43 protein-coding genes and 1 pseudogene are annotated in these 46,712 nt (G+C 73.1%); 15 read left to right on the top strand and 29 right to left on the bottom strand.

Annotated elements, in window-relative coordinates; all coding sequences use genetic code 11:
• Positions 1-132 (top strand): methionine adenosyltransferase domain-containing protein (locus tag ACFWUY_RS32840; protein WP_384118416.1); only part of this gene is annotated, 132 nt, incomplete at its 5' end.
• A gap of 173 nt (positions 133-305) precedes the next feature.
• Positions 306-1,433, top strand: coding sequence for an FAD-dependent monooxygenase (locus tag ACFWUY_RS32835; RefSeq protein WP_384118412.1), 1,128 nt, complete (start codon positions 306-308; stop codon positions 1,431-1,433).
• A gap of 88 nt (positions 1,434-1,521) precedes the next feature.
• Here ACFWUY_RS32835 and pheA read toward each other — a convergent pair whose 3' ends face one another.
• From pheA to ACFWUY_RS32795, 8 genes are read right to left on the bottom strand one after another with little or no spacing between them, the layout of a single operon-like run.
• The gene (gene pheA / locus ACFWUY_RS32830) at positions 1,522-2,370 is read right to left on the bottom strand and encodes a prephenate dehydratase (RefSeq protein WP_384118410.1); all 849 of its coding nucleotides are present in this window, start codon (positions 2,368-2,370) and stop codon (positions 1,522-1,524) included.
• A 25-nt stretch (positions 2,371-2,395) separates the two neighbouring features.
• Entirely contained in the window at positions 2,396-3,622 is a 1,227-nt protein-coding gene (locus ACFWUY_RS32825; RefSeq protein WP_384118408.1) for a 3-deoxy-7-phosphoheptulonate synthase, read from the bottom strand.
• A gap of 2 nt (positions 3,623-3,624) precedes the next feature.
• Entirely contained in the window at positions 3,625-4,068 is a 444-nt protein-coding gene (gene aroH / locus ACFWUY_RS32820; RefSeq protein ID WP_384118406.1) for a chorismate mutase, read from the bottom strand.
• Positions 4,069-4,113: 45 nt separating this feature from the next.
• Positions 4,114-4,359 (bottom strand): acyl carrier protein, encoded by a 246-nt coding sequence (locus tag ACFWUY_RS32815; protein WP_384118404.1) that lies wholly within the window; start codon positions 4,357-4,359, stop codon positions 4,114-4,116.
• Between the two features lie 9 nt (positions 4,360-4,368).
• Entirely contained in the window at positions 4,369-4,854 is a 486-nt protein-coding gene (locus ACFWUY_RS32810; RefSeq protein ID WP_384118402.1) for a 3-hydroxyacyl-ACP dehydratase FabZ family protein, read from the bottom strand.
• Positions 4,847-5,254, bottom strand: coding sequence for a hypothetical protein (locus ACFWUY_RS32805; protein WP_384118400.1), 408 nt, complete (start codon positions 5,252-5,254; stop codon positions 4,847-4,849). The genes ACFWUY_RS32810 and ACFWUY_RS32805 overlap by 8 nt, the downstream gene beginning before the upstream one ends.
• A gap of 8 nt (positions 5,255-5,262) precedes the next feature.
• Positions 5,263-6,816: a phenylalanine aminomutase (D-beta-phenylalanine forming) gene (locus ACFWUY_RS32800; protein ID WP_384118398.1), complete on the bottom strand. Its 1,554-nt coding sequence runs from the start codon at positions 6,814-6,816 to the stop codon at positions 5,263-5,265.
• A gap of 10 nt (positions 6,817-6,826) precedes the next feature.
• Positions 6,827-8,431 (bottom strand): AMP-binding protein, encoded by a 1,605-nt coding sequence (locus ACFWUY_RS32795; protein ID WP_384118396.1) that lies wholly within the window; start codon positions 8,429-8,431, stop codon positions 6,827-6,829.
• Between the two features lie 323 nt (positions 8,432-8,754).
• Between ACFWUY_RS32795 and ACFWUY_RS32790 the strand changes: the two genes are divergently transcribed.
• The 3 genes from ACFWUY_RS32790 (at position 8,755) to ACFWUY_RS32780 (ending at position 11,289) form a co-directional block, all read left to right on the top strand.
• Complete coding sequence (locus ACFWUY_RS32790) at positions 8,755-9,225, top strand: nuclear transport factor 2 family protein (protein ID WP_384118394.1); 471 nt, start codon at positions 8,755-8,757, stop codon at positions 9,223-9,225.
• Positions 9,226-9,305: 80 nt separating this feature from the next.
• Complete coding sequence (locus ACFWUY_RS32785; RefSeq protein WP_384118392.1) at positions 9,306-10,244, top strand: alpha/beta hydrolase; 939 nt, start codon at positions 9,306-9,308, stop codon at positions 10,242-10,244.
• Between the two features lie 415 nt (positions 10,245-10,659).
• Entirely contained in the window at positions 10,660-11,289 is a 630-nt protein-coding gene (locus ACFWUY_RS32780; protein WP_384118390.1) for an NADH oxidase, read from the top strand.
• Between the two features lie 4 nt (positions 11,290-11,293).
• On the opposite strand, the gene ACFWUY_RS32775 is transcribed toward ACFWUY_RS32780, so the two are convergent.
• The 6 genes from ACFWUY_RS32775 to rfbA form a co-directional block, all read right to left on the bottom strand.
• Complete coding sequence (locus tag ACFWUY_RS32775; protein ID WP_384118387.1) at positions 11,294-11,902, bottom strand: DNA-binding response regulator; 609 nt, start codon at positions 11,900-11,902, stop codon at positions 11,294-11,296.
• A gap of 144 nt (positions 11,903-12,046) precedes the next feature.
• Positions 12,047-13,186, bottom strand: coding sequence for a sensor histidine kinase (locus tag ACFWUY_RS32770; protein ID WP_384118385.1), 1,140 nt, complete (start codon positions 13,184-13,186; stop codon positions 12,047-12,049).
• A gap of 246 nt (positions 13,187-13,432) precedes the next feature.
• Positions 13,433-15,724: a TOMM precursor leader peptide-binding protein gene (locus ACFWUY_RS32765; RefSeq protein ID WP_384118383.1), complete on the bottom strand. Its 2,292-nt coding sequence runs from the start codon at positions 15,722-15,724 to the stop codon at positions 13,433-13,435.
• Positions 15,721-15,990, bottom strand: coding sequence for a hypothetical protein (locus ACFWUY_RS32760; protein ID WP_384118381.1), 270 nt, complete (start codon positions 15,988-15,990; stop codon positions 15,721-15,723). The genes ACFWUY_RS32765 and ACFWUY_RS32760 overlap by 4 nt, the downstream gene beginning before the upstream one ends.
• Positions 15,991-16,103: 113 nt before the next feature.
• On the bottom strand, positions 16,104-17,105 hold the full coding sequence (gene rfbB / locus ACFWUY_RS32755) for a dTDP-glucose 4,6-dehydratase (RefSeq protein WP_384118379.1): 1,002 nt from the start codon (positions 17,103-17,105) through the stop codon (positions 16,104-16,106).
• A 141-nt stretch (positions 17,106-17,246) separates the two neighbouring features.
• A complete protein-coding gene (gene rfbA / locus ACFWUY_RS32750; protein WP_384118377.1) occupies positions 17,247-18,143 on the bottom strand; it encodes a glucose-1-phosphate thymidylyltransferase RfbA in 897 nt (298 codons plus the stop codon).
• Positions 18,144-18,720: 577 nt separating this feature from the next.
• On the opposite strand from rfbA, the gene ACFWUY_RS32745 reads away from it, so the two are divergent.
• The 6 genes from ACFWUY_RS32745 (at position 18,721) to ACFWUY_RS32720 (ending at position 25,975) form a co-directional block, all read left to right on the top strand.
• Positions 18,721-20,202, top strand: a complete 1,482-nt coding sequence (locus ACFWUY_RS32745; RefSeq protein ID WP_384118375.1) for a DHA2 family efflux MFS transporter permease subunit — start codon at positions 18,721-18,723, stop codon at positions 20,200-20,202.
• A 109-nt stretch (positions 20,203-20,311) separates the two neighbouring features.
• Entirely contained in the window at positions 20,312-21,481 is a 1,170-nt protein-coding gene (locus tag ACFWUY_RS32740; RefSeq protein ID WP_384118373.1) for a glycosyltransferase, read from the top strand.
• A gap of 494 nt (positions 21,482-21,975) precedes the next feature.
• Entirely contained in the window at positions 21,976-22,266 is a 291-nt protein-coding gene (locus ACFWUY_RS32735) for a hypothetical protein (protein WP_384118371.1), read from the top strand.
• Positions 22,267-22,280: 14 nt separating this feature from the next.
• Positions 22,281-23,669, top strand: coding sequence for an NDP-hexose 2,3-dehydratase family protein (locus ACFWUY_RS32730; RefSeq protein WP_384118369.1), 1,389 nt, complete (start codon positions 22,281-22,283; stop codon positions 23,667-23,669).
• A gap of 190 nt (positions 23,670-23,859) precedes the next feature.
• A complete protein-coding gene (locus tag ACFWUY_RS32725) occupies positions 23,860-24,942 on the top strand; it encodes an NAD-dependent epimerase/dehydratase family protein (RefSeq protein WP_384118367.1) in 1,083 nt (360 codons plus the stop codon).
• A 46-nt stretch (positions 24,943-24,988) separates the two neighbouring features.
• The gene (locus ACFWUY_RS32720; RefSeq protein ID WP_384118364.1) at positions 24,989-25,975 is read left to right on the top strand and encodes an aldo/keto reductase; all 987 of its coding nucleotides are present in this window, start codon (positions 24,989-24,991) and stop codon (positions 25,973-25,975) included.
• 333 nt (positions 25,976-26,308) lie between these two features.
• Here the strand turns inward: ACFWUY_RS32720 and ACFWUY_RS32715 are convergent, their stop codons facing one another.
• Positions 26,309-27,007 carry a hemerythrin domain-containing protein gene (locus tag ACFWUY_RS32715; RefSeq protein WP_384118362.1) on the bottom strand — a complete coding sequence of 233 codons (699 nt, stop codon included), beginning with the start codon at positions 27,005-27,007 and terminating at the stop codon, positions 26,309-26,311.
• A gap of 180 nt (positions 27,008-27,187) precedes the next feature.
• Here ACFWUY_RS32715 and ACFWUY_RS32710 point away from each other — a divergent pair, with 180 nt between their 5' ends.
• The 4 genes from ACFWUY_RS32710 (at position 27,188) to ACFWUY_RS32695 (ending at position 30,367) form a co-directional block, all read left to right on the top strand.
• Positions 27,188-27,604, top strand: coding sequence for an ester cyclase (locus tag ACFWUY_RS32710; protein WP_384118360.1), 417 nt, complete (start codon positions 27,188-27,190; stop codon positions 27,602-27,604).
• Between the two features lie 156 nt (positions 27,605-27,760).
• Positions 27,761-28,384 carry a dTDP-4-dehydrorhamnose 3,5-epimerase family protein gene (locus tag ACFWUY_RS32705; RefSeq protein WP_384118358.1) on the top strand — a complete coding sequence of 208 codons (624 nt, stop codon included), beginning with the start codon at positions 27,761-27,763 and terminating at the stop codon, positions 28,382-28,384.
• A gap of 232 nt (positions 28,385-28,616) precedes the next feature.
• On the top strand, positions 28,617-29,429 hold the full coding sequence (locus ACFWUY_RS32700) for a BTAD domain-containing putative transcriptional regulator (RefSeq protein ID WP_384118356.1): 813 nt from the start codon (positions 28,617-28,619) through the stop codon (positions 29,427-29,429).
• 17 nt (positions 29,430-29,446) lie between these two features.
• Positions 29,447-30,367: a glycosyltransferase gene (locus ACFWUY_RS32695; protein WP_384118354.1), complete on the top strand. Its 921-nt coding sequence runs from the start codon at positions 29,447-29,449 to the stop codon at positions 30,365-30,367.
• A 114-nt stretch (positions 30,368-30,481) separates the two neighbouring features.
• Here the strand turns inward: ACFWUY_RS32695 and ACFWUY_RS32690 are convergent, their stop codons facing one another.
• The 14 genes and pseudogenes from ACFWUY_RS32690 to ACFWUY_RS32625 all read right to left on the bottom strand — a co-directional run.
• Positions 30,482-31,363 carry an ester cyclase gene (locus tag ACFWUY_RS32690; protein WP_384118352.1) on the bottom strand — a complete coding sequence of 294 codons (882 nt, stop codon included), beginning with the start codon at positions 31,361-31,363 and terminating at the stop codon, positions 30,482-30,484.
• Positions 31,364-31,401: 38 nt separating this feature from the next.
• Positions 31,402-32,610 carry an FAD-dependent oxidoreductase gene (locus ACFWUY_RS32685; RefSeq protein ID WP_384118350.1) on the bottom strand — a complete coding sequence of 403 codons (1,209 nt, stop codon included), beginning with the start codon at positions 32,608-32,610 and terminating at the stop codon, positions 31,402-31,404.
• A 46-nt stretch (positions 32,611-32,656) separates the two neighbouring features.
• Positions 32,657-33,652, bottom strand: a complete 996-nt coding sequence (locus tag ACFWUY_RS32680; RefSeq protein WP_384118414.1) for an aldo/keto reductase — start codon at positions 33,650-33,652, stop codon at positions 32,657-32,659.
• A gap of 123 nt (positions 33,653-33,775) precedes the next feature.
• Positions 33,776-34,873, bottom strand: coding sequence for a 3-oxoacyl-ACP synthase III family protein (locus ACFWUY_RS32675; protein ID WP_384118348.1), 1,098 nt, complete (start codon positions 34,871-34,873; stop codon positions 33,776-33,778).
• On the bottom strand, positions 34,870-37,236 hold the full coding sequence (locus ACFWUY_RS32670) for a beta-ketoacyl synthase N-terminal-like domain-containing protein (protein ID WP_384118346.1): 2,367 nt from the start codon (positions 37,234-37,236) through the stop codon (positions 34,870-34,872). The genes ACFWUY_RS32675 and ACFWUY_RS32670 overlap by 4 nt, the downstream gene beginning before the upstream one ends.
• Positions 37,237-37,274: 38 nt before the next feature.
• Positions 37,275-38,576 (bottom strand): beta-ketoacyl-[acyl-carrier-protein] synthase family protein, encoded by a 1,302-nt coding sequence (locus ACFWUY_RS32665; RefSeq protein WP_384118344.1) that lies wholly within the window; start codon positions 38,574-38,576, stop codon positions 37,275-37,277.
• 28 nt (positions 38,577-38,604) lie between these two features.
• Positions 38,605-39,876 (bottom strand): beta-ketoacyl-[acyl-carrier-protein] synthase family protein, encoded by a 1,272-nt coding sequence (locus tag ACFWUY_RS32660; protein WP_384118341.1) that lies wholly within the window; start codon positions 39,874-39,876, stop codon positions 38,605-38,607.
• Between the two features lie 18 nt (positions 39,877-39,894).
• The gene (gene acpS, locus ACFWUY_RS32655) at positions 39,895-40,422 is read right to left on the bottom strand and encodes a holo-ACP synthase (protein WP_384118339.1); all 528 of its coding nucleotides are present in this window, start codon (positions 40,420-40,422) and stop codon (positions 39,895-39,897) included.
• Complete coding sequence (locus tag ACFWUY_RS32650; RefSeq protein ID WP_384118337.1) at positions 40,394-40,807, bottom strand: acyl carrier protein; 414 nt, start codon at positions 40,805-40,807, stop codon at positions 40,394-40,396. Before ACFWUY_RS32650 ends, acpS begins: the two co-directional genes overlap by 29 nt.
• 73 nt (positions 40,808-40,880) lie before the next feature.
• Positions 40,881-41,879 carry an ACP S-malonyltransferase gene (gene fabD / locus ACFWUY_RS32645; RefSeq protein ID WP_384118335.1) on the bottom strand — a complete coding sequence of 333 codons (999 nt, stop codon included), beginning with the start codon at positions 41,877-41,879 and terminating at the stop codon, positions 40,881-40,883.
• Positions 41,876-42,121, bottom strand: coding sequence for an acyl-CoA carboxylase subunit epsilon (locus ACFWUY_RS32640; protein WP_384118333.1), 246 nt, complete (start codon positions 42,119-42,121; stop codon positions 41,876-41,878). The genes fabD and ACFWUY_RS32640 overlap by 4 nt, the downstream gene beginning before the upstream one ends.
• Complete coding sequence (locus ACFWUY_RS32635; protein ID WP_384118331.1) at positions 42,118-43,749, bottom strand: acyl-CoA carboxylase subunit beta; 1,632 nt, start codon at positions 43,747-43,749, stop codon at positions 42,118-42,120. Before ACFWUY_RS32635 ends, ACFWUY_RS32640 begins: the two co-directional genes overlap by 4 nt.
• A 120-nt stretch (positions 43,750-43,869) precedes the next feature.
• Positions 43,870-45,759, bottom strand: a complete 1,890-nt coding sequence (locus tag ACFWUY_RS32630) for a BTAD domain-containing putative transcriptional regulator (protein WP_384118329.1) — start codon at positions 45,757-45,759, stop codon at positions 43,870-43,872.
• 190 nt (positions 45,760-45,949) lie between these two features.
• Positions 45,950-46,258 (bottom strand): annotated as a pseudogene (locus tag ACFWUY_RS32625) (DUF6879 family protein); the annotation flags it as partial.
• Positions 46,259-46,712: the final 454 nt, after the last annotated feature.

Raw genomic sequence — 46,712 nt, 5'->3', positions numbered from 1 at the left:
GACCTCGACCTGCTGCGCCCGATCTACGCCCAGACCGCCGCCTACGGCCACTTCGGCCGCGAGCTGCCGGACTTCACCTGGGAGCGCACCGACCGGGCCGGCGCCCTGCGCAAGGCCGCGGAAACCGGCTGACCACCCACCCGCCGCCCGCCGCCCGCCCGCCGCCCAGGCCCGGCGCGACGGGCCGGTGGTGCGCGGTCCCCCCGCCGCGCACCCCGCCGCACCCCGCCGCACCGGCCGACGCCGACCGCCACCCCCCCCTGGACCGCCCCCGAGCCGTCCACCGCGAAGACCGGAGGATCACGATGACGTCGCAGCAGGCGGACCGCGTGCTGATCGTCGGTGCCGGGATCGCCGGCATGGCGGCGGCCATCGCCCTGCGACGCGTCGGGGCGGCGGTCGACCTGATCGACATCGGACCCGACGGGACGGTGACCGGCGCGGGACTGACGATCACCGGGCCGACCCTGCGGGCCCTGCGGCAGCTCGGCGTGTACGACGAGGTCGCCGCCCGGGGATACGTCGGCGAAGGCATCCGGGTGTGCGGGGTCGACGGCACCCACCTGCAAGACATCCCGACACCGATGCCGCCGCAGGCCGGGGTGCACGGCTCCGGCGGCATCGGCCGGCCGGTGCTGTACCGGATCCTGTCCGCGCGGGTCCTGGCCGCCGGGGTGCGCCCGCGCTTCGGCACGTCCGTCGCCCACCTCGCGCAGGACCCGGCCGGCGTCGACGTCACCTTCAGCGACCGCACCACCGGCCGCTACACCATGGTGATCGGAGCGGACGGCATCTACTCGCGCACCCGCCACCAGGTCTTCCCCCACGCCCCCGAGCCCCAGTACACCGGGCAGAGCGTGTGGCGCATGTTCGTCCCCCGGCCGCCCGGGGTGGAGTGCCGGCACTACTTCCTGGGCGGCGAGGCCAAGGTCGGCTGGACACCGGTCTCGGCGACACGGATGTACCTGTTCGCGGTCGAGCGCACCCCGCGCCGCATCCGTGCCCCCCACGAGCTGCCCGGCGGCCTCGCCGACCTGCTCACGCCCTACGGCGGACACGTGAGGACGTTCCGGGAGGCGATCGGCGAGGACACCGAGATCGCCTACCGCCCGCTGGAGTCCTTCGACCTGCCCGGCCCCTGGCACCGCGGGCGGGTGGTCCTCATCGGTGACGCCGCCCACCCCACCACCCCGCAACTGGCCTCGGGCGCCGGCCTCGCGGTCGAGGACGCGCTGGTGCTCGCCGAGGAACTCGCCCGCCACGACACCGTCGCCGCCACGTTCGAGGCGTACGCCGCCCGGCACGAGCAGCGGTGCCGGTTCGTGGTGGAGAGCTCCATCGAGATCGGCCGGCTCGAACAGCGTCAGGCACCGCCGCAGGCCCAGACGGCCGTCGTGGAACGCGCGCTGGCCCGGCTCACCGAGCCGATCTGAACCGCCCGTTGCGGCCGGTCCCCTGTCCGCGGGCCGCGGGCAGGGGACCGGCCGCAACGGGCGGCCCGCGGGCTCACGCCGAGCGGGCTCACGCCGAGACGGCCGGCCGGACCGGATCGGCCCGGGGATAACTGCCCAGGACGAACGCGGCGTGGCGCCGGGCGAGGGCGGCGACGACGAGGCCGACGGCCGGGTCGTCCCGGTGCCCCTCGCATTCCAGCAGGAAGGAGTAGGAGCCCAGGCCGAAACCGCCGGGCCGGGACAGCACCGCCGTCAGCGGCACGCGGGCGCGGGTGAACTCCTCAAGCACCGTGTGCAGGTGCTGCATCTGGCCGGCCAGCGGAACCACCAGGCTGGTGCGGTCGACACCGGTGGGCGCGGAGCCGGCCAGGGGCCGGGCGACCTTCACGAAGCGGGTCACCGCGTCCCGCCGGTCGCCGATGTCGGACGCGACGATCTCCAGCCCGTAGCGCCGCAGCGTGTCCGGCGCGGCGATGGCCGCCAGGCCGGGCACGGCCGCGGCGCCGACCTTCTGCGCGGCCTGCGCGGTGGAGGCCGCGGTGAGCGCCTCGGCCCGCGGCAGATGGGCGTCGAGCCAGCCGCGGCACTGCGCGTGCGCGACCGGATGGGTCAGCACCTGGCGGACGGAGGCCAGGGTGCCGGCCGGGGCGACGGCGAGCGCGAACTGCACCCGCAGCAGCGTCTCGCCGACGATGACCAGATCCCGTCCGGCGGCCAGCGCGTCGACGGACTCGGTGACCGACCCTTCGACCGAGTTCTCCCACGGCACGACACCGGCCGCCGCCTCGCCGCGGCGCACCGCCTCCAGCGCCTGGCGGACACTGGGGTACGGCACCGCCGCCCCGTGCGGGACGTCCAGCCCGCGCAGAGCGGCTTCGGTGAACGAGCCGGACGGGCCCAGATAGGCGATGGACATCAGCGCACCCCTCCGGCCCGGCCGGTCAAAGAGCACTCCAGGCCCCGGCGACGGCGACGGCCTGCCGGGGGTTGAGCCGCGGGTCGCACAGCGTGGTGTAGCGCCGGTGGACGTCGGCGCTTTGGTCCTGGCTCCAGACGCATTCGGTCACGTCGTCCGGCGTGGTCTCCAGATGCAGGCCGGCCGCGACCCCGCCGGCCGTGGCGACCGCCTGCTGGAAGGCCACCACCTCCTCGATCAGGGTCTGCACCGACCGGGTCTTCAACCCGGCGGGCGTCTTGACCGTGTTGCCGTGCATCGGGTCGCACAGCCAGGCCACCGGGTGCCCGGCCTCCCGCACGGCCCCGACCAGCGCCGGCAGCCGTGCGGCGACCTGCCCGGCCCCCATGCGGGCGATCAGCGTCAGACGGCCGGGCTCCCGGCCCGGATCGAGCCGGGCGCACAGCTCCACCAGGTCCGCCGGGGCCATGGCGGGACCGACCTTGCAGGCCACCGGGTTGGCGACCGACGCGAGCAGTTCGACGTGGGAGCCCTCCACCTCCCGGGTGCGTTCGCCGATCCAGGGCAGGTGGGTGGAGGACAGATAGCGCCGGCCGCCCGCCGTGCGGCGCAGCAACGGCCGCTCGTAGTCCAGCACCAGCGCCTCGTGACTGGTCCACACCGGTGCCCCGGTCGGCGGCATCCAGGCACCGGTGCGCTGGCGCAGCAGGGTGGTGGCCCGGTCCGCCGCCGCGTAGCAGGCGAGCATCCGCTCGGCATCGGCCCGGCGCTCCTCGGCCGTGGCGCCGGGCCCGTTGACCAGATGGCCGCGGTAGACCGGCAGTTCACGCCCGTCGACGACCTCGGTGGGGGAGCTGCGCGGCTTGGCGAACTGTCCGGCCATCCGGCCGATCCGGATGACCGGCCTGCCGGTGTTGATCTTCATGACCCCGGCCAGCGCGTCGATCAGACCGATCTTGCGGTTCACCGCCTGCGGCCCGCACTCGGCGGGGTCCTCCGCGCAGTCCCCGGCCTGGATGATCTGGTAGGTGCCGGCGGCCGCCTCGGCCATCAGCAGGCGCAGCATCTGCACCTCCTCCCAGCCCACCAGGCCGGGCCGGGCGGCGAGCTCCGCCCGCACGGCGGCCGCGCGCCCCGGGTCCGCCCACACGGGCTGCTGCTCCGCGGCGACGGTCCGGCCCCAAACGGCGGGGGCCACCGGCGGCCGCGGGCCGCGGTCACGAACGGGCGGGGCGACAGGCATCACGGACATGATCATGCTCCTTGGGGCAGCGGGGAGTCAGTTCTTCCCGGGGGCGGGGCGCCCAGGTCGGGGCGCAGCGCCGCCGCGGCACCGAGATAGACGTGGTGCATGGCGTCGCGGGACCGCGCGGTGTGCACATGCGCCAGGATCCGCACGACCCGCTCCAGGGAGCCCGGGACCGCGATCTCGGCGGTGCACAGCAGCGGTACGTCGATCAGGCCCAGCTTCCGGGCCGCGGCCGCCGGAAAGGCGGAGCGCAGGTCGTGGGTGGTGGTGAAGACGATGCTGATCAGGTCCGCGTCGCTCAGGTCGTTGCGCCGCAGGATCTCGCCGAGGAGCTCGAGGGTGGTCTGTTCGATGCGGACGGGGTCGTCGAAGGCGACCTGGGCCGCGCCGCGCACGGCACGCACGGCGCGAGCGCCCGGCTCGGTCGTCCGACTGGTCGGGGTCGTCACTGGCTGGCTCCTCCTGATCTTCCGGAAAAAGGCCACTGCGGCCGATCAGGCCGCCTGCCGGGCCAGCAGGCCGTGCAGGGCGGCGATGGTGCGCGCCTGCGGCAGTTCGTCCAGGGGCAGCACCACCCGGTACTCCTTCTCCACCCGCGCGACGATCTCGATGAGGTTGAGCGAATCGGCCTGGTAGTGGTCGAAGAGGTCCGCGGTGTCGTCGACCTCGTCCGGACCCAGCGCCAGGATCTCCGCCACGATCGCGCGGACCGGGGAGATCGAGTGGTCGGTGTCGTTCATCTGCCGTCCTTATCCTTGATGCGGTGGTGGTGCGGCGGGAAGCAGGCTTGCGGAAGGGCGCGAGACGACGAGGACCGAGCCCACGGTCAGCACCGTCCGGCCGGCCGCCCGGGTCTCCCCGGTGAACTCACCGACCGCGCCGGAACGGTGAGCGAGCCGTACGTGGTGTTCCAGCACGTCGCCGGGCACGGCCGGTACGCCGTAGGCCAGGTCGCGGATGCCGACCATCAGCGGGATCTCGTCCGGCGGGCCGAGCCCGGCCAGCGACCACAGCAGGGAGACGGCCTGACCGAACGATTCGAGCAGCAGCACCGGCGGATAGGCGAAGTGGTCGATGCCGCTGTGCTCCGCCACCTCCCGGTAGCAGTCCTCCCCGCCGGTGATCGCCTTGGTGGCGACGAGCGCGTCGGGCGGCGTGAACTCCCGTACCGTGTCCAGCAGGAGCATGGGAGGGCGCTGGCGCAGCCGGTCGCGTACCTGGCTGTGGTCAAGCACCGGCCGCCACCGCCTCGAGCGTGAGCGACAGCTCCGCCGCCGTCCGGCCGTCGCCGCGCGCCCCCCGGGCCCGCACCCCGACCCGGCCGTCGGCCAGGTCACTCACCAGCAGGGAGAGGTCGAGTTCGTCGCCCGGGAACAGCGGGCGGGCGAAGCGGGCGCGGTCGATGCGGCACAGCCGGAGCTCGCCGCCCACCGCGAAGCCGGCCGCCTGGCGCACACAGTCGATCAGCAAAACCCCCGGCAGGATCGGGAAGCCCGGATAGTGGCCGGCCATCTGCGCGGCGGCCCGCTCCACGGGCAGCCGCACCGTGACCCGGATGCCCTCGGGACTCCGCTCGCTCAGCGGCGGGCACCCCAGCGCGTCGAACACCTTCGCTGTCTGCGAGGAGGCGGCCACGGCGCTCCTCAGCCCAGGCCCGGTTCGGTGACCAGGCGCCGCGCGAGCTCTTCCACGTAGTCGGTGATCGTCACGTCGTGGTCGAGGTACGGGACCACCTCACGCACCTGCTCGTAGAGCCGCCGGGTCGCGGGCGACAGGCCTTGCGTGCCCCGGATGTCGACGGCCTGGCAGGCGCACAGCAGCTCGAAGGCGACCACGTGGGCGACGTTGTCCAGGACCTCCGCGGCGCGCCGGGCCGCGACGAACCCGAAGGACACGATGTCCTGGAAGTCGCCGGTGGAACTGAGCGACTGGATGGAGATGGGCATGCACTTCGCCCGGGTCTCCGCGGTCAGCGAGGCGGTCATGAACTGGCCGCCCATCAGCCCCAGGCGCAGGCCCGGGTCCTCCTGGCACAAGAACGCCGGGAGCCCCTCGCTGTTGCTCTTGTCGAGATACCGGTCGACCCGGCGGTTGGACAGGTTCATCAGCGTGGTCAGCGCGATCGCCAGGTGGTCCATCGCCATGGCCACGTACTGCCCGTGGAAGTGCCCGTTGTGGAACACCTCCGCCTCGTCGGGGTCGATCAGCGGGTTGTCGTTGGAGGAGTTCAGCTCGTCCTCGACGACCTGCTCGATCGAGGCGAGGCTGTCCACGACCGGCCCCAGGATCTGCGGGGTGCACCGGATGGAGTAGGCGTCCTCGATGGACTGCGACCCCGCCTTCGCACGGTCGCCCATCTCGCCCGACAAAAGGTGCTCGGTGTCCAGTTCGTCGACCGCCAGGGTGGAGTCGGCCAGGGTGTCCCACAGGAACCGGGCGACCGCCTGCTGCCCCGGGTGCGGCTTGAGCGCGTGGACCCGCGGGTCGAACGGCTTGGTCTTGCCGGCCAGGGCCTCCACCGACAGCGCCGACACCAGCAGGTAGGACTGCAGCAGCCGCCGGGCCCGCGCGATGGTGAGGCTGCCCAGACCCACCATGCCGGAGGTGCCGTTGATCAGCGCCAGGCCCTCCTTGAAGCTGAGCTCCATCGGCTCGATGCCCGCCCGCCGCAGCGCCTCGCCGCCGGGCAGCACCTCACCGTCCAGCCGCGCCTTGCCCTGGCCTATGCACACCAGGGCGATCGCGGCCAGCGGCCCCAGGTCGCCGCTGGTGCCCAGCGACCCCTTCTCCGGCACGCACGGCACGACACCGGAGTTGCGTACCGCGATCAGCTTGTCCAGGTTCGCCAGTGAGATGGCCGAGTTGCCGCGCGACAGCGACACGATGCGGGACGTCATGATGGCGCGGACCGTGGTGTCGTCGAGATGGTCGCCCACGTTGGTCGCCACCGCGTTGAGCAGGTTCTCCTGCAGCTGGCGGGCCATGGTGACGGGCACCAGGTAGTTGACGAACCCGCCCATGCTGGTGTTGACGCCGTAGATGACCCGTTCCTCCGCGACGAACTTCTCCAGCGTGCGCCGCGAGGCCTGGACGCGGGCGCGGACCGTGTCGTCGATGGCTACCGGGTCGGCCGCGACCGCGGTCGACTCGACGTCGCTCAGCCGCACCCGCCGGCCGATGGACAAGGTGTAAGTCACGTGAAGGCTCCTAAGCGTTCGTAGCGTGTCGTAGGTCCGATGTCCCCCGGGAGGAGACCAGCGTGTGCGTGAGCGAGGCGCGATCGACCTTGCCGTTCTCGGTCAGCGGAAGCTCCGCGACGAGGTGGATCGAGCGGGGCACCATGTAGCCGGGCAGTTCGCGCGCGCAGAACGCGAGCGCCGCACGGACGTCCAGCCGCGCCCCGGGCCCGTCCAGGACGACGGCCGCCATCAGCACGTGGTCGCCGGCACGCGGCACCAGGACGGCCGCCGCCGCCGTCACGGCCGGAAGACGGGTCAGCGTGCCCTCCACGTCCCCCAGTTCCACCCGGTTGCCGTGGATCTGCACCTGGTGGTCGGACCGGCCCACGAAGCAGAGGTCACCTGCCGCGTCCAGCCGGGCCAGGTCGCCGGTGCGCAGCACCTTCTGCCCGTGCCGCGGATCGACCGGGTCGGGCACCAGCACCGCGGCCGTGGCCTCGGGGTCGTTCCAGTAGCCGGTGAACAGCGCCGGGCTGCGCAGATAGATCTCCCCGACCTGGCCCGGCCGGGTGACCACCTCGCCCAGCCCGTCCACCAGGGTCATCTCGGCGCCGGCGTGGGCGCGGCCGATCGACAGCCGTTCCTGCCCGGCCGGCAGCGGACGGGGGACCTCGGTGAACGAGGCGGCCATCGACTCCGTCGCACCGTAGCCGTTGACGACGCGGACGCCGGGGAGCATCTCCTGCAGCCGGCGCAGTTCGGGGATCGGGAACTCCTCCCCGGCGAAGACCACCGACCGCAGATCCTCCAGCTCCCGCAGGAGTTCCGGGTCGTGGCGCAGGACCGGCCGCCACAGCGAGGGAACGCCGTGCACCTGGGTGACCCGGGCGGCACGCAGGAAGCCGACCATCCGCCGCGGCGAGCCGAGATCCTCCCGCCGCACCGGGACGAGGGTGGCGCCACTGCTGAGCGCCACGCCGATCCCGAACAGCGCGAAGTCGAACTGCAGCGGCGAGGTGGCGGCCACCCGGTCGCCGGGCCCGGCCAGACCGTCCTGCAGCATCGCGCGCAGGAACGTCACGATCGCCCGGTGGCTCATCACCACGCCCTTGGGGCGGCCCGTCGACCCGGAGGTGAAGACGATGTACGCGGTGTCGGTGGCCAGCACCTCGCGCCGCCGGCGCACCCGGCGCACCGGCCGGCGCTCCACCACCAGCCCGCCCGGGCCGAAGCGCGCACTGCCCTGCGCCCCCACCGGCTCCCGGCGCGCCAGATGGCCGGCCCGGGCATGCAGCGCGGGCTCGACCGAGCTCACGATCGACCGCAGGCGGGCGTTCGGGGTCTGCGGGCTCACCGTCACGAACGGCAGGCCCAGCATCGAGCAGGCCAGCAGCAGGGCCACCGACGCCGCCGAGGTGTCCGCCTCGACGACCACCCGGTCACCGACATCGAGGCCCAGAGTGTCCAGCACGGCCGCGTACCGCTGCGCCAGAAGATCCAGGTCGCGGTAGGAGACCTCGCGGAGAACCCCGTTCTCGTCCGCCTCCACCACCGCCGGCTTGTCCGCGGCGAGGGCCACGGGCCCCATCAGCAGCCCGTAGAGGTTGTCCGCCGAAGGACGCGGACGTTCCATAGCGTCTCCCTTGTCAGTTGAGCGACGGCGGCGGGCCGTACCGCCGTACCGCCGTGTCGCTGCGGGGCCTTGGGGCCAACCCTGGGACACCGCGATGGGCGCGGGACTGGAGCGCGTCTTGAGCGGCGGTGTACGGGCAGGTCCGCGCCCTGCCGCACCCGGCCGCCGCCCGGGCCGGCAGGCCCGCGCCCCCCTCGCCGGCGTCCGCCGGCGCGCTCCAGCCAGCTGCGAGGGACAGCCGAGGCAACCGCCCTAGCGTCACCTTTCGAACCGAACGGAACCGGCCAGCCGAACCGAACCGGCCGCAGTCTGAAGGAGTCCGCATGTCCTCCGAGTCGCACGAGTTCAAGCTGCCTGGCGCGGATCTCCCGCAGCCCGACGCCGAGCTGCGCAAGAAGCGCGAGGCGGTCGTCGCGGAGCACACCATCGCCGAGTCCGCCTGGGACATCGACGGCGTGCTCGCCACCTTCCCGCGCGGCGGCGTCTACCGTGTCATGGCGTACGAGGAGAGCCCGTTCGTCGGCGAACAGGCCATCAAGCAGGGCTACTTCGCCGAACTGCAGAAGGCCTTCCCCCACCCCGAGCACGAGCTGTTCCACGTCCACCACACGCCGACCGCGGTGATCCTGGAGGCGCAGATGCGCGCCAAGCAGGAGGCGGACTGGCGCGGCATACCCAACCGCGGCAAGACCGTCGAGGCCCCGGTGGCGGTCTTCTTCCACTTCGACGGCGACGTCCTGATCGACGAGACCCTCTACTTCGACATGGCCACCTTCGCCCGCCAGCTCGCCTGAGCCCGAAGGGGCCGGGGCGCCCACCCGCGCGCCCCGGCCCCCGGCCCGTCCCCGCCGCCGACCGACAAGGACCACCACCCATGAGCGTGTCCAGGACGGACCGCACGGCCCCGCCGCCGACCCACTCGCCCGGCGTGCGCCCGCTCCTCCTCGACGCCGCCGGCCTGACCCTGTCCGGTCTGCTGGCCGAGCCGCCCGACGGCCCGCCGCGGGCGACCGTCCTGGCCGTGCACGGCGGCGGCATGCGCGCCGGCTACTTCGACGGGCAGGCCCACGCCGATCTGTCCCTGCTCACCCTGGGCGCCCGGCTCGGCTTCACCGTCCTGGCCCTGGACCGGCCCGGCTACGGCCACTCCGCCGCCCAGGCGCCCGCCGGCCTGACCCTCGACGAACAGTCCGCCGTGCTGTCCGCGGCGCTCGACGCGTTCGCCGGCCGGCACACCGTCGGCACGGGCTTCTTCCTGCTGGCCCACTCCTACGGCGGCAAACTCGCCCTCACCACCGCCGCGCGCACCCCCGGCCTGCTCGCCCTGGACGCCTCCGGCGTCGGCCACCGCTACGGCATCGCCCCGGCCGAACACCGCCGGCTGCGCCGCCACCTGGAGTGGGAGCGCAACTGGGGCCCGCTGGGCCTCTACCCGCCGGGCACCTTCCGCGCGGCCGAGAACCTGGTCGCCCCCGTCCCCGACCGCGAGGCCGCCGAAGTACCCCTGTGGCCCCAGAAGTTCGACGAGCTGGCCCCACGGATCGGCATCCCGCTGCGGCTGACGTTCGCCGAGCACGAGGCCTGGTGGCTGCACGACGAGCCGGACATCGCCGACCTGGCCTCCCGGCTGACCGGCACCCCCCTGCTGCGCGTCGAGCGCCAGCCCGGCACGGGCCACAACATCAGCCTCGGCCGCGCCGCCCGCAGCTACCACCTGCGCGCCCTGGCCTTCTTCGAGGAATGCCTGCACTCCACCGGGGACGACCCGGCCGGCGCCCCCGCACACCCCGCCCGGACCAGGGCCGCCGCCTAACAACCCCCCGCCCCCGCGCCGACGCCCCCGCCCCGGACCGGACGACCGCCCCCGGCACACCCTGCCGGCCCCGGCCCCTCGCCGATGAACCAACGGCCAAAGGGGCGCGCGGGCCCGCCGGCCCGCCCGCGGCCGCGCGGTCCGGGCGCCGCACCGCCGCCGCACCGCCGCGTCCGCCGTGCCCCGCTCCCGCGCCCGGTGCGGTCTCCCGCAAACCGCCCCAGGGCCCCGAAGCGCGGTGCCGCGGGCGGCTTCGGCGGACGCGGCCGGGCCCCATGATTTCCTCACGTTTTCGGTGTGAGTCCTTCGCTACTGGAAACACGGCAAGCGCGTTCATACTGGTGCCTCGAGCGTGTCCGCGGGGGAGGAGCCAGCCTTTCGGTCGGCTCCCGTAGCCCGAGGAGGTGTGCTGTTCGTGATTCCACCCCCGGAAGACTCCCCCCTGCGCCTGCACCACTTGTGGTCCCTGCGCGAGGACACGGCGGTCGGGTGGGACGAGGAGGGCCAGGCGCTGGTGCTCAGCGGTCCGCAGGGAACCGAGCGGATCGAGGCCCCCACCACCGTGGTGGCCGAGGCGCTGCACCGGATGGAACTGGGCCCCGTCCGGCTCGCGAACCTGCTGCAGCCCAAGGACGGGGCCGCCGCCGGGCAGGACAGCTACACGGTGATGCTGTCGGTGCTCCGCGAGATCTCCCACCTGGTGATCAGAACGCTGTCCCTGGAAGACCTCAGGGGCCCGGTGCTGTCGGTGGTGCCGGCCGGCCGCACCGCCCGCTTCACCCTGGCCCGGGTGCCCTCGCAGCGCAGGGTGCGGCTGCGGCCCGACGTGACGATCACGGTGCAGGGCAACGCGTTCCTGCTGGAGTGCCGCGCCCTGGAGCACCGGGTGCTGATCCACCGCCCCGAGGCGATGTGGGTGGTGTCCCTGCTGGCCTGGCCCACGGCACCGGACGCCCTGGTCGACGTGGCCCCGCTGCCCGCCGAACTGACCCTGTCGATCCTCGGTCACCTGGCGGGGGCCGGCATGACGGTGACCGCGGGCTGACCGCTCACAGCAGCCAGCCCGACTCGCGGGCGATGCGGATGGCGTCGACCCGGTTGCGCGCGTTCAGCTTGGTGACGACCGTGGTGAGGTAGTTGCGGACGGTGCCCACCGACAGGCGCAGCTGCGCGGCCATCTCCTGCGGCTCCGAACCCTGCGCGGCCATGCGCAGCACCTCGGTCTCCCGTATGGTCAGCGGGCTCTCGGTGCCGCCCCAGGCGGCCAGGGCCAGCTGCGGGTCGATCACCCGCTGGCCGGCGACGACCCGGCGCACGGCCTGGGCGAGGTCGCCGGGCGGCGCGTCCTTGAGGAGGAAACCCGAGACGTGCGCGGACATCGCCCGGCGCAGCGTGCCGGGCCGGCCGAGACTGGTGAGGATCAACGTCCTGCACGCGGGAAGACGCTCGTGCAGCAGCTCGGCCGCGCTGAGCCCGTCCAGACCGGGCAGGTCGATGTCGATGACGGCCACGTCCGGCCGGTGCTCGCGTGCCAGGCCCAGGATCTGGTCGCCGCGCTCGGTCTCGGCGACCACCGCCAGGTCGTCCTCCAGATCGAGCAGAGCCACCAGCGCGCCGCGGACCATGTGCATGTCTTCGGCCAGCAGGATCCGAATCATCGTCGCCGTCCACCGTTCTTTCCCCTACGAGAACCTTGCCGGATCCTGCCCGGCGCCTTCGCCGCCCCACCGGCGAGAGAGCCGGTGCCGAGGCTGCCTACGTTACGTCCCCCGCCCGCCCCGGCGGCGGTGGTTCGCCCGTGCTCACGCCCCCGCGGGGGCCGTTGGACGGGGCTCGCGGAGCGGTGTCTCGGCGGTGAGCCGGAACAGGTCCGTCTCGGCGGCGTCGAAGAGGCGCTGCGCGGTCAGCCGGCCGCCGATGTCCTCCAGGCGCCGCTCCAGATTGCCCAGGCCGCTGCCGCTGTGCGGCGAGCGCAGCTGGGAGCCGACCAGGCCGTCGTTGACGATCGACAGGCGCACCACGTCGTCCTCGATCCCGGCGGAGATCCAGCAGCGCGAGGCCTTGGAGTGCCGCAGCAGGTTGGTGACGCCCTCGCGCAGCACCGTGGCCAGCACGGTGGACGTCATCAGCCCCAGGCCCTCGATGGCGTCCTGGGCGTCGACGGTGACCGAGACGTCGGCGGCGGCCAGCACCGACTCGGCGGAGGTGAGTTCGGAACCCAGCGACATCTCCCGGTACCCGCTCGCCACCCGGCGCACATCGGCCAGCGCCTGACGGGAGATGACGAGCACCTCGTCGACCTCCTCGCAGGCCCGGTGCGGATTGGCCGGTATGAGACGGCGGATCAGCTCGCTCTTCAGGGTCACGGCGGACAGGCTGTACCCGAGCAGGTCGTGCAGGTCCCGGGAGAACCGCAACTGCTCGTTGCTGACCGCCAGCCGGGCCAGATCGGCGCGGGCCCGGTGCAACTGGTCGACCAGGCTCGTCAGACGGCTCAGACCGTATACGACCAGACCCGTCAGCGCGGTCGTCTGGGCCAGGTACACCGTGTCGATGACCCCCCGGTCGTACAGGACGCCGGGGACGACCATGCTGAGCGCCGTCAGCCCGTACAGCGTCCAGCCCGCCGCGGGCCGCAGGACGAGCAGCAGGGAGCCGGCGAAGAAGCCGGCCATGGCCCCCCAGTACACCCCGAACCAGACCAGCGGCAGATAGGAAAGCACCCCCTGGGCGGTCAGGGTGAGCATCTTGGTACGGGTGCGCGCCGCGGATATCTTGGGCGCCGAATGCACCAGTTGCAGCAGGAACACCAGCGTCAGACAAAGCACGGCGCGGGTCAGGTCGTACGGGCCGAGCGATAAGGAAAGGATATGCAGGAAGGTGATGCCCAGATAACAGCCCAGCGCGGCCAGCAGAACACCCCGGGCGGTCCTGGTGGCCACGCTCCCGTAGTCCTGCGACCGGCTGGCATATGACGGGGATCTGTCCGGACCGGCGCTGTCCATCTCTCGCCCCTCGTGTCTCGATGGCTATTCGAACAACCGGGCCTCATTCTAAGCAGGTTGGCTTATGTACGGCGGTTTTCCCCGGGGCCGGACGCGCCGCCGCAACAGCCCCGTCACCGACGGCGTTCCGGTGCGGCCGGCCCGCCCCTGTCGAGAGGCGGCGGACCGCCGCACCGGGCCGCGTCAGACGAACAGCGGGATCGGGTTGAGGTCCTCGTACGCGGTGGGCCCGGCCAACCGGCCGAGCGCGACCGGCACGTCGAACAGCCGGCCCGGCGCGTACCGGGCCCAGAAGTGCCGCAGCCCCGGCACGATCACCTTGACCACCGGCATCCCGATGTCCGGCCGGGTCTGGTCCAGGGCGAGCAGCTCCAGGCCCCTGGCGGCCAGCAGCGCGGTGATGGCCTCGACGTCGTCGAGGAGATCGTTGCGCACCACGTAGTCCCAGTGACCCGGAGTCCGCGGCCGCACGGCCGCATCCGGCGCCAGATAGGGCTGGTTGGCCACCGTCGCCTGCCGCCACCAGCGCACCGGAAGAGGATCGGTGATGCCGTAACCGCCGCCGGGCCGGTCCCGGCTCACGGCCGGCAGCAGCTGCCCCGTCTCGGTCAGCGCCCGGCGCAGCGCGACGGCCGGGTCGAAGTGCGCGCCGAAACCGAAGACGATGTCCTCCGTGGCACCCTCGGTGCGCCGGGACACCGCCACCACCGCGGGAATGCCGAGGTCCGAGGTGAGGTCCAGCGCCCACAGCTCCCGGCCCAGCTTCTGGTGCCCCTCACGGATCCGCCCGATGTACGGCTCGTGGAAGGAGTCCAGGTCCACCGCGGGCTGCCGGGTGCGGTTGTACCACCACAGGGCGACCGCGTCGCGCTCCACCAGCTCCATGAACCCCTGCAGCAGGGCGTCCTCCGGGCTGCTGCCCGCCGCGTTGCCGTTGGAGTCGGCGTACGGCCCCGGCCCGCCGGGGGCGGAGGAGAAGTACAGCATCGAGGTGGGCAGCAGCCGCTGGCGCCGCTCGGTCAGCGACCACACCGGAGTCCACTCCACCGGCCGGTCCTCGTCGAAGGGCTCGGGCACATGATGGAAGGGCGAGCCCGAGCGGTTCCACCGGTCCCGGTCGCGGAACTGCTGCTCCGCGTACAGCTGGCAGGCGTTGGGGTGCAGAGCCTGCCCGCCCAGGGCGCGCAGGGTGTCCACCACGACCGGCTCGTCGCCGTGCCGGGTGCCGCAGTAGCGCTCCACCGCCTCGCACAGGGCACTGGTGCGGGCCTCGGTGTCGGTCAGGCCCTTGCCGCCGCTCTGCGAACGCAGCCCGGCCGGACCGCGCTCCCGCATCGCCAGGTTGTGCCCCGACACATAGGTGGTGGCGAACTCCGGTGCGCCGGGGGAGGGTTCGAGCAGCGGCACGATCCCGGTGATCGGGCTGACCAGGTGCGCGTGACGCCTGAGCAGCTGGTCGGGACTGAGCGCCCGGTGGTCGCCGCCGTGCCCGGCCTTGGTCCGCGACACCGGGACGAACGGCGCGAGCACCCGCCGGCGGGTCAGGCCCGGCTCGCCGCAGGAGAGGCACTGGGGGATCCGGGACACGGTGTGGACGCGGGTGCGCAGGGTCAGGGTGTCGACCGTGCGCACCGAGCCCTGGTCGGCGTAGCGCAGCCCGGCCAGCCACTTGGCGGCCTCCAGCACCGCGCTCTGCGCGGCCATCACCCGCCCGGCCGAGAGCGACGCGATCGGCCGCACCAGCGGGCGGTCCAGACCCAGCGCCTGCTGCAGCGGCCCCTCGTACCCGCGGTGCTGCTCCAGCCGGTAGGCCAGACACGACCAGCAGGGCCCCTCGTCCGGCCGGAAGAACGGGCCGATCCAGGGTTCGTAGCCGCACAGCCGGGTCAGCAGCCACGGCCTGCCCGCCGCCCGGTGCTCGGCGTCGACCCGCTCCAGCTCGGGGGAGAGGTAGTCGTCGCACAGCACCAGCGTGAGATCGGTGTCCGAGTCGGTCACGCTCAGACCCGACTCCACGCTCGCCGCGAGCACCGGTCCGGCATCGACACCGCCCAGCGGCAGGACCCGCAGCCGGGAGCAGGTCAGGCCCGCCGCGGCCCGGGCGCCGTCCAGGCCGGCCAGGTCCCAGTACGCCTCGGCGACCGGATCGGTGCCCGCCGCCGCCAGGGCGGGAGGGCAAAACCGCAGCAGCCCGGCCTCGCTGAGCAGACGCAGCCCGTCCTCGGCCTCCTCGGCGGTCAGCGCGGGCGCGGCGGCACGCCGGATCTCGGCGAGCGACCGGGTGCCGTCGAGCAGCGGGACCAGGACGTCGGCGAGCAGACCGTGCAGGGTGGTGACGCCCTGACGGGAGACCAGATAGGTCGCCTCGCCGGGGACGGTCGCCGGGCGCAGATGGTGCCTGAACCCCACCAGGGTCGAGCCGTCCCGTCCGGCGGCCGGCCCGGACGCGCGGGCAAGGGGCGACTCAGAGGTCATATCCAGGCCCCCGCGACCACATCGCCCTCGACGGCCGTGGGGGCCGTCGTGGGAGCGGAGTTCGCGGGGGGCGGTCCTGCGCACAGGGTGAAGGCGGCGGTGTCCTGCGCCGCGCACAGGGTGAAGGCGGCGACGCCCTGCGCCGCGCACAGGGTGAACAGCGCGGCGGAGCCGAAGGCGCGGTCGAGATACCCGACCACGAGGAGCGGACGTGCAGGAGCTGCCTCGGTGATGCGCGCCGAGAGAGTGACGGTGGCGTGGCTCATCGGAGATGGTCCTCACTGACGGTGTCGGCTGGTGCTCCAATGGCCGGGATTCTTCGCCAGTCAGGGACGTGACGGACAGTGTCCGCTTCACCGGTGGGGGGTGAAGTTCTCACTCAACCGGAGCTCCCACCTCCGTCGGCCGCCGCTTTGAGCGGTTCCCACCAGCCGCGGTTGTCGCGGTACCACCGCACGGTTTCGGCCAGCCCCTCCTCGAAACTCCTGCGGGGCTTGTACCCCAGCTCCTCGCGGATCTTCGTGCAGTCGACCGAATACCGCCGGTCGTGCCCCTTGCGGTCCTCGACGTGCACGACGCTGTCCTCCCAGGTCGCGCCGCACGCCGCGAGCAGCAGGGCGGTGAGCTCCTTGTTGGACAGCTCCGTGCCGCCCCCGATGTTGTACACCTCCCCCGCCCGGCCCCGGGTGCGCACCAGCTCGATGCCCTGCACGTGGTCGTCGATGTGCAGCCAGTCGCGGACGTGGCCGCCGTCGCCGTACAGCGGGACCTTCCCGCCGTCCAGGAGGTTGGTCACGAACAGCGGGATGAGCTTCTCGGGGAAGTGGTGGTGCCCGTAATTGTTCGAACAGCGGGTCACCCGCACGTCCAGGCCGTGGGTGCGGTGGTACGACAGCGCGATCAGGTCGCTGGAGGCCTTCGAGGAGGAGTACGGCGAGTTGGGGCTCAGCGGATGGTCCTCGGGCCAGGAACCCTCGTCGATCGAGCCGTACACCTCGTCGGTGGAGACGTGCACGAAGACCTCGACGCCGGCCCGGTGCGCCGCGTCGACCAGCGTGTGCGTGCCGACCACGTTCGTGCGCACGAACTCGGCGCCCGCGTCGATCGACCGGTCGACGTGCGACTCCGCGGCGAAGTGCACCACCTGGGCGTGCTCGGCCATCAGCTTCTCGACCAGCTCGGGATCGCAGATGTCGCCCTGCACGAAGGAGAAGTCCGGGTGCGCCCGGACCTCGTCGAGGTTGGCGGGATTGCCCGCGTACGTCAGCTTGTCCAGGACGGTGATCGCCACATCGCCGGGACCGTCGGGGCCCAGCACGGTGCGGACGTAGTGCGAGCCGATGAACCCGGCCCCGCCGGTCACCAGGACACGGGTGGTCATGACGCGGCCCCCGCGGCGGCGTACCGGCCGGCGCGCCCGGGGCCGCCGGTGTTCTCGCGCCTCGTACCGGGCGGCCCGGCGGGCACCGGGGCGCCGGCCGGGAAAACAGGTCGGATCACAAGCATGGGGACGTTCTCCTTCTCAGGCCACACGGACGGTCGGCACGGGGCGGTGACGGGCGGCGATCTCGGTGACGTAGGCACCGTAATCCGTGCCCGCCATCTCCTCGCCCAGGCGCCGGCACTGCTCGGCGGTGATGAAACCGCGGTTGAGCGCCACCTCCTCGACACAGGCGATCCACTCACCCTGCCGCTGCTCGATCAGCTGGACGTACTGCGCCGCCTGCAGCAGCGAGTCGTGGGTGCCCATGTCCAGCCAGGCGAAGCCGCGGCCCAGCTCGGTGAGCCGGGCCCGGCCCTGCGCCAGATAGGCGAGGTTGACATCGGTGATCTCCAGCTCGCCGCGCGCCGACGGGGAGAGGTTCTTGGCGATCCCGACCACGTCGCTGTCGTAGAGGTACAGCCCGGTCACCGCGATGTTGGAGCGCGGGTGGGCGGGCTTCTCCTCCAGCGACAGCAGCCGGCCGTGCGCGTCGACCTCCCCGATCCCGTAACGGTGCGGATCACGCACCCGGTAGCCGAACAGCGCGGCGCCGTCGAGCCGGCGCAGCGCGTCGTCCAGCAGCAGCGAGAACCGCGGCCCGTGGAAGATGTTGTCGCCCAGCACCAGCGCGACCTGCTGGTCCTCGATGAAGTCGGCGCCGATCACCAGGGCCTCGGCGATGCCGCGCGGCTGGTCCTGCTCGGCGTAGGAGATGTTCAGACCGAGCCGGGAGCCGTCTCCCAGAAGGGAGCGGAAGCTGTCGGAGTGGTCCCTGGAGGAGATCACCAGAATGTCCCGGACACCGGCCAGCATCAGCACGGACAGCGGGTAGTAGATCATGGGCTTGTCGTAGACCGGCAGGATCTGCTTGGACAGCGCGCCGGTCAGCGGGCGCAGCCGGGTACCGCTGCCGCCGGCGAGGATGATGCCCTTCATCTCGGCTTTCCTTTTCGTCGAGGGGTGGGTCGAATCCGGCCGTCCGCGGGAGCGCAAAGACCCCCGGGACGCCGGGTGTGGCCGTCGGGTCCGGGCCCGCCGGCCGCCCGGTCGGGACGGGCCGCCCGGCCTCCCGCGACGCCCCGGCCACGCATCAAGGCACGCGTGAGAAGGCCGCCCGGCCCGGACACGCCGGCCGGGCCGTCCGCCGAAACGCGCACCGCCACCACACCGAAGGCGGCGGGGCGCACCGCGGGCCGGCACCGGCCGGGCCGCGCGTCACCGCACGGCGCACCGGCGCCGACGCCGGACACGGCGGCGCCGGTGACGGCGCGGGCCCACGGCCTGCCCGAGTCCCGCTGCCCGATGGTGCTGCGGCCCGATCGAGCGCAGGCGGAGCAGCGCTGGAGGCCGCCGCCGCCCAGGACCGCGGGCCGGGACTCGACCGGCACTCGAGCACGGCTCTCTAGCGTCGAGGCGACGCCCGCGCGCCGCCGGCAACGGGCCGACGCCTCGTCACCGACCGCGCGACGAAAACCGTGGTCCCTCCATGGTGGAACCGGAAGGAAAACCCTGAATGAGTACTGACAAGGTCGCCGCCGGCGGCGGTGCGGCCGGGACGGGGAGATCCCCGGGCCTGGCCACACTGATCACAGCCCTCGCCACCTTCATGGCCGGGCTCGACAACCTGGTGGTCCTCGTTGCGCTGCCCACCATCAGGGACGAGCTCGGTGGCAGCCTGGAGGACCTGGAATGGACGGTGAACGCCTACACGCTGTCGTTCGCCGTGCTGATGATGTTCGGTGCCGCCCTCGGCGACCGGTTCGGCCGCCGCCGGGTGTTCATCGCCGGTCTGCTGCTGTTCACGGCCGCGTCGGCCGCGGCCGCGCTGGCCCCCGGCATCGAGGAGCTGATCGCCGCCCGCGTGGTCCAGGGCGCCGGCGCCGCCGTCATCATGCCGCTCTCCCTCACCCTGCTCACCACCGCCGTGCCCGCCGCGAAGCGGGGCGCCGCCCTGGGCATCTACAGCGCGGTCGGCGGACTGGCCATCGCGGGCGGCCCGCTGGTGGGCGGACTCATCACGGAGAACCTGTCCTGGCAGTGGATCTTCTGGATCAACGTGCCGGTGGGCCTGCTGCTCGTCCCGGCCGCCTGGCGCGGCCTGGCCGAGAGCCGTGGCGCGAACAACCGCCTGGACGTCGTGGGCACCGCCCTGGTCAGCCTCGGCATGCTCGGCATCGTCTACGGCCTGATCCGGGCCAACGGCCACGAAGGCTGGGGCGCCCCGCTGGTCCTGGGTCCCATGGTGGCCGGCGCGCTGCTGGTCGCCGTGTTCGTCCAGTGGGAGCGGCGCAGCAGCGCGCCGATGCTGCCCATGGGCATGTTCCGCAACCGGGCCTTCAGCGCCGTCAACGCCGGCGGCCTGCTGCAGGCCTTCGCCATGTACGGCGTGGTCTTCCTCATCACGCAGTTCATGCAGAACATCCAGCACATGTCGCCGACGGAGGCGGGCGTGCGGATGCTGCCGTGGACGGCGATGCCGCTGCTGATCGCGCCCGTCGCGGGCATCCTGTCGGACAAGATCGGCGGACGTCCCGTCGCGGTCTTCGGACTCGCCATGCTCGCCGCCGGATTCGCCTACTGGGCGCTGGTGATGAGCCCCGACTCGTCCTACGTCGAGCAGCTGCCCGGCTACCTCCTGGGCGGCGTGGGCGTCGCCTGCTTCTTCGCCCCGCTCATCAACCTGACGATGAGCTCCGTCGACGTCTCCGAGCAGGGCATCGCCTCCGGCTCGACGTCGGCCATGCGCGAGCTGGGCGCGGCACTCGGCGTGACCGTCCTCACCAGCGTCTTCACCCACAACGGCGGCTACGCGTCGGGCCAGAACTTCGTCGACGGCTTCGTCCCCGCCCTGTGGGTCGGCGCGGCGGCCATGGCGCTCGCCGCGGTCGTGATGCTCTTCGCCGTCCGGCCCGCCGGCGCGGCGCAGCAGCACCGCGCCGAGGCGGACAGCGCCGAGCCGCACAGCGCCGAACCGGCCGCCTCGGCCGCCCGCTGACACCTCCTGCGCCGGCCCGCGGCCCGGCACGACCACGTCGTGCCGGGCCGCGGGAACGCGGCACCACGTCATCTCTCCCCACGCCACCGGCAGAAAGGCCGTGCGCGACATGAAGGTTCTCTTCGCCAGCCTCGGAAACTACGGACACGTCTTCCCCCTGGTCCCGCTCGCCCAGGCGGCACACGCGGCCGGGCACGAGGTCTGGTTCGCCACCAGCGAGCAGTTCCACCCGACCCTGGACAAGGCGCGGCTGCGGCCGGTCAGCAGCGGGCTCACCGTCCCCGAGGCGTTCATCGAGGCGACCGGCGGCCAGGCGTTCCTGGAGGCCAACGGCGGTGCCGCGCAGGCCAGCGACATTCCGCCCGAGGTGCTGGCGGCCCTGGCGGTGAAGGCGTTCGGCTCGGTGCTGCCGCGCAGCGTGTTCGCCGATCTCACCCCCGTCCTCGACTCCGTCCGCCCGGACCTGGTCGTCTACGAATCCTTCAATCCGGGCGCCGCCTTCGCGGCCGCGGCGGCCGGCGTGCCCGCCGTCTGCCACGCCATCGGCCGGGTCTCGCCCAACCCGCCGATCGCACAGGAACTGTTCGCCACGGCGAACGACCTGGGAGTGGCCGACAAGATCGGCCGAGGCCCGACCCTGGGCAACCCGTACATCGAGATCTGCCCTCCCGCCGTGCAGAACCAGGAGTTTTTGACCTCGGGCGTCCAGCTGATCCCGCAGCGGCCCACCTCCTTCAGCGACCCGGGCGAGCTGCCCGCCGGCGTCACCCAGGGGCAGGGCCCCCTGGTCTACCTGAGCTTCGGCACCGTGGTCACCTCCGCACAGCTGCTGCGCACCGCGATCGACGGCCTGCTGCCGCTGGACGTGCGGGTCCTGGTCGCGACGAGCGCCCTGGTGGACCCGGCCGCGCTGGGGGAGCTGCCGGACCGGGTCGTCGCGCTTCCCTGGGTGCCGCAGCCCGAGGCACTGCGGCACGCCACCGCCATCGTCCACCACGGCGGCCACGGCACCACGCTGGCCTCGCTGGCCGCCGGGCTGCCCCAGCTGATCCTGCCCCGGGAGAGCGACGGCTTCGGCAACGCGCCCGCGGTGCGCGCGACCGGAGCGGGCCGCCTGCTGCTCGGCGAGGACGTGACCGCCGAGGCGGTGGAGGCCGAGATGCGCATCCTGCTGACCGACGGCGCCTACCGGGAGGCGGCCCGCCGGGTCGCCCAGGAGATCGAGGCCCTGCCCGGGCCGGCCGATACGGTCGCCAGGTTCCCCGAGTTCGCCGGCTGACCGCCCGCAGGCCCCCGCCCGGCCACGGCCGGCCGGGCGGGCTCCGCGACGGCGGCCGGGCCGGCGACCGCCCGTGTCCGGTACCGCACGACGGCCCCGGCCCCGGCCCCGCCGCGTCCGAGGACGCAGGCCGCCCCGGCGGCGGACAGGACGGCCCCGTCCGCGCCCCCACCGGCCTCACATCCGCCCCGCCCGCCGCCCCGGTACGCGTCCGTGCCCCGCGCTCACCGACGAGCGCGGGGCACGGACGCGTACCGGGAGGTCCCGCGAGCGCGGCCGCGAGGCGGTGGCGGGCCTGGGCGATTGCCGCAGGACACGGAGGACGGCCCGGCTCGTCCAGGACGCCGCGGGCGCCGCGGGGCCGGCCCCGCGGCCGCCGGAAGCGGCCGTCCGTGTCCGGCCGCGGCGGGCCTCGGTGCGCTCCAGCGGAGCGCGAGGGGCGCGGCCTAGCGTGACGTTCCGAAGCGAACCGGCCATCGTCCCAAGGAGCCTTTATGGCCACCGGCGAGCACGGGTCCACTCCGCCCGGCGCGGCTCCGCCGCGACCCGGCGAGAAGGTGCGAGAGCGGCCCGGGACGGCCGTCGCCGCGCACACCGCCGCCCAAGGCGCCCGGCGCATCGACAAAGCGACCGCGACGGTCCCGCACGGCGGCGCGCACCGGGACACCCCGGCCGGAAAGTCCCCGCCGATCGACGAGACGCCCTGCTGCGACACGGCCGCCTTCGCCCGACCGTCCGCCCGACCCGCGCGAAGCCGGCTCGCCCGTCATGGCCCCTACAGTTGAAAGGACGTAGCAGGATGCAGCCCGAGGTGAACGGCGCCGACGACTTCCTGACGTCGGCGCTGGTGACGAAGTCCCCGCTGACCCCCGACGCGGGCGCCTTCCTCAAGGAACGGGAGGAATCCGCCTCCTACGAGGTCGAACGGGTGCCGCTGGCCACCCTCCCCAACTGGCACCTCGGTGACCGGCTCAGCCGCACGGACGGCAAGTTCTTCACGGTCGAAGGCCTCTCCGTGCGGACGGACTTCGGCCCTGTCCCGCAATGGTCCCAGCCGATCATCGTCCAGCCGGAGATCGGCATCCTGGGGATCATCGTCAAGCGGTTCGACGGCGTGCTCCATTTCCTCATGCAGGCGAAGATGGAGCCGGGGAACACCGCCTTCGTCCAGTACGCGGCGACCGTCCAGGCGACGCAGAGCAACTACCAGCGCGTCCACGGCGGCAGAGCCACCCCGTATCTGGAGTACTTCCTGCGGGACACGCGGCGACGTGTCCTGTTCGACCAGCTCCTGTCCGAGCACGGCTTCTGGTATCTGAACAAGAGAAACCGGAACATGATCGTCGAGGTGCCCGAGGACGAGGACGTACCGGTCGAGAACGATTTCACCTGGCTCACCCTGGGCCAGCTGCGCCACCAGCTCCTGCTGGGCAACCGCGTCAACATGAACGCCCGGACCGTGCTTTCCGGAATAGCCTACGGCGCTGCCGACGGCGACCGGCTGTCCTACGCCGAGCAGCCCGAGGGATTCCACGCCGAGCTCCTGCGGTCGCACCGGGCGCCGTGTTCGGCGGCCGACCTCTCCGGCGCGCTGACGTGGCTCTTCGACCAGAAAGCGAAGTTCAACCTGGACGTCAGGCGCACCAGCCTGCACGACATGGACGAATGGATCTGCGACGACGACAGCATCCGCCATCGCGACAACCGCATCTTCGACATCATCGGCGTGTCGGTCCGGGCGACGAGCCGGGAGGTCGGCACCTGGTGGCAGCCCATGCTCGAGCCCCGGCCCGGAAACGCCGTGGCCCTGATCTGCCAGCGGCGGGCCGGGGTACTGCACTTCCTGCTCCAGGCCACGATCCAGCCCGGCCTGACCGACCGTCTCGAACTCGGACCCACCGTGCAGTTCTCCCCGGGCTACCACCGCGGCCCCCAGGACTTCCCGCCGCTGACGGAATACCTCGACGCCCCCGAATCCTGGATCCGGCTGGACGCCGTCCAGTCGGAGGACGGCGGCCGCTTCGCCGCGGCGGACACACGCCACCTGGTCGTCGAACTCCCCGAGGACCACGAGATCAAGGCGCCGGACAACTACCGGTGGATCACCCTCGGTCTGCTCAACCGGCTGACCCGATTCGGCTACCACGTCAACGTCGAGGCCCGGAGCCTGGCCGCCTGTCTCCTCTGACAACCGGCGGGACAGACCCCGCCCGGCACACCACGAGGAACCCTCCGATTGCGCCCGGCCGCCGGCCCGCCGCCGGCGCAGCCGCGGCGCATACCGCCGCTCCACCGGACACCCCGAGCACCGGCCGACCGGACCGGCACACCAACAACCCTGGTCCCTGGACCACACCGACCCTCATGGAGGTATGGGCGTGAAAGCGAACACCCCGGCCGGCGGCCCGCTCCACGAACCGGACCCCGCCCGGACGCCGGACGCCGGAGGCAGCGCGGTGAGCGCGGACTCCCCGCTCATCGTGGTGCTGGGCGCCGCGGGCTTCGTCGGATCCGCCGTGTTCCGCGAGCTGGCACAGCACCCGGTCCGGCTCCGGGCCGTCTCCCGCCGGAAGGTGCCCGTACCCCACGACGCCCGTGCCGAGATCGAGGTGCTCTCCGCGGATCTGACCGAGCCCGGACAGATGGCCGCCGCCGTCGCCGGCGCCGATGTCGTCATCCACGCACTGGCGTACATCGCCGGGGCATCCACCTGGCGCATCGCGGACGGCGACACCGCCGCCGAACGCGTCCACGTGGGCCTGATGCAGGACCTGCTGCACGCCCTCGGCGACCGGGCCGACTCCCGGGCGACCCCGACCGTCCTGTTCACCGGATCGGTCACGGCGGCCGGCTCCACGGACAAGGAGGTCCTGGACGGCACCGAACCCGACCGGCCGAAGGGGTACTACGAACGGCTCAAACTCCAGGCGGAGCGACTGCTGCTCGCGGCCGACGCGGCCGGAACGGTGCGCGGCGCCTGCCTGCGCCTCACCACGCTGTACGGCTACAGCGCCGGGTCCACCGCCCGGGACAAGGGCATCGTCTCCACGATGACGCGTCGCGCCGTGGCCGGCGAGCCCTTGACCATGTGGCACGACGGAACGGTCCGCCGGGACCTGCTCCACGTCGATGACGCCGCCCGCGCCTTCTGGGCCGCGCTCCCGCACATGGACGTCCTCGGGGGAAAGCGCTGGCTGATCGGCACCGGCCGAGGGGCCCCGCTCGGGGAGGTGTTCACCGAGGTCTCCGCGCTGGTCGCCGAGCAGACGGGCAAACAACCGGTGCCGGTGGTCTCCGTGGAGCCGCCCGAGTACGCCGAGGTCAGCGACTTTCGCAGCGTGATTGTCGACTCCTCCGCGTTCCGGGCCGCCACCGGCTGGACACCGCAGGTCTCCCTCGGTGAGGGCCTGCGCCTGACGACACAGTTCTGCTCCGGCGGCCGGGAGACAGAGGTGTCCTGAGCATGCGGTCGCCCAAGCGTTCATCCCTGAAGGAGGAGAAGGTCGCGTGATCTACACACAGCTGGGCCGTACCGGCCTGCGGGTCAGCAGGCTGGCCCTGGGAACCGTCAACTTCGGTGGCCGGGTGGAGGAGCCGGAGGCGCACCGCCTCCTGGACCATTCCCTGGAGCGGGGCATCAACCTGGTCGACACCGCCAACATCTACGGCTGGCGCGTCCACAAGGGCCACACCGAGGAGGTCATCGGCCGGTGGCTCGGCAAGAACCCCGCCCGCCGCGACCAGGTCGTCCTGACCACCAAGGTGGGCGACCCGATGGGCGAGGGCCCGAACGACCACGGCCTGTCGGCCCGCAACATCGTCGCGGCCTGCGAGGCATCGCTCAGGCGGCTGGGCACGGACTGGATCGACGTGTACCAGATGCACCACCTCGACCGGTCCGTGGGCTGGGACGAGGTCTGGCAGGCCATGGACCTCCTGGTCGCCCAGGGCAAGGTGCGCTACGTCGGCTCGTCCAACTTCGCCGGCTGGGACATCGCGTCCGCGCAGGCGGCCGCGCAGCGCAGGAACAGCCTGGGCCTGGTCACGGAGCAGTGCGTCTACAACCTGGTCACCCGGTACACGGAGCTCGAGGTCATTCCCGCCGCCCAGGCGTACGGACTGGGTCTCTTCGTCTGGTCACCGTTGCACGGCGGCCTGCTCGGCGGGGTGCTCCGCAAGCTGCGGACCGACTCCGCCGTCAAGTCCGCGCAGGGCCGCGCGAGGGAGGCCCTGGACGCGCAGCACGACACCATCGAGGCCTACGAGAAGCTCTGTGCCGGTCACGGCCTGGACCCGGCGGTGGTCGGCATGGCCTGGACGCTGTCCCGCCCCGGTGTGACGGGTGTGGTGATCGGGCCCCGCACGGAGCAGCACATCGAGGGCGCACTCGACGCTCTGGAGTGCACGCTGCCCGAGCCCCTGCTGGCCGAGCTCGACGTCCTCTTCCCGCCGGTCGGCCGAGGCGGCCCCGCCCCCGACTGCTGGCTGACCTGACCCGAAGCACCGAACGGACGAAGGGTGCGGATCCCGGCGTCCACAGGATTCGCGCAGCCGGTGATCGCCCGGGGTCCGTCGGTGCCGGACGATCACGGCATGCGGCGCGCGGCGCGCGGCGCGCGGGCGGGGCCCGCCACGCGGCGCTCGCCCCCGGCCCGGCGGCGGTGCGGACAGCCCGGGCCGGGGGCGAGCGCCCGCACACGGGAGCAGAACGGGGCGGCCTGCTGCCCGGTGCCGGCGCGGGCGGGCCGCCGCCCGGCCGCCGGGACCTGCTCCCCGGCGAGGAACCGGTGCCGGCGGCCTCCGGGGCGCCGCCGAGGGACGCCGAGGTCAGGACGTGCCGCGGATCCGGCGCATGGTACGGGCGTACAGCGACGGCCCCAGCAGGTGCCACACCAGGCGGACGGGCGCCGGCAGGTTGCCGAGCATGATCGCGCGCTCGCGCGCGTCGGCCTCCTCCATGACCATGCCGAAGTACGTGAACAGCTTGGTCTTGGGGGTGTTCTGCACGAAGTGCTCGCCCAGCGCGCCGAACTCCTGCGCGGTGAGGAACCGCTCGGCCAGGGGCAGCAGGTGCGCCTCCTCGTCGTCGAGGTGCTCGACGAGCACCGTGCGGTGCTCCTCGAGCGCGGCCACCAGGCGGTCGCGAATCTCCGCGTCCGCGGCGGGCACCCACCGGGTGACCAGCGCGTCGGCCGCGGTGAGGGTCTCCACCACCCGCTCGTGCTGGGCCTCCATGCGCACGACGACCTCGCGTTCGAGCCCGACCCGGGCGAGCATCAGCGGCCACAGCAGCTCGTCCTCCCCCCGGTGGTGGTTGATCAGCCCGGCCCGCAGGTCGCGGAAGTGCCCGGCGAGGACGGCGGCGCGCCCGACGTCCCCCGGGGCGACCGCGGCGACCATCCCGCCGAGCAGCCGCAGCTCCCGCCGGAAGGCACGGTGGACGATCACCATCTCCTGGGCGTCGAACCCGCCGAACCCGAAGTCGCTGCCGGGCGCCGGGGACCGGCCGTGCACGGACGAGGTCATGGGCGTGTTCCTTTCGTGGGGATCACCGGCGCGGAGCACCGGGATTGCTCCAGCTTGACCCCGGAGCACTCGCATTCCGCTCGAGCCGCCGGCGGCGGACGTGCTCCAGAGCGGCTCGACCGCCGGCCGTGATGCTCCGACCGCACGTTCCCTTCTGACCCCCAGCCGAGAGAGGCCGGCATGACCGACAACCACCACGCTCTCATCCAGAGCTTCGTCGACATGATCAACAACCATGACGTCAGCACGATGGAGGAGCACACGGCGCCCGGACACATCGACCACAACCCGGGGGTGGCCGACGGCCTCGAGGCCAACCGGGCCTTCTGGAACCAGGTGTTCACCGCCTTCCCCGACCTGAAGGCCGTGCTGCACGACGTCATCGCGGAAGGCGACCGGGTGGCCGCGCGCCTGGAGTACAGCGCGACCCACCAGGGCACGTTCCTCGGCATACCGGCCAGCGGACGGCCGGTGAACTTCCAGTCCATCGACATCTGGAGGGTGGCCGACGGGCTGCTCGCCGAGCACTGGGACCAGCTGAACATGGACGACCTCTTCCGGCAGCTGGGCGTCGACCCGGCGGCCGCCCCGGCCTAGGCCCGCCCCACCCCGGGCCCGCACCGCCCCGGGGGACCGCGCCGGCAGGGCCGAACGGCCGGCACCGCAGCCGCCGCCCACGCCCCCACGCCCCCCGGGGCCGCGCATCGGTGCTGCTCCAGCCGGTCTTGAGCAGCGGCGGCTACCGTCGTGCCCATGGAACGCCGCAGCCTGGAAATCAGCGAACTCGCCCTGCCGGGCGCGTTCCTGCTGTCGCCCCGGGCCGTCGGGGACGAGGTCGTGGCCCGCTACGAGACGTTCCGTCAGGACGAGGTCGAGACCGCGGTCGGACGGCCCTTCGCGATCCGCCACAGCGACCTGTCGGTGGCGCGGCGCCTGGTCCTGCGGGGCATCCACGGCACCGCCGGCGAGGACGGCCGGGCCCGGCTGTTCGGCTGCGTGCGGGGCTCCAGCGTCCACGTCGTGGTGGACCTGCGGGTCGGATCCCCGGAGTACGGCCGGCACGAGACGCTCTGGCTGGACCACCGCAACGCGTCCGCCGTGTTCGTCTCCGAAGGCCTCGGCCACGCCTGGCTCGCGCTCGAGGACGACACGGTCATCGCCTGCCACAGCTCCCGGCCGGACACCCCCGGCGCCGGCTACACGGTCAGCGCGCTCGACCCCGCCCTGGCCCTGCCGTGGGGGCTCACCGAGGCGCCGGTGATGTCCGACGAGGACCTGGCCGCGCCCACCGCCGCGGAGGCCCTGGCGAAAAGCCTCCTGCCGGCGTACGAGGACTGCCTGGCGCGCTACGGCCGCCCGGTGCTCACCGGAGACTGAGACCCACCGCGGGCCCGGCCCCCGCCTCCCCTCCCGGCCACAGCGACAGGCCCCGCGCGCCGCAAGGCGGGCGGGGCCTGTCGCCATGACCGGGGCGCTCCCGCGGGGCCCATGAATCGGTCACCCCCCGACCAGGACGAAGACACCCGGACGAGCGGGAGCGACGCACTGTCCGCGCGACGCGGCCGCGTGGGAGGTTCGGGGTTCGATGACAGAGACATAAGGGGGCCGCATGCGAATCTCTGTTCTGGGGTCGTTGGACGCGGAACTGAAGGGCGTTCCGATCCTGCCCACAGCGGCGAAGCCGCGGCAGATCCTGGCGCTGCTCGCCATCTACGCCAACCAGGTCCTGCCGGTTTCCGCACTGATGGAGGAGATCTGGGGCGACGCCCCACCGCGCAGCGCGCTCACCACGCTGCAGACCTACATCCTCCAGCTCCGGCGCTGCATGGAGAAGGCGCTGGACGGAGAGCCGGGCGGCTCCAAGGAACTGCTGCTGACCCGGCACGGGGGATACCTCCTGCACACCGAGCCGGGCAGCATCGACGCGCACGAGCACGACAGGCTGTCCTCCCTGGGCCAGCGCGCCTTCGACCGCGGCGAGCACCACCGGGCCGCGGAGCTGTTCCGGGAGGCCCTCGGCCTGTGGCGGGGCCCGGCCCTGGTCGACGTACGCACCGGCCCGCTGCTCGAGATCGAGACGATGCGGCTGGAGGAGAGCCGCCTGGGGGTGCTGGAGCGGCGCATCGACGTCGAGCTCCGGCTCGGCCGGCACGGCGAACTGCTCACCGAGCTCACCGCGCTCGCCGCCCGCCACCCGCTGCACGAAGGACTGCACGCCCAGTCCATGGTGGCCTTCTACCGGGCAGGACGGCCCTCCGCGGCGCTGGACGTCTTCCAGAACCTGCGGACCCGTCTCGTGGAGGAGCTGGGCATCGAACCCTCGCAGCGGCTGCAGCACCTGCAGCGGGCCGTCCTCGGAAGCGACCCGGCGCTGGACGCCGACACCGGCACCGGGCGGGTGCTCGACCGCTTCGCCAGGTAACGGCCCAGGGAGGAACTGTGCGTGTGCTCTTCTCGGCGGGCCTCGGCATGCCGGCGGCACTGCGCCTGGTGCTGCTCGCCAGGGAACTGCAGGCGGCCGGGCACGAGGTCCGCTTCTCCGGTCCGGCCCGGGCCCGCCACCGCGCGGTCCGGGCCGGGCTGGTCCCGGTGCTGGCCGGCCCGCGGCACTTCAGCCGGGCCTGGCGGCCCGACCTGGTCGTCCACGATCCCCTGTGCCCGGACGCGACCGCCACGGCGGCCGAGTCCGGGGTGCCCACCATCGGCTACCTTCCCTACGCCCACCCGCCGCTGTCGCCGCCGCCGACCGTCTGGATCGACCCCTGCCCCCCGCTGCTGCGGGAACAGCCGGAGCCCGATGCCTGGCAGGTGCGCTGCGACGCCTACGAACTGCCCGCACAGCCGATGCCCTGGCTCACCGAGCTGTCCCTGCTGCCCCGCGTCTGCATCACCGGGATGCCGACCGGCACCCGGCCCGAGGACCGGCGCCGCGCACGGCTCTTCCGCCGTGTCGCCGAAGGCGTCGAGAGCCTCGGCCTGCAGCTCGTCGTGCTGACCGGCGACGACCACCCCTGGAGCGTGGTGCTGCGGGGCAGCGTCGTCGTCGTGCACGGCGGGGACGAGGGGACCGTGTACGCGGCCGCCCGCTACGGAGTCTCCCAACTGGTGCTGCCGGCGGGGGAGGAGGAATGGGCGGCGGGCAAGCGCCTGGAACGGGCGGGCATCGGCCGCTGCCTGACCGACGACGAACTGGCGGGCGCCTCCAGCATGCTGCGGCTGCGCTTCCACCTCGCCGAACTGGTCAACGGCGGCCGGATGCTGCCCGCCGCCGCGAAACTGGGCCGGACCATCGCCCGCATGCCCGAGCCCGCCGCCCTCGTCCCGGACATCGAGGCGCTGCTGCGCCGGCAAGAGAACTGACGGGCCCGCGCCGCCGGGGGATGTACGGCGTGGGCCCGTCGTCGGGGGGAGACTCCAGTGTGCCGACCGGACCTGGAGGACGGCTGGAACACCGGTCGGCAGACGGTGCGCGGCTCAGCCCGATCCGTCGGGCCGGTGCGGGGTGAGCCGCGGCGGCGCCGTCCAGGCCAGACCGGCCGACTCGTAGGAGGTGGCGGGCCCCATCCAGGGATCCTCGCCGTGGATGTCGAGGATCTGCTCGCGCAGCCACTGGTCGAAGGGGTGCTCCGACTCCGCCCAGCGCTTCCTGGTCCGCTCCACGTCCGCGGTCTCGAAGTGCACGATCACATGGTCCTGGTCGGGCCGCGGATCGACGCGCAGCACCTCGCCGGTGATGCCCAGCCTGCGCCGGGACGCCTCGTACTCCAGCCGGCGCGGCCCCTGCAGCTCGGCGGTGAGCCGCTGCCAGGCCGCGGGCTTGCCGGACCTGAGCGGCACGGTCCGGGTCACCGACCGGACGCCCTCTCCGGTGCGCCGGCGGCCCTTGCGCGGCGCCAGCATCCGCATGCCGAGCGCGGCGAACATGTTGGACGACACGCCGTGCTCCCAGCGCTCGGCGATCCGGCCCTCCTCGTCGAACCGCCAGATGACGACGCCGACGGAAAGGAACGAACGGCCCGTGGGCGCCATGCCGAGCAGTTCGCCCCGGTGGGTGCCGCGCCAGGTGTTGTGGATGACGACCACGTCGTCGTGCGCGCTGATGTCCTCGATGGTGACGTGGAAGTCGGGAAACGCCTCCCGCAGCGCGGCGATGGTGTACTTCACGCCCTCGGCGCCCTCCGGCGCGCCGGGCAGCCCCGCGTGGTCGACGATGTCCGGCCGGTAGAGCTCGTCCACGACCGAGGCGTCGCCCTGGTTGACGAACTCGGTGAAGACGCGCCGGATGGTCGCCTTGTTTCGTTCCTCGGCGCTTTCCCACAGGGTTCGCGCCAGGTCGGTGGTGGCCGCGGTGGTCACAACAGCAGTCCTCTCGTCGTGGGCGGGCACGGACGCGCTCAGCGGACGGCGGCGGCGCCGGAGTTCCACCGCGTGCCGTAGGCGACGTGATCGCGTTCCGTGGACTGGAAGGTCTTGTTCCAGGTGAGTCCCATCACCCGGTCGCGCAGCCAGACGGCGGCCGGGTTGCGCAGCGAGCCGAGCACCCCGATGCGGTGCGCCAGCAACTGCATCGGCCGGGTGCGCTCCTGCCGCTCGGCCTCGTAGGCGCGCAGGGCCCCGGGGATGCCGGCACCGGGCGAGGCGAGGTGCCCGGCCAGGACGAGACCGTCCTCGATGGCCTGGCAGGCACCCTGCCCGATGTTGAAGCTCATGGCGTGCGCGGCGTCGCCGAGCAGGGTGACCCGGCCCCGCCCCCAGACCGGGTCGGGCCTGCGGTCCAGGACGTCGCCGCGCAGGATGCTTCCCGGCACGGTGGCGTCCAGGATCCGCCGCACCATCGGGTCGGTCCAGCCGGCGTGCCGGGAGCGCAGCATGTCCAGGGTCTGCTCGGGCGTGCCCTCGTCGCGGCCGCCGGCGGGGCCGTCGGCGACACTCATCCAGTGCACGACGCCGGGGGCGATGTCGTAGTACGTGAAGCGGGTCCCCCGGCCGAACAGGGCCCGGAAGGTGCCGGGCGTAAATTCCTCGGGGCTCATCTCGGCGTGGCCGCGCCAGGCGATGTAGCCGGTGTAGTCGGGCGGTTGGGGGCCGAGCAGCTGGGCGCGGACGGCGGAGCGGACGCCGTCGGCGCCGATCAGCAGGTCGCCCTCCTCGCTGGTGCCGTCGGCGAAGTGGAGGCTCACCTTGTCGGGATGCTCGGTGTACCCGGTGACCTCGGCGCCGGTGACGACGGGCGCGGTCACGGCGTCGCGCAGGATGCCGTGCAGGTCGGAGCGGCCGATGGCGACGGTGGGCTGCCCGTAGCGTTCGACGAACTCGCCCACCGGCCACATGCCGATGGGCCGGCCGGCCGAGGTCGCGAAGTGGCACTCGGACTGGGCGGGGGCGATCGCCGAGACCTGTTCGGCGACCCCCAGGTGGGCCAGGGCGAGCATGCCGTTGGTCCAGATGTGCAGTCCGGCGCCGCCGTCGCGCAGCCGGGGCGCGCGTTCGAAGACGACGGAGTCGATGCCCTGCTGCTGCAGGGCCAGGGCGGTGGCGATGCCGCCGATCCCGCCGCCGGCGATGAGAACACGGCGTACGGGGCGGGGCGTGGGGGCGGACATGGCTTTCTCCCGGGGGCTCGGAACGGATGACGCGAGAGGATGCGGCTCAGCGGCTCAGCGCGGCCATCTCCGCGTCCGGGTAGCGGTTGCCGGCGGTGACGCCGTACGGGGCGATGGCGTCGATCGCCGCCAGGACGTCGGCGGACAGCTCCAGGCCGGCCGCGGAGACGTTCTCCTCCAAATACGTGCGCCGCTTGGTGCCGGGGATGGCGACGACGTCCTTACCGCGGGAGAGCACCCAGGCCAGCGCGAGGCGCACCACGGTGGTGTCGGCCGCGGCGGCCAGCTCGCTGAGCCGGTCGACGACCGGCAGGTTGCGGCGGATGTTCTCGTCCTTGAACCGCGGGGCGATACGCCTAAAGTCCAGGCCCTCGGGAATGTCGGAGGTGTCGCGGATCGTGCCGGTCAGAAAACCGCGCCCCAGCGGGCTGTAGGCCACGAACCCGATGCCCAGCTCGCGCACCGTCTCCAGCACCCCGTTGACCTCGACGTCCCGGGTGAACAGCGAGTACTCGGTCTGCACGGCGGTCAGCGGATGCACCGCGTGGGCGCGCCGGATGGTCGCCGGCCCCGCCTCGGAGATCCCCAGGTGCTTCACGAGCCCGGCCTCGACGAGTTCGGCGAGCGCGCCGAAGCTCTCCTCCACGGGCACCTCGGGGTCGACCCGGTGCAGGTAGTACAGATCGAGATGGTCGGTGCCCAGCCGGCGCAACGTGCCCTCGATCGACCGGCGGATGTACTCGGGACGGCCGTTGATCCGCCACGTCAGCTTCCCGTCGGGGCCGATCTCGTTGCCCACCTTGGAGGCGAGCACCACCTTCTCGCGGCGCCCCGCGACGGCACGGCCGATCAGCTCCTCGTTGCTGTACGGGCCGTACATGTCGGCGGTGTCCAGCAGGGTGACCCCGAGCTCCAGCGCCCGGTCGATGGTGGCCCGCGCCTCGGTCGCGTCCGCCTCGCCGTAGCCGAACGTCATGCCCATGCAGCCCAGGCCCTGGGCCGGGACGACCAGACCGGGCTTCCCCAGCGTACGGTGCTCGATTGCCACGTGATGCCTCCTGAAGTCGCGCCCCTTTGACGGGGACGAGATGAGATGAACCGATGACGAAGTGAGATGACACGAGAAAAAGCGCGAGGGAGCGCGAGGGCGGGCCGGGCCGGCCGCTCAGCCAGGGAACGGCGCCTGCCAGGTCACCGACAGACCGGTGTACACGTACCGGCTGGCCTCGATGCCGAGCAGCACGATCCGGTCACCGGGCCGGATCCGCCCCGAGGTCCAGCCCGCGTCCAGCGACAGCGGCACCGCGGCCGAACCGGTGGCCCCCACCTCGGCCAGGTTCTCCACGATCCGCCCGTCGAGCGCCCCGATGTCCTCGGCGGACAGCCCGGCGGACTCGAACTCGTCGGCGAAGTAGTCGGCGTTGCCCTCCGGCAGCACGATCGCGTCGAACTCCCCGAGCGCCCGGCCGTCCTTACGGGCCATCTCCTGGATCGCCCGGACGAACACCCGCGGCCCGAACGTGGAGGTGCCGGGCACGTCGATCTTCATCTGGATCAACTGGCGCCGGCGCAGCTGCTCGGCCTGCGGCACGTCCGTACCGCCCCCGATGATCTCCATGCCGGGCTTGCGCAGACCACCCACGCACGCGTTGACGAAGGCGAACTCCCGCGCGGAGCCGTCCGCGGGCTCGGACCGCAGCACCACGGCCCCCGCCCCGTCACCGAACGTGTACAGCATCAGGCGGTCCCGCATCCGCACCCGCGCCGGGTCCTTGCCCAAGAAGTGCGGCGCCAGCACCGGCGACCCGGCCTCGCTGCCCACCACCAGCGCGGTGCGCGCGGTGCCGTCGGCCAGCTGCCGCCGGGCCAGGTCCAGCGCCTGCACCCAGCCCGCGCAGGCCCCGCGGATCTCGATCGCGGCCACCCTCTCCAGGCCCAGGTAGTGCTGCAGGGTGGTGGCCACATTGGGCAGGGTGTACTCCGGCGTCGCCGTGCACACCACGATCAGGTCGACCTCACCGGGCTCCACCCCGGCCCGCTCCAGGGCCTGCCGGGAGGCACGCTCGGCCATCCGGCTGTTGTTGATCCGGTGCTCGCCGGTGACCGGGTCGATCATCCAGTACCGGGTCTTGACCTGGATGCCCTCGAGCACGTCGTCCGGCAGCGGCCCGACGAACTTCTCCAGCGTGGCATTGTCCAGCGGCTCACCGGGCACATAGGCGCCGGTGGACAGGATCCTCACGTCGTACGCGGTGGTGGTCATCGGCCGAACTCCGTTACGGAAAGGGGGACGGGGGACAGGACGAGCGAGGTGTGCGTGCCGCCCAGGGAGGAGCTGTTGACCAGGACCGGGCGCAGGTCCCGGCCCTCGCGCCAGGCACCGACGGCCAACACCGCCGACAGGTGGGCGCCCGCGCCGACCGGCTCGCCGAGCACCCGCTTGGGGGCCTCGACGCGCACCCGGCCCGCACCGAACACCCGCTCCAGGGCCGCCTGTTCGGGACGGTCGACGGCGGCCAGACCCGCCGCACTCGCCCACACCGCCCCCACCCGACCGGGTGCGAGCCCGGCCCGGCCCAGCGCCGCGCGCATCGCCCGCTCCACACCGCCACCGGACGCGTCCCAGCGGCCGATCCCGCACGCGTCCGACGCGGTCGCGTGCCCCAGCACCACGGCGTGGACCGCCGCGCCACGCCGCTCGGCACTCGCCCGGCGCTCCAGCACCAGCGCGATACCGGCCTCGGCCAGCGTGTACCGGCGCCCGGCCGCCGCACCGAACAACGGGATGCTGCGGTAGGCGGCCAGCGTGGCCGGCGAGAACGCCTCCACCGCCGGCACCAGCACCCGCTCGACCCGCCCGGCCCGCAGCATGTCGTACGCCACCCCCAGCGCGGCGGCCCCCGCCGCGTGCCCCGACGTCAGCGTCGACGCCGGCCCCCTGGTCCCCAGCGCCATGGCGACATGACCGGCCGCGCCGTTGTACACGGTGTTCGTGAACACGGCCGGGTTGGCCTCCTGCACGCCCTCGGACAGCACCGGGACGGTGAACCGCTCACTGCTCTCCATCGGCCCGATCGCGGTGCCGAGCACCACACCGGTCGCGGCCAGACCCGCCGCGTCACCGTCCGCCCCGGCCGCTTCCAGGGCCGCCCGGCACGAGGCGACGGCGAGCTGGGAGACCTTGTCCATCCGCCGCCGCTCCCGGGGGGTGCCGACCACCGAACGGTCGAACTCCACCCGGGCCACCCGCAGACCGTCCTCCACCGCACCCTGCCGGCGCCCCGCCGCATACGCCTCCCACAGCGCCTCGGCCCCCTCACCGGCCGAGGTGATCACACCGAACCCGGTCACCACCACATCGTCCGGGCCGACGGCCGCAGCCGGCGCACCCGGGCCGCCGGGGCGGGCGAAGGCGAGGGTGGCGTTCGCGCCGGCGAACCCGAAGTTGTTCGACAGCGCGCTCTCCAGCACCATCGGACGGCCCGTCCCGGCCACCGGGTCCAGACCGCACTGCGGGTCCGGGCCGGTGAAGGACGCGGTGGGCGGCGCCACCTGGTCGCGCAGGGCCAGGACCGTGACGATCCCCTCCACCGCGCCGGCCGCACCGAGCAGATGCCCGATCATCGACTTCGTGCTGGACAGCGCGACCTTCTCGGCGGCCCCGCCCAGCGCGGCCCGCACCGCGTTGCTCTCCGCCGAGTCGTTCTTCTCCGTCCCCGTCCCGTGCCCGTTGACGTACCGCACGTCGTCGGGGGCCAGCCCCGAGACGGCCAGCGCCGAGCGGATCGCCCGGGCCGCGCCCTCACCCTCGGGGTGCGGCGCCGTCGGATGGTGGCCGTCGGCGGACAGCCCGTAACCGAGCACCTCGGCGATCACCGGGGCACCGGTACGCTCGGCGGCCTGCCGCGACAGCAGCACCAGCATCCCGCCGCCCTCACCCAGCGTCAGCCCCGACCGGTCCTTGGAATAGGGGGCCGCGGGCCGCGGGGAGAGCGACCACAGACTGCTGAACCCGGCGAACGCCGACTCGGTGAACGCGTCGCTGCCACCCACCAGCATCGCGTCGGCCGCACCCGACCGGATCACCTCCAGGGCGTGGGCGAGCGCGTGGGCACTGGCGGCACAGGCCGTGTTGACACTGAACACCGGCCCCTTCAGACCGAAAGCGGCCGACAGCGCCTCCGCACCGGCCTGCGGCGGCACGAACGTGTAGCGGTTCCAGTCCGGCACACCGCCCTGCCGCACCTGGCGCAGGGCGAGTTCGGCACTGCGCCAGCCGCCGTGGCAGGTGCCGTACGCCACCCCCCAGCGCTCGGCCGGGATGTCCCCACCGACCCGCAGGCCCGCCCCGGCCATGGCCTCCTCGGCGGCCGTCAGCGCGAAGTCGAGGGACCGGTCACGGGCCTTGGTGCCCGCCGCGTAGTCGTACCCGGGCGCGCAGGCCACGGTGACCTCGCCACCCATGGTGCTCTGGTAGTGGTCCACGGGCAGACGGCGCACGGGCGAGATCGCCACCCGCCCGGCGCGCACCCCCTCCCACAGGGCCTCGGCCGAACCGCCGTGCGCCGTGATCGCACCCACCGCGGCGATCACCACGCCGACACTCCGGTCAGGAACGTCGCTCATCTCTCTGCTTCCTTCCGCGGACCGGGCCGCCCGGCCGCTCACACCGGCCTGGACAGGGTCAGGGCCACGGCCTGCCCCTCGATGCCCCGGGCCAGCGCCATCGCATGCGACGGCCTGCTCTCCCGGGCACCGCCGCGGACGTGGTCCAGGGCGCACACCGGGTCGGGACGCTCGAGGTTGAGGGTCGCGGGCACCACCCCGTGGTGCAGCGCCAGCGCGGACACGGCGGCGTTCAGCGCGCCGCCGCCGCCGACGAGGTGCCCGGTCTGCGGCTTGGGCGTGCTGACCGGCACCGACAAGGCGGCCGGCCCCAGTACGCTCCGCAGGGCGATCGCCTCGCTCGCGTCCCCCCGCCGGGTCCCGGAGCCGTCCGAGGCGATGTAGCCCAGATCGCCGGCGGTCAGCCGGGCGTCCTCCAGCGAGCGCCGCACCGCCCGGGCCAGACCACGGCCCTCGGGGTCCGCCGCCGGCGGCGTACGGGCGTCGTGTCCGGCGCCGTAGCCGCTCACCTCGGCGTAGATACGCGCACCGCGCCGCAGCGCCGCCTGCTTCTCCTCCAGCACCAGCAGCGCGGCGCCCTCGCCGGGCAGCCCGCCGCTGCGGTCCCGGTCGTAGGGCCGGTAGGCGCCCTGCCCGAGGTCGTTGCGGGTGGTCAGGATCCCGAGCCGGTCCAGCAGCGTCATCGACCACCAGCTGGTGGCGTCGTCGTAGCCGCCGGCGATCGCCACGTCCGCGTCCCCGCGCCGCACCGCGCGCATGGCCCGCCCGATCGCGGTGGCACCGGCGTCCGCGTACCCCGCGAAGAAGGTGCTGGAGCCCCTGATGCCGTACGTCTGCGAGATGTTGAACACCGCGCCGGCCGGCAGCCCCTCGACGAAGAACAGCGGCGGCATGATGACATCGCCGTGCCGGGCCAGGTGCGCCAGGTCGGCCGTGCCGTCCGGGCGGCGGATCACCTTCAGTTCCTCGATCAGCTGCTCCATGCGGCCCAGCGACTTGTTGCCGCCGAGGTACAGGCCCGCCCGCTGGCCGAGCTCGTCGCCGCCGGCCTGCTTGTGCGCCAGGCCCGCGTCGTCGAGCGCGAGCCGGGCGGCGGCCAGCGCGAGGCGGTCCCCGCGGTTGACGGTCCGCAGCTGGCGCCGGGTGGCGAACCGGGTGGCGTCGAAGCCGGCGATCTCACCGCCCAGCCGGGTCTGCAGCGGCGCCGGGTCGTACGCCCCGATCGGGCCGATCCCGCACTCGCCGGCCACCAGCGCCTTCCAGTTGGCCTCGGGGCCCTCGCCCAGCGCGGTCAGCAGGCCGATGCCACTGATGACGACCTGACGTCCGCTGTCGCTCATCGCGCTCCTCCGTGTCGCTGTCGGGTCGTCATCGCTTCTCCTCATAGCGCCCCACGACCAGCCCGACGTTGGTGCCGCCGAACGCGAACGCGTTGACCAGGGCGTGCCGCACCTGGTGCCGGCGTGCCGTGTTCGGCACGAAGTCGAGGCCGAGCCGGCGGTCGGGGGTCTCCTGGTTGATGGTCGGCGGCACCAGCCCGTGGTTGATCGCCCCGACCGCGGTGAACAGGCTCAGCGCCGCGGACGCCGCGGTCAGATGACCGGTCATCGACTTCGGCGAGCTGATCAGCAGCCGCTCGGCGTCCTCGCCGAACACCTTCCTGATCGCCGTGGTCTCCGACAGGTCGTTGCCCGGGGTGCTGGTGCCGTGCGCCACGACGTAGTCGATGTCGCCCGGCTCCAGGCCGGCGTCCGCGATCGACGCCTCGATGGACTCGATCGCGCCGCTGCCGTCCGGCGGCGAGTCGGTCATCCGCCAGGCGTTCAGACTGGTGCCGTAGCCCAGGACCTCGGCGAGGATCCGCGCCCCGCGGCCCCGGGCCGCCTCCAGCTCCTCCAGCACCAGCACGACACCGCCCTCTCCCAGGACGAACCCGGAGCGCTTGTCGTCGAAGGGACGGCTGGCCCGCCGCGGATCGTCGTTGTACTCCTTCGTCAACGCCCCCAGCAGGCCGAAGCACAGCACGTCCAGCCAGGTCGTCAGCGAGTCGTAGCCGCCCGCGAGCATGAGCGAGGCATCACCCTCCTGCAGCGTGCGAAACGCCTCCCCGACCGCGTGCCCGGAGGCCGAGCAGGCGGTGGACACCCCCAGCATCGGGCCGGTCGCGTCCAGCATCCGGGCCATCGCCGCGGCCGCGATGTTCTGGCTGTAGGCCAGCGCGTCGGAAGGGGCGTAGGGCAAGAACGCGTCGTCCCGGCCGGTCCGCTCGCGCAGCGCCCCCACGTCCACCAGCCACTGCAGATCCGGCCGGTCCACGCACGCGCCCATGGCCACACCCATGTCCGCGCCGTCGTACGTCCCCCGGTCCACCCCCGCGTCACGCAAAGCCTCCCAGGCCGCGCCCACCCCGAAGGTGCCCGGCCGCAGCAGATGACGCAGGCCCACCGAGCCGGGCACGGCGTCCTTCAGCCGGAAGTCCTTGACCTCACCGGCGATCGTCACATCGAAACCGGTGGTGTCGATCGTCGTCAACCGGCCCACTCCGCTGCGCCCTTCGGCCAGCCCCTGCCACGTGCTCGGCGCGTCGTTGCCCAGCGGCGTGACGGCACCCACGCCGGTGATGACCACCCTGCGGCTCATCGCGGCACCTCCGTCTCGTCAGGCCTCATGCCGTTCGTCTCCTTCCGCCGTGTGCGTGGTGGGGGCTGGTGCGGGGTGCGGCGCCGCGGGCTGGCACACCATGACGGCGTGCGCCACGGCCAGACCTCCGCTGTGACTCAAGGACAGGTCGATGGAGTACATGCCGAGCGACCGGGCGACCGCCTCGACCTCGCCGTACAGCCGCACCCGGGGACGCCCGGCACGGTCGTTGACGACCTCGATGTCCGTCCATTCCATGCGCGGGCCCAGCCCGGTCCCCAGGCTCTTCAGCACCGCCTCCTTGGCGGCCCAGCGGCCGGCGAGGTGCTCACCGGCCCGCTTGCGCCGGTAGCAGTAGGCCAGCTCACGCGCGGTGAATACCCGCTCGCGAAGCTCGGGCTGCGAGGTCATCAGCTCCTCGACCCGGGACACCTCGGCCAGGTCCATGCCGGTGCGCACCCGCAGCGGCGGCGGCGGTGACGAGGCGGCGCCGTCCGCCGACCGCCCCACGCCCCGCTCACGCAGCGGCCGCGGCGAGGGCGGCACGCTCGGTCACCAGATCCGTCAGGTTCCGCACGGTGAACAGGGACAGCACCTCGTCGGCCGTGAGCTTGCCGGCCAGCTCCCGCACGTCGATCTGCGGCAGCGACTTCTTCAGCTGGGCCAGCCCGGCCTCGTTGATGATGTCGTCCTCGTCGGCGAACTCCTCGTCGGGTATCCCGCCCTGGAGCAGCTCGGCGATGTCCGAGACCTTGATCTTCACGTCCGCCGCCTTCTCGATGCGGAACAGGACGTCGAGCAGGTCGATGGACTCGGCGTCCAGATCACCCAGCAGCGTGGCCTCGGGCACGACCTCCTCGATATCGATGCCGAGCGCGTCGGCGACCGCCTCCTGGACGATGCTGCCGAAGTCTTTACCGTCGTACGACATGTGTCCTCATACCCTTCGTAGAATTGCTGGAGATGGACCGGCCGGGGCGGTGCGGCCGGCGGCCCGTACCGCGTCAGGACGCCACCGGCTCCTGCCACTTCCCCGGTCCCAGTTCGCCGTGCAGCGCCGTGAGCCGGCGCGGGTCCCCGGTGGAGCGGGTGCGGGCCTCGCCCAGGGTGCGGCGGGCGAGCCCGCTGAGCACCCGGCCGGGCCCGATTTCGGTGTACGCGCCCACCGGGTGCCGGGCGGCGGTGCGCAGCACCTCGACCCAGCGGACCGGGCCGGTCAGCTGACGCCGCAGCAGCTCCCTGGCCTCCTCGCCCGAGCCGACGTAGCCGCCGGTGACCGAACTGATCACGGGCAGCACGGGATCGGCGAACGGGTGGGCGGCGAGCGCCCGGGTGAACTCCTCCTCCACCGCCGACATCAGCGAGCAGTGGAAGGGCGCCCCCACGTCCAGTGGTACGACCTGGTCGGCGCCGGCGTCCAGCGCCGTCCGGCCGGCCGCCTCGACGGCGTACGCGTGCCCCGAGATCACCGTCTGCAGCGGCTCGTTGTAGTTCGCGACCTGCACCAGACCGAGGCCCGCGGCACTGGCGCAGGCGGCCAGCACCTCCTCCGCGGGCAGCCCCAGCACGGCCGCCATCGCGCCGGGCACCTCACGGGCCACCTCGCCCATCAGCCGGCCGCGCAGCCGCACCAGCTCAAGGGCCGACTCCAGGGACAGCACCCCGGAGGCCACCAGCGCCGGGTACTCGCCCAGACTGTGGCCCGCGTTCGCCGCCGGCCGGTAGCCGGCCGACCGCAGCAGTTCCCACACGGCCAGGCTGGTGGTGGCGATCGCGGGCTGGGTGATCTCGGTGCGCCCCAGCTCCTGCGCACTGCCGGTCACACAGATCCGCGACAGCGGCATGTCCAGGATCTCGTCGGCGCGGGCGAACAGCCGCCGGGCCGAGGGATAGCTCTCCAGAAGGTGCCTGGCCATACCGGGCCGCTGCGAGCCCTGTCCGGGGAACATGGCCAGACAGCCGGTCGTCGTGCCGTCGCCGCCGGGGCCGGTCCAACCGGTCATCGAATGGTCCTTTCCTGGGTCGGTGCGAAAGTGCGCTGCCAGCCGGCCGCGTCCGGCGCGGCGGCGGACTGCGGGCGCTGCCAGCCGGCCGGCCGGCCCCAGCCGCGCCCGCGGTCCGGCAGCACATCCGCCTCGCCGCCGGCGCCGCGCAGCGCGGCGAGCACGACCAGCAGCCCGGCCAGCTCCTCCGGCGTGGGATTGCCCCGCACCACCGTCAGCCCGGCGGCCCCCGGCGCGCTCACAGCGGCTCGTTCCCGTGCTTGCGGACGGGCTGCCGGGCCCGCTTGGTGCGCAGCATGTCCAACGACTTGATCAGCACCCGCCGGGTGTCGGCCGGATCGATGACGTCGTCGACGTGGCCGCGCTGCGCGGCCACGAAGGGGTTCATCAGCTGCTCGGTGTACTCGGCGATCAGCTCCCGGCGCAGCTTCTCCGGCTCCGCCGCCTCCCGCAGCTGCCGGCGGAAGATGATGTTGGCCGCGCCGTCGGCACCCATCACGGCCGTCTGGTTGGACGGCCAGGCGAACGACAGGTCGGAACCGATCGACTTGGAGTCCATGACGATGTACGCGCCACCGAACGCCTTGCGCAGGATGACCTGCACCCGCGGCACGGTCGCCTCGCAGTACGCGTACAGCAGCTTCGCACCACGCCTGATGATCGCGTTGTGCTCCTGGTCGGTGCCCGGCATGAACCCCGGCACGTCCACCAGCGTCACCAGCGGGATGTTGAACGCGTCGCAGGTGCGCACGAACCGGGCGGCCTTCTCCGAGGAGTCGATGTCCAGCACCCCCGCCATGGCGGCGGGCTGGTTGCCCACGATGCCGACCGGGTGACCGTCCAGCCGGGCCAGCGCGCACACGATGTTCGGCGCCCAGCTCTCCTGGACCTCCAGGTAGTCGCCGTCGTCGACGAGGTGGCCGATGACCGTCCTGATGTCGTACGGCGCCCGGCCGTCGACCGGCACCAGCCGCAGCAGTTCCTCGCACCGCCGGTCCGGATCGTCCACGGGCCTGGTGTACGGCGGCGTCTCGGCGTTGTTCGACGGCAGGTAGGACAGCAGCTCCCGTACGCCCTCGAAGCAGAACTCCTCGTCCGGGGCCACGAAGCTCGCCACCCCGGTACGGGTGCCGTGGGTGTAGGCGCCGCCCAGCTCCTCGTGCGTGACCTTCTCACCGGTCACCGCCTGCACCACGTCGGGCCCGGTGATGAACATGTTGGCCATGCCCTCGACCATGAACGTGAAGTCGGTCAGCGCCGGCGAGTAGACGGCGCCGCCCGCGCAGGAGCCGAGCACGACACTGATCTGCGGCACCACGCCCGAGGCCCGCACGTTCCGGGCGAACAGCTTGCCGAAGCCGGCCAGCGCGTCGATGCCCTCCTGGATCCGTGCGCCGCCGCCGTCGTTGAGGCCGACGACCGGAGCACCGACGGAGTCGGCGAAGTCGAGCAGCTGGTGGATCTTCGCGGCGAACGTGGCGCCCAGCGCGCCGCCGCGCACCCGGGCGTCGTGAGCGAAGACGAAGACCGTACGGCCGTCGACCTCGCCCCAGCCCGTGATCACGCCGTCGCCCTCGGGATGCGAGTCCTCCATGCCGAAGCCCACCGCCCGGTGCTCGGCGAACAGCCCCAGCTCGGTGAACGTGCCCGGGTCGAGCAGTTTCTCGATGCGCTGGCGGGCCAGCAGCTTGCCCTTGGAGAGATGACGGGCGTCGGCGTCCGGGTCGTGCCCGAAGTGGGCCTGCGCCCTGCGGGTGGCGAGATCGTCGGCCAGTTCGGCCATCGTGGATGCGCGCGCCGGTGTCCGGCGTTCCGTGTCGGCCCTGTCGAGGTCCGGCAGCACGGCCTGGGGAGTGTCAGGAGGCGTCATTGCGGTCCCACTCCTTCCTGCCCTGTCGCGTAGGTGGCTTCGCAGACGACTCTGCGACACCCCGATGGGCGCTGGACTGGAGCGCGTCTTGATCGCGGGTGTATCACCAGGTGGGCCGCGTCAGACGGACAGACCGACGGCCCCGTCCAGGGCGCCGGTCCGGCCCGGGCCCAGTTCCTGGGCGAAGCTGCGCTGCAGGCCGTCGAGGCGGTAACGGGTGGGCAGGCCGCCCCCCGCGGGTTCGGCCACGCTCACAAAGTGGGCCTCCACCAGCTGCTCGCAGGCGTCCTCGACGGCCGCGAAGTCCTTGCCGAGCACCGGGCAGGCCAGCCGGGCGTCGAACTCGGGCACCGGCAGGTGGGCCAGGCAGCGCAACGCCTCACGGGCGTCCTTGGGCAGCGCGTTGTACGACGCCGTGAAACTGGCCCGCACGCTCAGCGAGCTGTGCGCCAGCTCGTCCAGCCGCCGGCCCTCGTCGCTGAGCCGCTCCGCGTAGTGGCTCAGCGACCAGTGCGGACGGGTGTTGAGCCGGACGGCCGCGGCACGCAGCGCGAGGGGCAGCCCGCCGCAGTACCGCGCGATCGCCGCCGCCGCGGCCGGCTCCCGCTCGACCCGCTCCGCACCCAGCATCCGGGCCAGCAGCCGCACACTGTGGCCGTGCGGCAGATCCGGCAGCTGCAGGACGCGGGCCCCGAGCGGCGTACTGAGCCGGCCTCTGCTGGTGATCAGCACCGCGGTGTCCGCACTGCCCGGCAGCAGTGGCTGCACCTGCTCGTCACCAGCCGCGTCGTCGAGGGTGAGCAGCAGCCGGCGCCCGGCGAACGCCAGCCGGTAGACCTCCGCGCGCTCCTCGGGATCGGCCGGCAACCGGTCGGGATCCGTCCCCAGCACCCGCAGCAGCCGCCCCATCACCGCGTGCGGATCCGCCGACCGGGCGCCGCTGCCGCGCAGCGCCGCGTACAGCTGCCCGTCGGGGAAGGCGGACCGCAGCCGGTGCCCCAGGCGCACGGCCAGCGCGGTCTTGCCGACGCCGCCGCCGCCGACCAGCACGACCGCGGACGGCTGCGCATCGGTGGGCTGGGTCAACGTCCGCTGGATCACGTCCAGTTCGCGCTCACGTCCGGTGAAGTCGGGAAGGTCGAGCGGAAGCATCTGCGGGACCTGCGGGACCTGCGGGACGGGCCGGGGCGCGGCGAGGACCTGGAACGTGCCGCCGCCCGCCGCCTCGCCGCCGCGCTCGGACGGCGCCACGGACACGGCCTCGGCCGCCTCGCCGCGCAGGATCGTCTCGTACAGCCGCTGCAGCCGCCGCGACGGATCCGTGCCGAGCTCCTTGGCGATCAGCCGGCGCATCGACTGGTAGTACTCCAGCGCGTCGACACTGCGCCCCTCCAGATAGAGCGCCAGCATCAGACGCTCGCACAGCTGCTCGGAGAGCGGATCGGTCAGCAGCGCGGCGCGCAGTTCCGCCAGGACCGCGCCGGGGCGCCCGAGCCGGATCTCGGCGTCCGCCCACTGACTGAGCGCCTCGTGATGCAGCTGCCGCAGCGTCTCGCGCAACCGGGCCGCCCAGTCGCCCTGCATGCCGCCGAGCGCGTCACCCCGCCACAGGTGCAGCGCCTGCTGGAGCAGCGTGCTGCGCTCCTGATCGCCCAGCCCCTCCCGCCGGGCGCCGTTGAGCAGCCGGCGAAACCGCACCAGGTCCACCGCGCCCGGATCGGCCGAAACCTGATAACCGGCCGGGGTCCGCACCAGGCCGATCGGCTCGGCCAGATCGGCCGAGGCACGGGCGAGCGCCCGCCGCAGCCGGGTGATGTAGGTGTGCACGACATTGCGGACCCCCGCGGGCGGCAGGTCCCCCCACACCCGGTCGACAAGGGACTCCAGCGGCACCGGCCGTTCCGGATCGACCAGCAGGACACCGAGGACGCTGCGTTGTCGTGCGGGGCCCAGATCGGCCAGAGCGCTGCCCGTCCAGAGTTCTATCGATCCCAGTATCCGGAGCTCCATCGAAGATCACCCGTATCCCTTCAGTGGCCGAAAACCTAACTCCGGCCGGTGCAGCGCCCCTTGATTCCCGCTCTGCCGCACCGACCCCGGCCGGCGGGCAGCGCACGTCCCTCACCCCGCGAACGAGGCCACGGTGACGGGTGATGGGTGACAGATGCTGCGTACTGGGTTCCCGGGTGGGGCGGCGGACTCAGGCCGTCGCCGGGCCCTTGCGCCATGGGGTGCAGTCGGTATGGTCGACGGCCCGTTCCCGGACCGCCTCGAACGCCCAGAAGTCGTTGCCCGGCAGCAGCAGCTCCCAGGCCCGCTGCCGCGGCAGCGGGTGCGCCTTCTCATCGGCGGGCACGTCGACGATCATGGTGGTTTCCCACTCGTACGGGATGAAGTCGGTCACTGGCTCGGACACGATCCGCGCGCGCCGCCAGTCGACGCCGCGCCCGACTGCATCCTGCACCAGTTCGACCCAGTCGCCGTGCCGGTCGTACTCGACCGGGAGACTCTTCTGCCAGCCGACGAAGAGCGGGCCCTTGGGGTGTAGACGTCACGCATCTTCAGGTGCACGGCAAAGTGCTCGGCCCGCGCGATCAGCTCGGCGAAGACAGGGAAGTCGCTCGACACGCGAATCTCCCGCCCGAGAACGGATCAGACCGCGGCTGATTCGTTGGACGACCTTGCGGAGCCGACTTCCAGACCTTGCCCCCAGCGGAGCGGCCCGGCCTGGAACCGGGCTCGAGGACCGCTCTGGCAGGAGCTGCACGGCTCTTCTTGCGCTCACTGGACCAGGTGTGCGTACCTCACCTGCAGGTACTTGGGCCCGCATCGCCGATTTCCGGAAGTCATCTGCGTGCGACATCGCATCTTAGACCGACCGGCAAATGGGTCACTTGAGGCGTCGGGTGGTGGGGCGGCCGTCCCAACGGTAACGGTTCGTTGTTCGGCGGATCAGCATGCGG

Origin of the sequence: Streptomyces sp. NPDC058664 (assembly GCF_042716635.1) — a bacterium.
Classification (GTDB): Bacteria; Actinomycetota; Actinomycetes; order Streptomycetales; family Streptomycetaceae; genus Streptomyces.
The sequence above is the reverse complement of the archived record's forward strand: the minus strand, read 5'-3'. Positions and strand labels throughout refer to the sequence as shown.

Coding starts and splice junctions, on each gene's coding strand:
- ACFWUY_RS32790 (WP_384118394.1), top strand. CDS start 8,755: ATGTCCTCCGAGTCGCACGAGTTCAAGCTGCCTGGCGCGGATCTCCCG.
- ACFWUY_RS32815 (WP_384118404.1), bottom strand. CDS start 4,359: ATGAACGACACCGACCACTCGATCTCCCCGGTCCGCGCGATCGTGGCG.
- pheA (WP_384118410.1), bottom strand. CDS start 2,370: ATGTCCATCGCCTATCTGGGCCCGTCCGGCTCGTTCACCGAAGCCGCT.
- ACFWUY_RS32785 (WP_384118392.1), top strand. CDS start 9,306: ATGAGCGTGTCCAGGACGGACCGCACGGCCCCGCCGCCGACCCACTCG.
- ACFWUY_RS32745 (WP_384118375.1), top strand. CDS start 18,721: ATGAGTACTGACAAGGTCGCCGCCGGCGGCGGTGCGGCCGGGACGGGG.
- ACFWUY_RS32795 (WP_384118396.1), bottom strand. CDS start 8,431: ATGGAACGTCCGCGTCCTTCGGCGGACAACCTCTACGGGCTGCTGATG.
- fabD (WP_384118335.1), bottom strand. CDS start 41,879: ATGACCGGTTGGACCGGCCCCGGCGGCGACGGCACGACGACCGGCTGT.
- ACFWUY_RS32715 (WP_384118362.1), bottom strand. CDS start 27,007: ATGACCTCGTCCGTGCACGGCCGGTCCCCGGCGCCCGGCAGCGACTTC.
- rfbB (WP_384118379.1), bottom strand. CDS start 17,105: ATGACCACCCGTGTCCTGGTGACCGGCGGGGCCGGGTTCATCGGCTCG.
- ACFWUY_RS32635 (WP_384118331.1), bottom strand. CDS start 43,749: ATGACGCCTCCTGACACTCCCCAGGCCGTGCTGCCGGACCTCGACAGG.
- ACFWUY_RS32700 (WP_384118356.1), top strand. CDS start 28,617: ATGCGAATCTCTGTTCTGGGGTCGTTGGACGCGGAACTGAAGGGCGTT.
- ACFWUY_RS32765 (WP_384118383.1), bottom strand. CDS start 15,724: ATGACCTCTGAGTCGCCCCTTGCCCGCGCGTCCGGGCCGGCCGCCGGA.
- ACFWUY_RS32675 (WP_384118348.1), bottom strand. CDS start 34,873: ATGACCACCACCGCGTACGACGTGAGGATCCTGTCCACCGGCGCCTAT.
- ACFWUY_RS32685 (WP_384118350.1), bottom strand. CDS start 32,610: ATGTCCGCCCCCACGCCCCGCCCCGTACGCCGTGTTCTCATCGCCGGC.
- ACFWUY_RS32630 (WP_384118329.1), bottom strand. CDS start 45,759: ATGGAGCTCCGGATACTGGGATCGATAGAACTCTGGACGGGCAGCGCT.
- ACFWUY_RS32730 (WP_384118369.1), top strand. CDS start 22,281: ATGCAGCCCGAGGTGAACGGCGCCGACGACTTCCTGACGTCGGCGCTG.
- ACFWUY_RS32705 (WP_384118358.1), top strand. CDS start 27,761: ATGGAACGCCGCAGCCTGGAAATCAGCGAACTCGCCCTGCCGGGCGCG.
- ACFWUY_RS32735 (WP_384118371.1), top strand. CDS start 21,976: ATGGCCACCGGCGAGCACGGGTCCACTCCGCCCGGCGCGGCTCCGCCG.
- ACFWUY_RS32835 (WP_384118412.1), top strand. CDS start 306: ATGACGTCGCAGCAGGCGGACCGCGTGCTGATCGTCGGTGCCGGGATC.
- ACFWUY_RS32665 (WP_384118344.1), bottom strand. CDS start 38,576: ATGAGCGACAGCGGACGTCAGGTCGTCATCAGTGGCATCGGCCTGCTG.
- rfbA (WP_384118377.1), bottom strand. CDS start 18,143: ATGAAGGGCATCATCCTCGCCGGCGGCAGCGGTACCCGGCTGCGCCCG.
- ACFWUY_RS32710 (WP_384118360.1), top strand. CDS start 27,188: ATGACCGACAACCACCACGCTCTCATCCAGAGCTTCGTCGACATGATC.
- ACFWUY_RS32670 (WP_384118346.1), bottom strand. CDS start 37,236: ATGAGCGACGTTCCTGACCGGAGTGTCGGCGTGGTGATCGCCGCGGTG.
- ACFWUY_RS32660 (WP_384118341.1), bottom strand. CDS start 39,876: ATGAGCCGCAGGGTGGTCATCACCGGCGTGGGTGCCGTCACGCCGCTG.
- ACFWUY_RS32775 (WP_384118387.1), bottom strand. CDS start 11,902: ATGATTCGGATCCTGCTGGCCGAAGACATGCACATGGTCCGCGGCGCG.
- ACFWUY_RS32760 (WP_384118381.1), bottom strand. CDS start 15,990: ATGAGCCACGCCACCGTCACTCTCTCGGCGCGCATCACCGAGGCAGCT.
- ACFWUY_RS32650 (WP_384118337.1), bottom strand. CDS start 40,807: ATGTCGTACGACGGTAAAGACTTCGGCAGCATCGTCCAGGAGGCGGTC.
- ACFWUY_RS32740 (WP_384118373.1), top strand. CDS start 20,312: ATGAAGGTTCTCTTCGCCAGCCTCGGAAACTACGGACACGTCTTCCCC.
- ACFWUY_RS32825 (WP_384118408.1), bottom strand. CDS start 3,622: ATGTCCGTGATGCCTGTCGCCCCGCCCGTTCGTGACCGCGGCCCGCGG.